The organism is Xanthomonas hydrangeae (genome assembly GCF_032697525.1).
Lineage (GTDB): Bacteria > Pseudomonadota > Gammaproteobacteria > Xanthomonadales > Xanthomonadaceae > Xanthomonas > Xanthomonas hydrangeae.
The window spans coordinates 807,400-865,070 of the sequence record NZ_CP103836.1; the positions used below are offsets into that span (position 1 = coordinate 807,400).

The window sequence follows — 57,671 nt, forward strand, 5'->3', positions numbered from 1 at the left end:
CAAGACACAGACCACCAAAATTTCGAGTCTATAGAGTCGTTGGATGCAGTCAAAAGCTTATGTAGGTCGAGCGCGCGGTGCCCTCGCCGCTTGCGGGACACGCCGTGAATCCATCCCTGGAGGCTCGGTGGCGGCATCCATGCCGCCACACGGTCCCGCAAGCGGCGAGGACACCGCACCAGAGAGTTAGTCGGTGGCTTTTTTAAAGCCATGCACACAGACCAACTCGACTGGTCCTTGCCCGCTCACCGTCGCGGGACCTTACGCGGCATGGATGCCGCGTAAGAGCTGACAGGGACGTACTTGCAGCGTGTCCCGCGATGGTGGGCGGATAAGGGCCCTGCATCAAACGCAAAGAACTCAAGTGCGCGCTGCTCTCGCAGCTCAGGGGGACACGCCGTGACCCCGTCCCTGGGGGCTCAATGCCGGCATCTTTGCAGCCAACGGTCCCGCAATCGGCGAGGAAACCGCACCAGACTTTGCTGGTTGCTTGAAAACATGCACACCGACCATCTCGACTGGTCCTTGCCCGCCTACCGTCGCGGGACCTTACGCGGCATGGATGCCGCGTAAGAGCCTACATGGACGTACTTGCGGCGTGTCCCGCGACGGTAGGCGGGCAAGGGCCCTGCAGCAAACCCGCATATCAGCCGCTCTAAAAGTGATCTATCCGCATCGTCCAACCCACTCAAGACAACCGAATGATCGAGTCGTCGCGTCGGATAGATGCAGGCAGAAGCTCAGTGGGCCGAGGGCGCGCTGCCCTCGCCGCGCCAGAGCGTTGGCCGTGACCCGGTAAAAAAGTCGCGCGGGTTGCGCACCTTATTCAGACGATTGAAGCTGGTTAGAGCCCCATCACCCAAAAAAACAGCGACGCGTGCCATCACGCGTCGCTGCTGGTTTTGACTCCGTCGCCCAACGCGATTAGAAGTCGTAGCTCAGCGTCACCCGGCCCGAGCGCGGTGCCTGATAGGCGACGACCTGATTCCATAGCGGGTTGGTGGTGTTGTCGGGCAGCTGCGAGAACGGGTAGATGTTGGTCGCGGTCTGCTCGTTGGTGATGTTGAACACGTCGAAGCGCAGTGCCAGCTTGCCGGCGGCGAATGCCGGCTTGTAGGTCACACCCATGTCGAGCTGCGCGATCCAGCCAAGACGCCCCTGCGAGCCCGGAGGCGATGCCACGCCAGTGCCGGTTTCCGGGTTGTAGCAGTAATGGTACGGCCCGCCGGTGATCGCGCTGCCGCCGTAGCCGGCCGGGTCCGTGCCGGGATAGTTGTCGCCGTAGTAGTTGCCCAGGCAGTTATGCGGCGCGCCCGAAATCAGGCTGAAGTTGGCCGACGCGCCCCATTGCGGATTGAACTGATAGAAGCCGAACAACTTGAGCTGATGGCGGTGATCGTTGGATTGATCGCCGTTGAAGTGTTCCATCAGCGCCGCATGGTCCCAGCTCTGCGTGGTGGAGACCGACGCCTGGCCCTGATAGCTGCCGAGTGCCCCGCCGGTGCGCCATAGATCCGAACGCACCTGACCTTCGGTGGTGCCGTAGCTATGCGACCAGACGTAGTTGACCTTGGCGTACCACTGGCCGTCGAACGGGCGCTCCAGGTTGAACTCCACCGCCGAGTAATTACGCTTGAACTTCGGGAAGCCCGCAGCCTCGCGGCTTACCGCCACTTCATGGAACTGGCCATCGGTGCCGATCACGCCCCAGGTGTTGGTCTGGCCGGGATTGATCAGCGATGCACCGGCAACCTGCGAGAAGTCGATGGTCACGCCCTGCGCGGCGGCAGCGGCGATCAACGCAGTGTTGGAGACGTCGTAGTTCTGATCGTCGATACCCGCATTGAGGCGGCGATGCGTGCCGCGCACGCCCAACACCCAGCCGGTGTCCAGCTGCTTGGTGAAACCAAGGATGATCTCGTCCTGGTTCTCGCCTTCGATGTCCTTGACCACCGCGGTACGTACATCGGCGATGCGACCGAAGCGCGAGTTGGCCGACACGGCCGAACCCAGCTGCTGCGCAAGAATCGGCGTGCCGTCGGCATTGATGCCGCTGTAGGTGAAATAGGTATCTGTGGTGATCTGAGGTGTGAACAGACCTACTGCCGACAGCGGCAGGCCGAGGTAATAACGGCCGATGTTGCCGAACACCTTCAGGCTGGAATCGCCGTTGACGTCCCAGCTGAAGCCCAAGCGCGGCGCCCAGGCATTGTCCACTTCGATATAGGGGTCGCCGGACGGGGTGTAGTTGGTGAACTCGTCCTTGCGCAGACCGATGCTCAGCAACACGTTGTCGGTGACCTGCCACTTGTCTTCGATGTAATAGGCGCGTTGCTTGGCCTCGTACGAATATAGGCTGGTATTGATGTTGCGCACCACGTAATAACCGCTCGATCCGTTGACAGGATCGACCAAGCCAGGACTAGGCGCGCCGATGCCGCCGGCTTCATTGGCCGACTGACTGACCAGTCCGCCCGTCCCTACACCGTTAGGATCATCGGTCTGGCCGTAGGTCCACGAGTATCCAGGGCCACGTAATTGGGAACCAACATCGATACCCTCGGACTTCTGGTTGTCGATACCGAAGTTGAGCGTGTGGTGACCGATGCGCCACTCAAGGTTCAGACGCTGATTGTCCTTCTTGTAGGCACGGTCAGGCGACGTGATCGCCGTATTTACCGGCTGCCGTCCTTCTATTGGCGTACCGCCCGTGTAGGCAGGATTTTGCAATGCGGTGCTGTCGATGAACGGGCCATCCTCAGCGTTGTAGTTGTACTGAGTCAGCTCATCAGGCGTTTTCATCTTGCCGTACAGCGCAGTCACGGTGAGGTTGTCGCTGAGGTAGCCGGTGTACTTGCCGGTGAACAGCGTCGGGCCGCTCTTCCAGGTCGCGTCGTTAGTGATATAGCTGCCACGCTCACGTGCCAGGTAATCGTAGCGGTAGATGGAGCCGTTGGTTTCGGCCTCGTCGCTGGCGCCGGTCACCTCGATCAGATGATTGTCGGTGATGTTCCAATCCACCTTGGCGTACCAGCGCTTCTGCTTGTAGTCGTAGTCGGTGAGACCGCCGGTACGGCCGTTGTCGGTATCGCGATTGGTGCCGACGCGCACGCCGTCCGAATCCACCTGCTCGGCCGCCAGGAAGAAGAACAGCTTGTCCTGGATGATCGGCCCGCCGACATAGGCGCTGTAGGTGGTCTGGTTGGCTTCGGCCTCGCTGGCCGGCTGGTACAGGCCGTTGGCTGCGCGGGCATACCGGTAGGCGGCATTGTTGACGGTGCTGCCCTGGCTGTCCGGGCGCCAGTAGATATCGCGCTGATTGGCGCGCAGGCCGTTCGGCTCCCAGATGACCGCTGCGCCGAACTTCCACTCGTTGGTACCGCGCTTGCCGATCTGGTTGATCACGCCGCCGTTGGCGCGGCCGTATTGCGCGCCGTAGCCGCCGGTGAAGATTTCCTGCTGGTCGATGGCGCCGTACGGCAGGGTCAGACCGCCAAGATTGTTGCTGATGGTGGTGGTGTTGAAGCCGTTGAGGTAATAGGCGTTTTCGCTGGCGGCCGAGCCGCCGAAGCTGGGCAGCGAACCGCCGAGCGGACCGTTGTCGAAGCCACCGCTGTTGACCACCACGCCCGGCGCCAGCAGCGCGATGGCTTCGGCGGTGCGGCCCAGCGGCAGTTGCTGCAGCTGCTCGGCGGTGACCACGGTGCGCGTGTCCACGCTGCTGACGTCGATGGTGGTCAGGCCTGCGGCAGTGACGGTGACGCTATCCAGGGTCTGCATACCGCTCCCCGCAGCGGCGGCGAACGACACATCGGTGTTGGCGCCAACGGTGATCGCGACGTTTTCGCGGGTGTCCACCACTGCGCCATCGCGCTTGACCGTGACCTTGTACGTGCCCAGCGGCAGATTGCCGGCGGTGTAGCGGCCGCGCGCATCCACCGGCACTTCGCGGGTGAAACCGCTGTTGTTTTCCACCAGCACGCTGGTGCCGCTGCTCTGCCCCACGCTGCCGACGATGCTGCCGCTGGTGGACTGCGCGTGGACGCTCCCCATCGCCACGACCAGCGCCAACGCCAAGGCACGCTTCTGGATACTACGGTTCATGCTTTCTCCCCAAGTCTGGAACTGTCGGCAACGCGACAAAAATGAACGGCGCCAGTGGCTACCGGAATCACACTTTCTGAACATCCGTATCGAAGCGCCAATGACCACCTGCCATCAGCTCATGCCCCAAACCATCGATACCGTCCCGTTCGATCATAGGCAGCTGCGTTGCCCTACCCGCCTGCTCCGACGGGTAGGCAGGCACACGGTGGGTAGGCGGATAGGGTGCGCAAGCCTGACAATGGCGCGTGCGCTGCCCGTGGTCGGGCAGCGCCGCCCCATCGGCATCACTCAAGGATCTATGCGCATGAACCACTCCCGCTCCCACGCCCTGTTCGCCCAGGCGCAGACCCTGCTGCCCGGCGGCGTCAACTCACCGGTGCGGGCGTTCAAGTCGGTGGGCGGCGAGCCGTTCTTCGTGGCGCGCGCCGATGGCCCGTATCTGTACGACGTGGACGACAACCGTTACATCGACTACGTGGGCTCGTGGGGGCCGATGATCGCCGGCCACAATCACCCGGCGGTGCGCGAGGCGGTGGAGCGTGCGATCCGCGATGGGCTGTCGTTCGGTGCGCCGTGTGCGGCCGAAGTGACCATGGCCGAGACGATCAATCGGCTGGTGCCCTCCTGCGAAATGGTGCGCATGGTCAATTCCGGTACCGAAGCCACGCTGTCGGCGGTGCGCCTGGCGCGGGGCGCCACCGGGCGCAACCGCATCGTCAAGTTCGAAGGCTGTTACCACGGCCACGGCGACTCGTTTCTGGTCAAGGCCGGCAGCGGCATGCTCACTCTGGGCGTGCCGACCTCGCCCGGCGTGCCGCCCGGCCTGAGCGAGCTGACCGCCACCCTCACCTTCAACGACTTCGAAGGCGCCACGGCGCTGTTCGACGACATCGGCGCCGATGTGGCGGCGGTGATCATCGAACCGGTGGTGGGCAACGCCAACTGCATTCCGCCGCAGGCCGGCTACCTGCAGCACTTGCGCACGCTGTGCACGCGGCACGGCGCGCTGCTGATCTTCGACGAAGTGATGACCGGGTTCCGCGTCGCGCTCGGTGGCGCACAGGCGCATTACGGGGTGACCCCGGACCTGAGCACCTTCGGCAAGATCATTGGCGGCGGCATGCCGGTGGGCGCATACGGCGGCCGGCGCGATTTGATGGAGCAGATCGCACCTTCCGGCCCGATCTACCAGGCCGGCACCTTGTCGGGCAATCCGGTCGCCATGGCGGCGGGCCTGGCGATGCTGGAGCTGGTGCAGGCGCCGGGCTTCCACGCGCGCCTGAGCGCGCAGACCAGCGCGTTGTGCGAGGGCCTGGAAGACGCCGCGCACGCGGCCGGCATCGCGGTCACCACCAACCAGGTCGGCGGCATGTTCGGGCTGTTCTTCACCGACCAGATCGTGGAGAGCTACGCGCAAGCCACCGCCTGCGATATCACCACCTTCAACCGCTTCTTCCACGCGATGCTGCAGCGGGGCGTGTATCTGGCGCCATCGGCGTACGAAGCCGGCTTCATGTCCAGCGCGCACGACGCTGCGGTGATCGAAGCCACGCTTGCAGCGGCACGCGAGGCATTTGCCGAAGTGGCGCGCTGAGGCGCATGCATGCGGGGCGCTGCGGGATTCGATTTGCGCAGCGACTACCGCAAACTTTGCTTTTGTCTTGTGGCTGTCATACCTTTCTGAAAGGTGTCCACGGACGGGCATGGGTGGGGACCCTCGAAGCAGCGGATGTGTCGTCGTCGCCGGCCACGGTGACGCCTGGTGCGTCGCCGCTGTTTCATCACGATCTGCAGTGCGTCGAGTCGGCGCGCTGCCGACGCTTGCCACGGCCGCCCTCGCCTCATGCTCAAGCCTGTTGCGTTGCTTACTTCGCGCCCGTCACCGTCGCGCGATTCCGTTCTTCCCGATTGGCTGCTTGCCAGCAAGCTGGAGCCGCCGCTGTCGCGCCCTGGTGCGGTGGTGCGTAGCGCGTTGCTGGCTGCGCTGGATCAGGCACACGCCCGCCCGCTCACGCTGTTGCTGGCGCCGCCAGGGTTTGGCAAGACCACCCTGCTGACACAGTGGCATGCGCAGCTGTGCGGGCGCGATAACGCCGCTGTGGCGTGGCTGTCGCTGGATGAAGAAGACGCCGACGCCGCGCGCTTCCTCGGCCATCTGGCCTTGGCGCTGCAAAGCGCAGGGGCGGATCAGGCACTGTGCGCAGCGGTGCTGCATAACCGCGACCAGGACCCGCGCGAGGCGGTGACGGTGCTGATCCGCGCGCTGCGCGCCGCACCACGGCGCATCAGCGTGATTCTCGACGACTACGACCGGCTCGGCAGCGGCATCGTCGACGAGCTGGTGTTGCGCCTGGTCGAACACAGCGGCGGACGTCTGCACCTGTTGCTGGCCACCCGACGCATACCGGCGCTGCCCTTGGCGCGTCTGGATCTGCAGGCGCTGCTCAGCCGCGTGGGCAGCGCACAACTGGCGCTGGACGAGCGCGAAGCGCAGGCATTGCTGGGGCCGCAGGTTCCCGCGCCGGTCGTGGAAGAATTGCTGCGTTACACCGAAGGCTGGCCGGTGGCGCTGCATCTGGCGCGGCTGTGGCTGGAAGGCGGTGCGCAACGTCAGCAGGAAGTGGCTGCGCGTTTCTCCGGGCGCAGCGCGCAGATCGCCGCGTACCTGGCCGAGCAGGTGGTCAACGATCTGGATGCCGACACGCGCGATCTGTTGCTGCGGACCAGTGTGCTGGAGCGCGTCAACGCCGCGCTGGCCGATGCGGTGCGCCAGCGCGACGACAGCGGCCGGCTGCTGGCGCGGCTGGAACATTTCCACGGCCTGCTGGTGCCCATGGATGGCGAACGCGAGTGGTTTCGCTATCACCCGTTGTTCGCCGACTTTTTGCAGCAGCTGCTCGATCGCGAGCATCCTGGCCAGGCCATGCAACTGCATCAACGTGCCGCGCGCTGGTTCGGCGATCATCAGTATCTGGCCGAAGCGGTGCGGCACGCATCGCGCGGCGATTGCGGCGACCTGGCGGCCAGCTACATCGCGCGCGCCGGCACCTGGCAATTGTTGCTGACCCACGGCACGCATGCAGTGCGCGCGCTGCTGCGTCACTTCGAACACCGCACCATCCGCGACACCCCGGCGCTGAATCTCACTCAAGCGCATCTGCATGCGAAGCTTGGCGAATTCAGCCACGCGCGGTTGTTGCTGGAACGTTTCCGCGACTTTCCCGCTGCACTGCGTGAGCCCTTGCAGCGCGATTACACCGTGGTGGTGGCGGCACTGCGCGATCGCCTCGATGAGATCTGCGGTAACCCGCATGGCCTGACTCAGATCGCTGCACAAGCCTCCGCGCTGGACGAAGACGACCATCTCGGACGCGGCATGCTGCTGTGCATCTGTGCCACCACCGCCATTGCGCAAGGCGCCTTTGCACTAGCCGAACGCTATGCCTTGAACGCACGCGATGCGATGCAGCGTGGCGGCAGCGAACTGGGTGCGGGCCAGGCGCTGTTGTCGTTGGGCCAGAGTTTTTTCTATCGCGGTCGCCTCAGCGACGCCGAGGCCTGTTACCAACAGGCACTGAGCGGGTGCGCACGCACGCCGCAACTGGATCGCGTGCTGGAAGCAACGGCCAACTGCCTGCTGGCGCAACTGCATTACGAACGCGGGCATCACGACGATGCGGCCGATCTGCTGCATCCTGCGCTGGAATTGCTGGAGCAACATGACGGTGGCATGGACGTGCTGGCGGCCGCTTACGACACCGCACTGGGATTGGAGCGCGTGCGCGATCACAGCGGGCGCAGTGCCTTGGCGCTGCTCGAGCACATCGAACAGATTGCGCATGGGCGCAAGCTGATGCGGCTATCGGAACTGGCCGCAGCCTGGCGCCTGATGCTGTTGCTGGAACATCCAGGCAATGCCGCCATCGACGTCCTGATCGCGCGCACCGGCGGTGAATCCGGATTGGCACATACCCTGCGCTCGGCGCACCGTTGGCGCGACCGCGCGGCGATGGGCTTTGCACTGGCACGCTGGCATCGCCTGGCCGGGCGCAGCAGCGCGGCACTGACCATCCTGGGCCAGATCGAACACGCCTGCCTGGCCAACGACAATCTGTGCCACCTCGCCCGCACCCGCGCACGTATCGCACTGGTGCTGCAACAACGCGGCGAACTGATCGCGGCGCTGCCGCATCTGTACAGCGCGCTGGATCATGTGGCGCTGACGCAAAGCTGGCAGGCGATCGTCGAACTCGGCCTGCCGGCCAAGGCGATGCTGCGCTCGCTGCGTCAACACGACCCGCATACCGTGGGCGGCACCACGCGTGCGCTCACCATTCAAGCCTTGCTCGAACGCCTCAGTGGCGACGAAGACCCGGCCGGCGACATCTTCAGCGAACGCGAGCTGGAAGTGCTCGCACAACTGGCACGCGGGTATTCCAACAAGCAGATCGCACGCTGTTTGCACCTGTCGGAAAACACCGTCAAGTTCCATTTGAAGAACCTGTATCGCAAGCTCGACGCGCGTAGTCGCGAAAGCGCCTTGGCGCAGGCCTTGCAACGCGGATTACTGCGGGAGGCCGATCCGCATGCCGGCCCGGATGCGGCACCGAACTGATCCGAGCGCGCGTATCACAGCCTGCGCTGGACGCGCATATGCGCATATTGCGACATCGTTTGTCAGGCGATGTCGCAGACCCCATCAACCAAAACTCAGCGTGCCTTTCATCATTGCCCAATGCCCCGGGAATGAGCAGAAAAAGGTGTAGTCGCCGCCCTTGCTCAACTTGCTGGTGGGAAAGCTCACGGTGGCGCTGTCGCCGCCGCCGATGACCTTGGTGTGTGCGATCACGCGCGCGTCGGCCTTGGGCAGATAACTGTCGGCGATGGTGGAGCGTACGCCGGCATTGGCGACAGCCTGGAAGTCGGCGGTTTTGGTCAGCACCCAGTTGTGGCCCATCACCGTGGCGGCCATCTTGCCGGAGTGCTCGAGGGTGAGGTCCACCTGCGTGCAGTCGGGCGCCAGCTTGATCGCGCTCTGGTCGAACTTCATCTGATCGTTGCCGGTGATGGTCACCGCGCAGGTACGCGCCCATGCCGAAGGTGCCAGCAGCACCAGTCCAAGCACCGCAATCGTCGAAAACAGCTTCAAAGGAACACTCCTGCGATAAAAGATGCGCGACGCCCAGCGCGCCTGGTCACCCCAACGCGTTCGCATGCGCCGGTGTGACCAGAGTAACGCTTCATGCGTATCGGAAAAAAGCATCCATCGGATCCTGCACATCGGCGGTGGCTTCCGTCAGCGGCAATGGGCCGCGCTTGCCGGCCATCACCTGCACGAACGCCTGCTTGAAGCGCGCCATCTCCGCGTCGGTGCCCACGGTAATCCGCGACCAGGTCGGCCACACCGGCCAGCTGCGGCCGATGAACACGCCATGGGTGGCCATGTCGTCCTTGAAGCCGGCAGCCGGGCGCTTCACATCGACCATGAAGCAGTTGCTCTCCGATGCGGTGCAGGCGTAGCCCTGCTTGGCGAGAAACGCCATCACATCCTTGCGCGTGGCCGCCGTGCGTGCGCGGCGCTGCGGCACCAATGCCGGATCACGCAGGCTGGCCAGGCCTGCAGCAGCGGCAGTCACTGGCAGGCTGTTGACGCTGTAGAACATCAGCTTGGCCAGCAGGTCCGGGCGTGCAGCTGCATAGCCCAGGCGGATGCCGGCCATGCCGTAAAGCTTGGAGAAGGTGCGCAACACCACCACGTCCTCGCCTGCGGCGACCATGTCGACCACGCTGCTGGTGCTGTTCGCAAAGTGGATGTAGGCCTCGTCCACCACCAGCACGCTGCCCTTGGGCTTGTGCGCCAGTGCGTAATCCAGATCCTTGCGCGCAGTCACCGAGCCGGTGGGGTTGTTGGGATTGCAGATGTAGATCACGCCCGGGCTGGCGTCGGCGGCGCACATCGCTTGTACATCGTGCGAGAAGTCCTTGCGCAACGGCACCTTGATCAGTTTGGCGCCATTGCGGGTGGCGGCGCGCCAACCGGATTCGTAGGTGGGATCGGCGGTGACGAGCGCGGCGCTGGGCGAGGTGAACGCCAGCATCGTGTAGTCCAGCGGCTCGGTGGAACCGGCGTAGGCCATCAGGTGATCGACCGGCAGCTTGAGCTCGGCGGCCAGGGTATTCATCAGTTCCATCTGCACATCGCGCAGATAGCGCCCACCTTGCGGTGCGATCTGTGCAATGGCCTTGACCGCTGCCGCCGATGGGCCGTCCGGGAATTCATTGGAGCCGATCATCACCGGCGACAATGCGCTCGCCGGTGTCGGCACGATGGCGGCGGAGCGTTCGGCGGCGCTGGCCAACAGCGGCAGCGCACTTGCCCCTGCAGCGCCGGCAAACAGCGCGGAGTCACGTAGAAACGTGCGGCGCGAAAGAGCAGTTTTCATCACAACCTCCAACAAAATGGCAATGCGGATTCAAGGACGAACGGCGACCACTTCGATTTCCACCCGATACAGCGGATTGCCCAGCGCGGCGATCTGGAATGCAGAGCGCGCCGGCAGATTGGGTTGCTCCTTGGTGCCGAAGAACTGGCGGTAACCCTCCATGAAACCGTTGAAATCCATCTTGCCGCCCGTCGCTGGATCGCCGACCAGAAACACCTGCATCTTCACCACATCGCCCATGCCCAAGCCCAGCGCTGCGAGCTGCTGTTTGATCTGATTCAACACGCTGACCGTCTGCGCCTTGGTGTCGCCATACGCAGCGGCCGAGTCCTTCGGCGCGCTGGTGTCCACCACGGCCGGCACCTTGCCGCTGACGTAGACGGTGGCCTTGCCGGCGGGAATTTCCACGGCGGCAGCGATGGGGAAATCACTGTTGGGGATCTTGTGGCGGATCACCTCTGAAGCATGCGCGGCGGTGAGACCGGCGGACCACAACAGGGCGGCGGTGAGAACGGCTGTCACTGGACGGGACATGGCAACTCCTTGCATGAGTAGAGACAAAGGGAAAATCAGTGGCGCAGCAATTTGACGTCGTCGGCGGTGACGACCTCGGCGTGATCGTTGCCAAAATGGGTGCGTACATAGCTCACCACTTCGGCCACCTGGCGATCGTTGAGCATCTCGCCGAAGCCGGGCATGCCGGCGTGGCCGTCGAGCACCATCATGGTGACGTAGGGGCCGGCGGCCAGCTTGGGATTGCCGGCAAGCGCGGGGTATTCGCCGGCACCTTGCGCGCCGCGCCCGGCCGGCATGTGGCAGCCCTGGCAGATCGCCTGGTAGACATCCTGGCCGGATGCCTTGGCAAAGCCCTGTTGCGGGAATAGCTGGGTGGCATCGGAACTCTGCGCCTGCGCGTCGTACGCGCCCGGTGGCACCAGTAGCGCAGCGATTGCTACGACGAATGTGGCAGCGGCCACTCGTGATAACAGGCTCATGCGCGACCTCCTCCGGCCAGCACTTTGCGATGCAAACGGCCCACGACATCGTGCGCGGACAGAATCGCCCCTTCCTGCCAGGCCGGAATATAGGACACGTGTTCACCGGCCAGTGCCAGGCGCCCGTCGATCTGGCACAGCGGCGTGTAGTGTTCGGCACGCGCCTGCTCGCTCCACATGCCGAAACAGCCATGCGTAAACGGCACGCGATGCCAGCCGACCGAAATGCCGTTCTCGAACTCGCGTGGATATTGCGGATGCAGTTGCGTGCCGTATTCGACTGCCTTGCGCACGCGCTGCTCCGGGGACATCGAGGTGAACTGGTAGGCGTCCAGTCCCCAGACGTAGGCACCGAGCAGCACGCCCTTGCCGGGGCTGTGATAGTTGGTGCTGGGATAGCTGATCAAGGTGATCGGCAGATCGGTGTAGCTGATGCCGCCGTAGATGGCTTCGTCCTCTTCCCAGAAACGGCGCTTGAATTGCAGGCCCACTTTCACCGAGGCCGCATACGGTACCTGGCCGATCGCGGTGGTCATCGCGTCGCTGGCGGTGACCGGAATGCGGCTCAGCACCGACAACGGAATCGTGCAGATGCACCAGTCGGCACTGGCAATGCGTTCTTCGCCGCCGTGCGCGGCGTCCTGCCAGGACACGCGCACGCCGCTGCCGTCCTGATCGATCCTGGTGACCTTGGCGTTGTAGGTGATGGCATCGCCGAGGCGGCCAGCGAACGCCTTGCCGATCTGGTCCATGCCACCTACCGGCTGAAACATGGTGGTCTGCATTTCGTAGTTGTTGCCGGCCGCCAGCGTGGTCCACAGGCGCGAACGCAACACATCCTGCACGCTGAAAGGATCGGAGAATTCCGGCTTGCCGGACAAGCCTCCGCCGGGATACCGCGCAAAGCCGCGCCGCTCGCTGCTGTCCTTGCCTTTGACGTAGCCGAACTTGTGATCGAGCGCGCCCCAGGTGCGCAAGGACTCCAGCAACACTTCCTGGTCTTCGCGGCTCACGCTCTTGTCCAGCGCCTGCTGCTGGGTGCACTTGGCCAGCAGCTCGGACACGTGGCCCTTGTAATCGGCATCGATGGCGCGAAAGCGCTGCGGTTTGCCGCCAAAGCCTTTCTGGCTGTGCAGCAGCGCGTTGTAGTTGACCTGGTTGAAGGCTTCCAACGCCACGCCGAATTGTTTGCAGTAGCTCAGCACCGCCTTGTGGTGATGCGGAATGCGCCACGGCCCCGGATTGAGATACAGCCCGTCATCGAACTGGCAGTGTTGTGTTGCCCCGCCCAGTTCGGTGTAACGGTCGCCGCCGCGCAGCGTCCAGTTACGCCCACCGGGGCGGTCGTTGTATTCCAGCAACTGCACGCGGTACCCCGCCTTGCGCAGTTCGAAGGCCGCCGCCATGCCGGCCAGCCCCGCCCCCAGGATCAGTACCGAGGCGCCTTTCGGATCGCCATCCAGCTGCAGCGGCCCCTTGAAATCGGATTCGGCGGCCATGCCCAGGCTGCTCATCGCCTGGTACATCATCGCGCCGCCAGCGGTCATGCCGATGCGCGCCAGCAGTTGTCGCCGCGTCATCGCCCCAAAGTGATTGCCTTGCATCAACGCGTAGTCCTTGCATGTCATGGATCGAGTGCGACTGACAACACCAATGGCGCGGCCGGCAATGACGCCGGCCGCATCACCCCTCAGAATTTGTAGGCCAGGCTGGCGAACAACTGGCGCGGTGCAATCAACTGATACGAGCCGGAGCTTTCGTTCGGGAACACCGCACCGATCGCATCGTCCTTGTCGAACAGGTTGTAGACCGACAACTGCAGTCGCCCACCGGCAAGAAACCCTGCATCCGCGCCCTGATAACCCACGCTGCCGTTGACGATGAAGGTGGCATCCACCTGATCGGTGTTGAGCGTGTCGCCGTAGCGCTTGCCGGTATATTTGGTATCGAGGTTGACGAAGAAATGTTCGCCTTCCCAACCGCCGTTGACGCTGAACATCACCTTGGGCGAATCCGGCACTTCGTTGCCTTCCACCTGCACCAGGTTGCCACTGACCGGGCCGAAATAGTTGTCCTGGAATTCGGATTTGTTCCAGGTCAACGAGGCGCCCAGCCGCCAGCCCGGCGCCGGCTTCCACATGCCGGACACCTCCGCACCATAGGTCTGTACGTCGCCGACATTGGCGTAGACGGTGGGTGCCACCACCAATGGATCCGGATCGGTCAGCGCGATGATGCGGTTTTCGTAATCGATCTTGTAAGCGGCGATGTAGCCGCTCCACTGGCTGGATTCGGCGCGGATGCCGATGTCGATGTTGGTGGATTCTTCCGGCGCGATATCCGGATTGAACGCACCGGAGGTCAACGCCAGCCGCGGGGCGGAGCTGAAGTTTTCTGCGTAGTTGGCGAACAGTTGCACGCCTTCGGCAAGCTGGAAGCTGGCACCGACCTGCGGCTGGAACCAGTCGCTGTTCTTGATGGTGACATCGCGGCGCACACCGACATTGAAATCATCCAGATTGGCGATGCCGTTGTAATCGCGCTTGACATCCAGGCCCTTGGCGCCGAATTCCATCGTGAGCCGGTCATCGAGCAGGCGCAGCGTGTCCTTGATGTAGAGCTGCTTCACCTCGGTGGAAAAGTGGTTGTCGTAGTAGATGACGATCGGCAGCGAGCCCTTGAGCAAGGCGCCGGTGGCAGGGTCCAGGTTGTACAGCGGGCGCACCTGGTCGAAGTCGTAATTCTCGTACCAGGCACCGACTTCGAGCTTGTTGTGCTCGGTCTCCCACGACACTGCGGTGGTCACACCATAACGATCGCCGCCCATGATTTCTTCGCGCCTGGTCATCGCACCGACGCGGGTGACGTTGCCGTTGGCATCGACGATCTGGGGGTCGTTGATGGCGATATCGGTACGCCCAGGCGTGCCGGCGATGGCATCGTTGTATAAACCGGTGGCGGTGCTTGGCGGGGTGCCGCCGACGCCGTAACCATGCTTGTTTTCGTAGTAGCCGGTGAAGGTGAAGCCGATCGCATCGTTGAACAGAAAATCGCCGTGCAGGCTGAGCAGCGAGTCGCGTCGGCCGTTCTGCCATTCGCTGTAGTGCTCTGCATCCACTTCCGGATTGCCGGTGATGCGTTCGTGCAGATCCCACGACACCGAGCCGTCGGAGTTGTACGACTGCACGTCGTAGTCCTTGCGGTTGTTGTAGATCCAGCCCAGCGTCAGGCTGCCCACGTCCCAGGCCTGGCGGATCTTGGCTTCGAAGTGGTCGCTCTTTTGCGTGGCCGGTTCCATGTCCCACACCCCGCCCTGCGTGCGCGATGCGGAGAGGTACGCGCTGGGGCCGCCTTCCCACCAATCCGGCGTATCCAGGCGCACGAAGCTGCGCACCAGATCGTCCGAGCCGATGGTCTGGGTGAGATTGCCGCTCCAGCTGTCGCCCCCCTTCGGTGGCAGGCTGGTGTAGCGGATCGCGCCGCCGAGTGCGTGATACGAGGGCTGGGTGACATCGCCGGAACCTGCCGACACGGTGACGTCGAGCAGGTTCTCGCTGGACACGTAGCGGGTGATCGGCCCGCCTTCGCGGGTGTCGAAGGTTTCGATCGGGATGCCGTCCAGGGTCACGCCGATCTGGTTGGCAGAGAAGCCGCGGATGGTCATCGAGTCGCCGAACTCGTACAGCCCGAACGGATCGGTGGTCTGCACATTCACCCCGGGCAGGCTCGCCAGTAACTGCTGCGGCGCCACGCCGGGCACCTGGGCCTGGATTTCGGCCACCGAGATCGACGCGGTCGTGCGTGTGGAACCGGTGCCGACCACGCTGACGGCGTCCAGCGTGCGCGCTTCCTGTGCCAGTGCGGGCAGGCTGTGTGCGCCGGCCAGCAACAAGGTCATCGAGGCAAGCGTGCGGCGACGCGTGGCGGTGGTGAGAATGGCGGCGACCGAGACCGCCAGCTGATCGGTTTTGAAGCGCTTAGGCATGCAATCGACCCCTGGATGCGTGTGGCGTGCTGAGTGACCGGGCCGCTCCCCCAGACCGGCTGACACCGCAAATGCGGCATGCATCGACCATAACCAGCGCAGTTCCGCCGCAAGCTCCGCGCGGAGGGTAGGGGCGGCGCGGGTGGGTAGGTTGCTGCCGAATTCAACGATCTGAATACGTACTGTCCCCACCCACCTGCGCGCATCCGGTCATACCAGCTCTCGCATGCTTGCCATGAGGTCGCAGATCGACAACGCTGCGCAGCCGCATCACGAGTCCGCGCATGCCGCTTGCAGCACCCTCTCTGTTACTGCTCGATTTCGATGGCGTATTGGCCAGCTACTCGCGGCCGCGCCGCGTGGCTGCACTTGCTGCAGCAGCTGCCTGCACGCCGCAACGGGTGCAGCAGGTGTTGTTCGAGCAAGGTCTGGAACGTGTCTACGATGCCGGGCTTATCGACACGCAGGACTACCTGGCGCAGTTGAGCGAAGGGCTGGGCGGCGTGATCGATCGTGCCACCTGGATCGACGCACGCGTGGCGGCGTGCCGCGCGGACCCCTTGGTGGTGGCACAGGTGCTGGCGGTATCGGCGACGACGGCCGTGGCGGTACTCACCAACAATGGGCCGTTGATGGTGGAGGCAATCGAGCGGATCGTGCCTGCGCTGTTTCCGTTATTGCAGGGCCGCGTGCTGTGCAGCGGCGCACTCGGCGGCCGCAAGCCCGATGTGCAGGCGTATCAGCGCGCACTTGCACAGCTGGACGCCACTGCCGCGCGCACCTTGTTTGTCGACGACCTGTTCGTCAACGTGCGTGGCGCGCGTGCAGCAGGCCTGCACGCGGATACGGTGCGCGATGGCCGCGCCTTGCGGCGGGTGTTGAAGCGGTATGGGGTGGCGTAGGAGAGCCGGGATTCGAGATTGGGAAATCGGGAATCGCCGGCGGATCTTCCTCCGCCATCGTGGCCGGCGCGGTGCCGGCCACGATGGCGCGGAAAGCGCAGCTCTGCATCACTGCGGCGCTACGTACTCGGCAATCGCAAGGCGCAAACGTTCCAACCCATCAGCCAGCTCGGCATCGGTCAGATTGAGCGCCGGCACAAAACGCAAGACATCCGGCCCCGCCTGCAACAACAGCAAACCATGCTTGGCCGCAAAATCCAGGATCGCCCCGGCCTGCCCGGCATGCGCCGGCGCCAGCACTGCGCCCAGCATCAAGCCGCGCCCGCGGATTTGCGCAAACACGCCAAACTCGTCGTTGAGCGCGTCCAGACCGGCGCGCAACGCGGCCGACTGACGCTCTACGTTCTCGGCGATCTGCGGCGAGGCCAGCTTGCGCAGCGCCACGCGCGCCACCGCTGCGGCCAACGGATTGCCGCCGAAGGTGGTGCCATGCGCGCCGAACTGCATGGTCTCGGCCACCTTGGGGCCGGCCAGCATCGCGCCGATCGGGAAGCCGCCACCCAGCGCCTTGGCCAGCGTCACGATGTCCGGCGTCACCTGCTCCTGCCAGTGCGCAAACAGCGTGCCGGTACGGCCCATGCCGCACTGGATCTCGTCCAGCACCAGCAGCGCATCGTGCTGATCGCACAGCGCGCGCACGCGGCTCAGAAAGCCCGGCGCAGCCGGCATCACTCCGCCCTCGCCCTGAATCGGCTCCAGCATCACCGCAGCGACATCGCCGGCCGCCATGGCCGTTTCCAGTGCCGCCACATCGTTGAAATCCACATAGCGAAAGCCGCCGGGCAGCGGCTCGTAGCCTTCCTGATACTTGGGCTGTGCGGTCGCAGTGACCGAGGCCAGGGTGCGCCCATGGAAACTGCCGCGGAAGGTCACGATGACGCGCTTGTCGGCCGGGCGGCCCAGATTGCTGGCCCACTTGCGCACCAGCTTGATCGCCGCCTCGTTGGCCTCGGTGCCCGAGTTGCAGAGAAAAACCTTCTGCGCGAAACGCGAAGCGGTGACCAGTTCCTCGGCCAGCTTCAGCGGCGGTGCGCTGAAGAACACGTTGCTGGTGTGCCACAGCTTGCCGGCCTGTTCGGTGAGCGCGGCCATCAGATCCGCATCGTTGTGGCCCAGTCCGCTGACCGCGATGCCGGCGGACAGATCGACATATTCGCGGCCCTGGTCGTCCCACACGCGACTGCCCTGCCCACGCTCCAGCACCACCTGGCGCGGGCGGTAGACCGGCAGGTAGTAATGCGCGAGGGACAGGGGCGAATCGGCAGCGGTGCTCATGATGGTGGGTCGCAGAAGCGGAGGGAGAACCCGCATTCTCGCGCATTCGCCGGCCTGCGGCACAATGCGCGGATGCGCCCTTTCTCCGATCCTCAGCTCACTCCTGCCACCGACGACGGCTGGCGCCGGCAATGGTTCGACATCATCTACCGGCACGACACCCGCCCGTCGCGTAATTTCGATCTGATGCTGGTGGTGGCGATCCTCACCAGCGTGGTGGTGATCATGATCGACAGCGTGCCGCGCATCCATTCGCATTCGGCGCACTGGTTGGTGCCGCTGGAATGGGCGTTCACGGTGCTGTTCACCGTCGAATACGCGTTGCGTCTGGCGGTGGTGCGGCGCCCGCTGCATTACGCGCTCAGCATCTGGGGCGTGATCGATCTGCTGTCGATCCTGCCCAGCTATCTGTCGTTCTTCGTCCCCGGTGCGCAGACGCTGCTGGTCGTGCGCGTGCTGCGCATCCTGCGCCTGTTTCGCATCCTCAAGCTCACCCGCTACATCGAGGAAAGCGGGCAACTGGTGGACGCGCTGTGGCGCAGCCGGCGCAAGGTGATGGTGTTCCTGTTCAGCGTGCTCACCATCACCGTGATCGCCGGTGCCACCATGTATGTCATCGAAGGCCCGCAACACGGGTTCACCAGCATCCCGACCAGCATGTACTGGGCCATCGTGACCATGGCCACGGTGGGTTTTGGCGATCTGGTGCCACAGACCACGCTGGGCCGCTTCGTTACTTCGGCCCTGATCCTGATCGGCTACAGCATCATCGCCGTGCCCACCGGCATCTACACCGCCGAACTGGCCAGCACGCTGCGCGAAGGCGGCCACGCCGGCAAGCGCGATGTCCGCAATTGCCCGCGTTGCGGGCTGGAAGGCCATGCGCCGGATGCGCGTTATTGCCGGCAATGTGCCGAGCCGCTGCCGGAACTCTCCAACGGCTAAATTGTCTTGGAGTGGTTGGGCAGTGCGGGTCGATCAGGTGTGGAGCGGCTGATCTGCAGGTTGGCTGCAGGGTCCTTGCCCGCTCACCCTCGCGGGACACGCCGCAAGTACGTCCGTGTAGGCTCTTACGCGGCATCCATGCCGCGTAAGGTCCCGCGACGGTGAGCGGGCAAGGACCCGTCGAGATGGTCGGTGTGTGTGGTCCAAGCAATGCATGGCGTGCGTTTTCTGATAACGGCGGATCCTGCCACCTTTCCAACACAACGCGATCAACAGGCTGGCTTTCATCCAGTCACCGACCAACTTTCTGGTGCGGTGTCCTCACCGATTGCGGGACCGTGTGGCGGCATGGATGCCGCCACCGAGCCTCCAGGGACGGATTCACGGCGTGTCCCGCGAGCGGTGAGGGCACCGCGCCCTCGATCAGTGAGCTTTTGACTACATCTGAATGCAGCTACCACTCGAAATAGCGGTGCCTTCGGAACTTGCACAATCACCTGTTAGATGCGCTTCCACAATGCGACAGAGACGCGTGCACAGCATCAATGCGACATGCGGTTGCTCATGTCGATCAGATCGTTGTAGCTGGCCAGCACTGCCTGGCGTGTGCCACCCGGCGGCATCGAGCCGCTTTCCAGCAGCATCTGCTCGCTCTTGTTCAATGGTGTCTTGGTGCGGATACGCTCGACCAGTCGCCCCGACTCGCGCGCCAGCTTGTCGGCGGAGCGTTCCATGTGGCCCCACATCGCATCGCCCTGGCCGATCTTGGCCTTCTGCGCCTCTTCCAGAATGCCTTGGTAGCGCGCGAGCTGGGACTGCGCTGCGGCAAGGTCCGGCGTGTCGTTATCGAGGACTTGCACCAGCTGCTTGCCTTCGCCGATGATCTTCAGGTGATACCAGGAAGCACTGCGGCCTTCTTCCTTTTCGATCGCATCGATCTGGGCCTGGCGGCGCGTGTCTTCATTGTGTTCAAGCGCGGTATTCATGGCTTCGCCGGCTTCGAAGAATGCGTGATAGGCCTGCATCAGCGGCGCGTGCAGCGCCTTCATGCCCTTGCCGTCGTCGCGCAGATAATCCTCGCGGTCGTAGTAGCGCACCGCTTCCCCGATACGTTCGTTGAGCGTGGTGAAACGGTCTTGATAGGTCTTGGCCACCGGGTCGAGCTCGGGGTTGGCCGGCGCTTGCGCCAATGCCGCAGTCATCGGCGCGCCACATTCGTCCACGTGATGCGAGAGCACCGTGCCCGGTGCATGGATACCGCTTTCCTTGCCGGTCGGACCAGCCTCGGGGTCCTGCATCCAGCCGATGTATTGCTGATAGCTCTCATGGATCGGCTGCTCGACGCCGTTGAAGCAGGTGATGTAGGCATTGATCTTGTCGGCGCCTTCCACCGCGGCGGCGGGTGCGTTTTTCTGGCAGCCGGCAAGCAGCGCAGCGAAAGCCATCGCCGCGGTGAGCGGCGCATAACGAAGTTGATGGGTCATCTTGCGTTCCATTGATGGGTTGAAGAAGGTGGCGCCGCAGCATGCGGCCGAATGACATCTGGCGCAGCCGATCGCCCAGCACACGAACGATGGCTAAGGACAGCAGTGCCTACTCACGATTGCTTTCGGACACCAGTGCGTTGTAAGTGTTGAGCAACTTGCGAGACGAGCCTTCGGGCGCCAGCGTGGGACTATTCAGCCAGCCCTGTTCCAGCTTGCTATAGGGCGTTTTTTCGACCGCGCGTTTCACCCGCGCCTTGGCTTGTCTGCGGAAGGTTTCTGCAGCGGTTTCGAAACTGTTCCAGGCCAGCCTGCCTGGCTCCTGATCGGCCACCTTGGCATGCGCCTCATCGGAGAGACGGTTGAAGCCATCCAGCAGCGCGGTGACACGTGGCACGTCGACCTGATCCTCTTCCAGCGCATCGGCGATCTGCTTGGCGTCGAGCATCATCGCCAGCCGGTAGTACTCGCGCGTGCGGCCCTCGCCCCACTCCAGCATCTTGAGTTTTTCGCGTTGCGCCGCGTCGTTTTGCAGGTCCAGTTCGGCGCTGAAAGCAGTACTGGCATCGGCGTAGGTCGCCAGCGCATCCATCAACTCCGGATGCAGCTGTTTGCCCTTGGCGAACTGGTCGTCTTCGTAGTCCTGCCGCGTGTAGTAATCGGCCACCGCGTGACTGATCGGCTGCAGCGCCTTCAATGCCGCGCGATAGTCGCGTGCCGCCTTGTCCAATGCAGACAGCGATGGTTTCGCCGCAGCGGCCGCACTGACGGGCGCATCGCACTGCTTCATGTCGTCGTGGTCGAGATCGTACGGACCGGTCATGCCGGATTCGCGACCGGTCGGGCCGGCGAACGGGTCCTGCATCCAGCCGGTGTAGTACCTGGCGCCGGCGTGCACTTTCGCGTTGACGCGGTTGAAGCAGTCGATGTAGGCGCCGAGCTTGGCGTTGACGCCTTGCAAGGAATCCAGCTGCTTTTCAGTCGTCTTGGTATCGGTACCGGTTGCAGGCTGCTGCGACTTGCCGCCACAGGCGGTCGCCAGCACGGACACGCAAGCCACCAGGACAAGCACACGGAACTTCGGAGACACGCGCGATACATCCCTGTTGGAAACGTTTTCAGCCGCTCACGATAACAAACCCCACTGTGAACTTCTTGTGCTCACTGTAGGACGGGCGTGAGACAGCTGCACCTCGAAAACGCGACCGCTGGTCTGCCACATCGATCCTCAGAATCGCGGTACCCCGCACGCCGATTGCCGGCCGCCCTCGGTATCCAGTCAAGCGCGCTGCGATGTTCGCCGCACTCAGTCGAGAAACAGATCCGGCAACAACGCACGCGACGGATCGACCGCATAGCCGCTCAGGTCGGTGATGCCGGCCTGGGCCAGCACCTCGTCGTCGATCAGGAACTGGCCATGAAATCCGGCCGCCTCGCGCGTGAGCACTGCATGCGCGGCGTCGGCCATGATCTCCGGCCGGCGACACGCGGCCGCATCCACGCCATCGATCATGTTGATCGCATCGGTGGCGATCACGGTGCGTGGCCATAGCGCGTTGACCGCCACGCCTTGCGGGCCGAACTCGGCTGCCAGCCCCAGGGTCACCAGGCTCATGCCCATTTTGGCCAGGGTGTAACCGGTGTGCGCGCCCCACCACGCCGGGTTCAACGATGGCGGCGGCGCCAGGGTGAGGATGTGCGGATTGGGCGCCTGCAACAGATGCGGCAGACAGGCCTGCGCGCACAGAAAACTGCCGCGCGCATTGACCTGCTGCATCAGATCGAAGCGCTTCATCGGCGTGTCCAGCGTGCCGCGCAACCAGATCGCGCTGGCGTTATTGACCAGGATGTCGATACCGCCGAACGCCTCGACAGTCGCGGCCACCGCCGCACGCACCTGCTCTTCTTCGCGAATATCGCACTTGAGCGCCAGCGCCTGCCCACCGGCCGCAGTCACCGCCGCGGCCGCGCTATGGATGGTGCCCGGCAACTTGGGATTGACCACCGCCGATTTGGCCGCAATCGCCACGTTGGCGCCATCGCGCGCCGCCCGCAACGCAATCGCCAGGCCAATCCCGCGCGAGGCACCGGTGATGAACAGGGTTTTACCGTTTAAGGTCATGGGAATTGGGAATCGAGAATGGGGAATCGCAAAAGCTTAGCGCCTTGAACGTTCAGCAGCCGACGCACGATCAGCTGCCGCGATGCGCCCTACCGATTCCCTACTCCCGATTCCCGGCCCTTCAAGGCTTCGGCCCCTGCCCCTCGTTGTCTTCCCAATGCAACACGCGGCGGGTCACGAAGCGATAGACCGGTTTACCGGTGGCGAACCACAGCTCGCGGACCCAGGAGGTGCGCTTGAGCACGCGGCGTTCCACCGGGGTGATGGCGGCCGGGCAATACATGCGCTTGTGCTTGAGCAGGTGGCGCAGATCCTCGCGTGCAAGCAGGCGCATCCAGCGCGCACGCGGATTGCCGCGCACCGCGAGCTGGAAATCGATCACCGCCGGGCTGCCGTCGTCCTGCACCAGCCAGTTGGCTTCCTTGGCCAGGTCGTTGTGCGCCACCCCGCAGCGGTGCAGCTGCTGCAGCAACTTGCGTGCGGTACGGAAGTAGGCAAGATCGCCGCGCGGCGGGCGCTGGTACATCGCATCGCCGGCCAGATAGCTGCGATCCAGCCGGCGTCCATCCCAGCGCAGCAGCCGTGGTGTCCGCGGCAAGCCATCCAGCTGACGCAAGGCCAGGGCTTCGCGTCGCGCCAGCCACCAGGCCACGCCGCGCAACAACCACGGCGCCACGCTCAGATCGCGCCGCACGAACACGCGATCGCCTTCGCGGATCAACAGGATGCGCCCGAAGGTATCGGACTTCAGTGGCAGATGGCCGGCGGGATCGTCACTCATCCCTACATTGTAGGCGGGCCGTCCGCTTCGCCACACAGCACGCGTTGCCTGCGTGTCACACAAGCGTGCAACGTTGCCCGCTCGCAACCTGAGGTGAAGCAGGCAGGCCGATGTGATGAAGGCGCAAGTCCCCTCGTCGCCACGCCCACCTATAATTCGGCAATGAACTCATGGATCGACGCCACGCTGGAGTGGATCGGACACCACCCCACCTTGGCTGGCGTGGTGATCTTTGCCATCGCATTTTGCGATGCGGTGATCGTGCTGGGCGCCATCGTGCCGGCGCTGCCGTTGCTGTTCGCCATCGGCGTGTTGATCGGGCTCGGCCAGATCAACGGGCCGTATGCGGTGGCCTGCGCCACGTTGGGCGCCTTTGTCGGCGATGCGCTGAGCTTCTGGGTAGGCCATCGCTGGGGCCACCAGCTGCACACCTATTGGCCGTTTCGCCGCTACCCGCAATTGCTGGAACGCGGCGAGCTGCTGTTCCGGCGCAATGCCTTCAAGAGCATCCTGATCGCGCGCTACGTGGGCGCGGTGCGGCCGTTCGTGCCGGCCATCGCTGGCATGTCGCACATGCCGTTCAAGCGCTATCTGTTTGCCAGCGGCCTGGCCTGCGTCTCGTGGGCGCTGCTGTTTCTGGTGCCCGGCTGGGTGCTGGGCACCGCCTACGACGCGGTGGCAGCAGTGGCCGGGCGCTTGTTCGTGGTGGTCACGCTCTTGATGGCGGTGATCGGGCTGGCCTGGGCGGTGGTGTTGTACTCGTATCGCTGGTCGGCTGGCCATCTGGATGCGCTGCTGGCGCGGCTGCTGGAGTGGTCGCATCGGCATCCGGTGCTGGGCAACTGGTCGGTGAGCGTGTTCGACCCGCGCCGCCGCGAATCGGTGCCGCTGGCGATGATGGCGTTGATGCTGCTGCTGTTGGGCTGGGGCTGGTTCGTGCTGTTGATGGTGGTGCTGGCGCATGGCGAGCCGCTGCGCGTGGACCTGGCCGTGCACGATCTGATGCTGGCGCTGCGCAACCCGCTGGCCGACTACCCGATGGTGGCGCTGGCTTCGCTGGGCGACTGGCAGGTGCTGTTGCCGGCGATCGCCGCAGCGATGGGCTATCTGGCCTGGCGCCGACGCTGGATGGCGGTGGCGCATTGGGTGATCGCGCTGGCCTTTGGCCTGGCGTTGACCCAGTTGCTGGGCGCCACCGTGCAGGTGGTGCGTCCGCCTGCGGCCAGCAGCGGATTCGGGTTCCCGTCGGTGGCCGTCACCATGGCCACGATTGGCTTCGGCTTCTTCGCATTGCTGATCGCGCGCGAGCTGCCCGGCCGGCGGCGGGTGTGGCCGTATCTGGTCAGCGGCGCAATCGTCTCGCTCATTGGATTTGCACGGTTGTACCTGGGCGCGCACTGGCTGAGCGATGTGGTCGGCGGCATGTTGTTCGGCATTTTCTGGCTGCTGGTGCTGGGCATCGCTTACCGACGCCGCGCCACGCGCGCGTTCTGGGTCAAGCCGGTGTCGTGGATGTTCTATGGCGTGTTCCTGACCTGCGCGATCATCTTCGCGCCGCGCAATCTGGAAACCAAACTGGCCAAGTTCGAACCGCCGCCGCCGCTGCTGATGGAGTTGCCCGCCAGCGACTGGTGGGACGGCCAGTGGCGCCTGCTACCGGCGCGCCGCAACGAATTCGACGACGACCAGCGCTGGCCGCTGGACGTGCAACTGGCCGGCCCGCTCGCACCCCTGCAGCGTCAGCTGGAAGCACGCGGCTGGCGGGTGCAACCGCAGGCCGGTTGGGAGCAAGCGCTGCATCTGCTCGATGTCAGCGGCCGCCCGGACGAGGTGCCGATCCTGCCAGCCACGCTGGATACGCAGGTCGAAGCGCTGCTGATGGTGCGTCATGCCGCGCCCGGCCATGTGCATGTGCTGCGCCTGTGGCCGGCGGCGGCACGCCTGCAGCCAGGTGCACAACCGCTGTGGGTGGGCAGCACCCAGACGCTGCGCTACAGCCGCCATTTCAGCCTGATCGGGCTGTGGTATCCGCTGCGTGGCGTGGACCCGGCGCTGAGCGCATTGCGTGAAGCACTCGGCCCATTGCCGCATCGCGTCGAACAGCGTCGGCGCTCGCAGGTACCAGTGATCTTGATCGACAGCACTTCCGGAAATGCGGTGCGGCGAGAGGACAAAGACAATGCCGCACCGCAGACGGAAACCACTGCGTCCGACCCGGCTGCATCGGGTCCGTCACAACAGCGTCGTTGATCGATCGATTGATCAGCGGCGGCGAGCGGCCGGCAGACGCGCAGTCCTGTAGATAAGAGCTGCTAATAAAACGTCTTGAACGCTGTATCGATGGCGGCAACACGTTCGCGTCACTTGGACGCAGTCGAATGTTTAGGTCAACAGCCTGATTGGTCGAGTGCGCGGCGCCCTCACCGCTCGCGGGACACGCCGCAAGTACGTCCATGTAGGCTCGGTGGCGGCATCCATGCCGCCACACGGTCCCGCAATCGGCAAGGACACCGCACCAGAGAGTTAATCGGTTGCTTTGTTCAAAACCATGCACACCGACCATCTCGATTGGTCCTTGCCCGCCCACCGTCGCGGGACCTTACGCGGCAAGGATGCCGCGTAAGAGCCTACACGGACGTACTTGCGGCGTGTCCCGCGAGGGTGGGCGGGCAAGGGCCCTGCAGCCAAACCGCAGATCCCGCCGCTCCGCAACCGAAGCACCCGCACCGTTCGATTACCTGAGAGCTTGCGCTTCAGCGCCGTGGATGTGCACAAACCGCATTGGTCAAAGGTGCGATGCACTCACCACAACACACCATCCACCGGCTGCATCGGCTCAGGCGCCTGCTCGCCAATCGCCTGTAACGCATCGATTTCCACCGTGCGGCACATGCTGTCCAGCGGCAGATCGTGGATGGTGTTGGCGAAGGGATCGACCAACTCGTCGCCGATCTTGAGCACTGCCAAAAACATCAAACCCGCAACGGTCGAACCCACCGGCGTGGCGTATTGCAGTGTCTCCACCAGGCCGATCGGCAGCAACACGCAGAACAGCCGCGTAAACAGGTTCGGATAGAAGCGATATTGATACGGCAGCGGCGTATTTTTCAGCCGTTCCATACCGCCTTGTGCGTTGGCGATGTCCACCAGAATGCGCTCGACACTGGCCTGCTGGATGCTGTCGATCCAGCCATCGCGACGCGCCTGCTCGACGCTGCGCCCTGTGTTATCCAGCAGGCCATTGGCGACGTTGGTGCGCTTGATCACCGAGGCCACTTCATCGGCATCCAGCCGCGATTCCAGCACCGCATCCACTGGCAAACGACGTAGCTGACAGCGCAGCGCATGCACGTAGGCGACCTGGCGCAACGCGATCGTGCGCCCCAGCGCTGCGGCTTCCGGCGCAGACAACATGCTGATGCTCAGACGTACCAGGTTGCGCGATGCATTGATCATCTGGCCCCACAGCACGCGCCCTTCCCACCAACGTTGGTAGGTCGAATTGGCACGAAAACCCAAAAACAACGCCAACGCCGAACCGAAGATGGTCAGCGGCAACGCTGGCGCGCGGAACGGCAGCACGTAGTAGATGATCGTGATCAACACGTCCCAGACGAACAACACCGCCAGGGTCCGCCAGACCTGGTCGAACACATCGGATACACGCGGTTTGACATCGATGATCAAGGCACACTCCATGGATCGATAACGAATGACGCCGTTGCGCGCATCCAGTGCATGGATGCCATCGTCAGCGCACTCAAGCGTGGCGAGTGTGCCGCTGCAGCGGTGCAAGCGCGGTGATGGGTCACCCGCGCCACAGCATCACCGCGTTACGGCATCCACGCCAGCAACTGATCCAGGCGCCGATGCGGGTCGTCCTGCTGCAACAACGACAGGCGTTGTTGTTCGGTCAGCGGCAGCAGCTCGGCCAGCCGCCAACCCACCCAGGCCGCTTGATCCAGCAGGCCAGGTCCGGCCGATGCGAATTCGCCACCCACCTGTTCGAGCATGCGCTCGAGCACGGTGGCCAACAGGCTGTGTTCGGGGCGCAGCTCGTCATCGCTGTCGGGCTCGCACCAACTCACCTCGCCCACGACAAGTCCATTATCGCGGATGCGCGAACGCTGCACATGGAAGCGCCGCGTCCCACGCAAACGCAGTACCAGCACACCGTCGGCACCAACGTCGAAATCCTCGATACGCACTTCGGTGCCGAACGCCGCCGGTGTCGCCGGTACGCCGACTTCTGCGCCATCCAGAATCAGACACACCCCGAAACTGGTGCCGGTGCGGCCGCACTCGCGCACCAGATCCAGATAGCGGCGCTCGAACACGCGCAAGCCCATCGCAGCGCCCGGCAACAGCACGTTGTGCAGCGGAAACAGCGGCAGTGCGCTGCTGTCGGCAGTGATCGTCATTTCGTTCATCAGGACAGCTGCGCCAGAAAGCGACGCGGCGCGCCGTCGAAGCCGCCATTGGACATAAACACCACATGGTCGCCGGGCTGCGCAATCTCCCCCAGCGTATGCAGCAATGCATCCACGTCGTGCGCCACATGTGCATCACCGCGCACCTGCGCAACAATCGGCGCCGCATCCCAGGCCAATGCGGGCCGATGCAGGAACACCACCGCATCGGCATCTTGTAACGATGGCGCCAACGCCTGCGCATGCGCGCCCAGCCGCATCGAATTGCTGCGCGGCTCCATCGCCACCAGCACGCGCGCCGCCCCGACCTTCGCACGCAAGCCCTGCAGCGTGGTCGCAATCGCGGTGGGGTGATGCGCAAAATCGTCGTACACGGTGATGTCGCGCGCCTGCCCCAGCACTTCCAGTCGCCGTTTGACGCTTTGAAAGCGTGCCAGCGCCGGCATCACCGTTGCCGGATCCACACCCACTGCATGCACGGCGGCCAGCGCCGCCAACCCGTTGAGCACGTTATGCCGCCCGACCAGCGGCCAGTGCACCTGGCCGATCTCCACACCGCGATGCAACACTGCAAACACGCTGCCATCGGCGGCGATCAAGCGTGCGCTCCACTCCAGCGCCGCATCGAAACCGAAGCGCTCCACCGGCGTCCAGCAGCCCATCGCCAGCACCTCGGCCAGGCGCGCATCTTCGCCGTTGACGATCAGCCGCCCGCGCGCCGGCACCGTGCGTACCAGATGATGAAACTGGCGCTGGATCGCCGCCACGTCGGGAAAAATGTCCGCATGGTCGTATTCCAGGTTATTGAGGATCGCCACCAGCGGCCGGTAGTGCACGAACTTGCTGCGCTTGTCGAAGAACGCAGTGTCGTACTCGTCGGCTTCCACCACGAATTCGCGCCCCTGCCCCAACCGCGCCGACACGCCGAAGTCTTCGGCCACCCCGCCGATCAAAAAGCCCGGCGCACGCCCGGCCGCCTCAAGCAAAAAGCTCAAAATGGTGGTGGTCGTGGTCTTGCCATGGGTACCGGCAACGGCCAGCGTGTCGCGACCCGGCAGCACCTGCTCGGCCAGCCACTGCGCACCGGAGGTGTAGCGACGCCCCGCGTCCAGCACCGCTTCCACGGCCGGGTTGCCACGCGACAAGGCATTGCCGATGACCACATCGGTGGTATCGGCCGACATATTGGACGGCGCGTAGCCCTGCGCCAGCGCGATGCCGAGCGTTTCCAGCTGCGTGGACATCGGCGGATAGATGGCCTGGTCGCTGCCCTCTACCGGCCAGCCCAGCTCGCGCGCAAGGGCGGCGACACCGCCCATGAAGGTCCCGGCGATGCCGAGGATGTGGAGTTTGGTCATGCCGCACATTGTCGCCGATCGCCGGAGTTACGGGACATTCCGATCCATCGCCAACGGCGCTGTCAGGAAACTCCTACCGTACTGTCGGGAATTTCCCGATATGCGAACTCCATCACATATATCACCATGCTGAACGCCAGTCGCAGCACCCTTTTGGTCCTACTCCCCAAGTGGCCAAAATCCCCAGGGGGGCTCATGCTGTCGGGGCTCTGAGCAAGCCCATCGCTGGCGTTATTCCGCCCCGGCCGTCTTGTACGACCGGGGTTTTTCTTTTTGCGGCATCGCACACGCGAAAAGGCCGCGCAGCCTGACGGCGCGCGGCCTTGTGAACCAGGTGCGTAGGCCAGGCATCGCGCCCGGCCCCAGCCGACTCAGCGGCCCAGCGCCTTGCTGATGCGCTCGAGCACTTCGTCCAGCGAACCCACGCCATCGACGCGCGCCAGCTTGCCGCGCTGCTCGTAGAAGCCGATCACCGGTGCAGTGGAATCGGTATAGACCTGCAGGCGCTTGCGTACCGACTCGGGGTTGTCGTCTTCGCGGCCCTCGGCCTTGGCACGACCGGCGATGCGCTCGACCAGCAACTCGCTGGCGACATCCAACTGCACCACTGCATCCAACGGCTGACCGATCTTGCCGAGCAATTCGTCCAGCGCATTGGCCTGCGCCACATTGCGCGGATAGCCATCGAGGATGAACCCCTTGGCGACATCGGCCTGACCGAGCCGCGCCTCCAACATGCCGAGCAGGATTTCGTCGGACACCAGATCGCCACGCGCCATCACTTCCTTGGCCTTCAGGCCAAGCGGTGAACCAGCGGCCACTTCGGCACGTAGCAGATCGCCGGTGGAAATATGCGGGATCTCAAAGGTGTCTTTGAGCCGTGTCGCCTGGGTGCCCTTGCCCGAACCGGGCGGTCCCAACAGAACCAATCGCATCAGTGGACTCCACTTTCGAATAAAAACGCGTTGCGGTTGGCGGCGTTAGACTCAGGTCTTCGCCAGCGCTGACCGTATGGTCGTGCAGCTTACCGCATCCGGGGAATGTCCCGGCACTGTCCCCTGCGCCATGCCCCCATTGAGGAGCCTGTCCCCTATGACCACTGGCAACTTGCTGTATGCCCAATCCGGCGGCGTCACCGCCGTCATCAACGCCACCGCCGCCGGTGTGATCACCGAGGCGCGCGCGCGCAAGATCAAGGTGCTGGCCGCACGCAACGGCATCCTGGGCGCATTGCGCGAGGAGCTGATCGACACCTCGAAAGAATCCGCCGCCGCGATCGCCGCGCTGGCGCAGACCCCCGGCGGCGCATTCGGCTCGTGCCGCTACAAGCTCAAGTCGCTGGAAGAAGACAGCGCCAAGTACGAGCGCCTGCTCGATGTGCTGCGTGCGCACGACGTACGCTGGTTCCTCTACAACGGCGGCAACGACTCGGCCGATACCGCGTGGAAGGTCTCGCAGCTGGCCAAGGCTTACGGCTACCCGCTGCACTGCATCGGCGTGCCAAAGACCATCGACAACGATCTGGCGGTAACCGACACCTGCCCAGGATTTGGCTCGGCGGCCAAATACACCGCGGTCTCGGTGCGCGAGGCCGCGCTGGATGTCGCCGCCATGGCCGACACCTCCACCAAGGTCTTCATCTACGAAGCGATGGGCCGCCACGCCGGCTGGCTCGCCGCCGCGGCAGGTCTGGCCGGCCAAGGTCCCGACGATGCACCGCAGATCATCCTGCTACCCGAGCGCGCCTACGACCAGGCCGTGTTCCTGGCCAAGGTCAAGCAGGTAGTGGAAAAAGTCGGCTGGTGCGTGGTCGTTGCCAGCGAAGGCATCCAGGACGCACACGGCAGCTTCGTCGCCGATGCCGGCGGCGCGGCCGACTCGTTCGGCCACGCACAACTCGGTGGCGTGGCCTCGTTCCTCGCCGCGCAGGTCAAGCGGGAACTCGGCTACAAGGTGCACTGGACGCTGCCCGATTACCTGCAACGCTCTGCACGCCACCTCGCATCCAAGACCGACTGGGAACAGGCGCAGGCCGTCGGCAAGGCCGCGGTGCAATACGCGCTCAAGGGCATGAACGCGGTGATCCCGGTGATCGAACGCGTCAGCGACGCACCGTACCGCTGGAAGATCGTGCCCGCCCCGCTGCACAAGGTGGCCAATCACGAAAAGAAGATGCCACCCAGCTTCCTGCGCAAGGACGGCTTCGGCATCACCGAGCGTGCCCGCCGCTATTTCGCCCCGCTGATCAAGGGCGAGGCGCCATTGGCTTACGGCAGCGATGGCCTGCCGAAGTATGTGACGTTGAAGAATGTGGCAGTGGCGAAGAAACTGCGGGCTTGGGAGGACTGAGTTTGAGGTGTTGCCAGGCGGAAGAATCCATCGCTTCCATCGAGAGGACCGCATGCGCAACCCGCCCTAGCCTTCTCAGCATCCTGTTGCAGAAAGCCGAGAACAAAAGGCATCGGTGGATTGGCTGATTCCGCCAATACAACCTGGCAGCAAGAACTCGCTTGATTGTGCAATCACTTCAGCGCTACATCGTCGGCTTTCGAAGCCGACTAAAAGACAAAACAACGCACCCGGGCAATGCCGGGGTGCGTTGTTTTTAATATCTCGAAATGAAACCGAATGGCGCGTTTACTGGCACGCCTTGCCCTCCACGGTCATCTGCGCGGCAAACATTGGCACCTGCGGCACCTTTCCGGCGGCGGCCTGTTGCTTGGCGTCTTCCAGATAGATGCGCGACTGGCCCTGTCCATCGAGTTGCGGCTTTGCCTCCACCGGCTTGCGCCAGATGCGCACAACGGCCTGCTGCGCCGGGCAGGCGGCGCTGGGGACGCGGATCACATCGTTGAAGATCCAACCCGATGCGACGCTGGGCGTGGCCTTGGCGAAATCCACGAAGCGCGCGCGTGGCTGGCAGGTCGGGCTGCTACGCACGACCGAGAAGGTGTATGGCTGCGCAGCGTTGCCGGTGAACACGCCTTCTAGGCGAGCGCAGGCTTCGGGAATCTGGCGCAAGGTGTGCACGGCACCGACCGCTTGTGCGGTGCCCGCTGCACGCTGTTGCAACTCCGGCGTTGGCTCAGCGGCAAGCGCGTAGCTGGTGAGCAACAAGGCTGCAATCGTCACGGCAGACTTCGACGCGGCATAGTTCGACATACACACTCCTGGATCGGGTCTATCACGTTGGGCCGCAGGCTGTCACGCCGCGACTGAACAACGTGCCAAAGCCGTGGTGGTGGCAGCCTCACAAGGTGCGGCGCATACTCGGCCGCGATCCGGCCACATGAACATCGCGACGCGCGTTACGGTCATTGTGGCCGTCGAGTTCGTATTCGCCAGTCTACTCGCTGCGTGCATCGCCCTTGGTTCGTCCCGACCGGACGACATCCATTCTCTTGGGAGGGGTCATGCTGGAACATTACGGATTACTGCTTGCACTGGGTTGTGCGGTCCTGGCAATCGTCTATGGAATTGTGTCGGCACGCTGGGTGATCGCGCAGCCGAGTGGTAACGCACGCATGCAGGAGATCGCCGCCGCGATCCAGGAAGGGGCGCGCGCTTATCTCAATCGACAGTACCTCACCATCTCGATCGCCGGCGGCGTGCTGTTCGTGTTGGTCGGCCTGTTTCTGAGCTGGTACACCGCGGTGGGCTTTGCGATCGGCGCGGTGCTATCGGGGCTGGCCGGCTATATCGGCATGAGCGTGTCGGTACGCGCCAATGTGCGCACCGCCGAGGCCGCGCGGCATGGCATCGGCAAGGCGATGGATGTGGCCTTCCGCGGCGGCGCCATCACCGGCATGCTGGTGGTGGGTTTGGGATTGCTCGGCGTGGCTGGTTATTATGCGGTGCTGCAGGCGATGGGCCTGCCGCTGGAGCAAAACCTCCACGCACTGGTGGGGCTGGCGTTCGGGTCTTCGCTGATCTCGATCTTCGCGCGCCTGGGTGGCGGCATCTTCACCAAAGGTGCAGACGTGGGTGCGGATCTGGTCGGCAAGGTCGAAGCCGGCATTCCCGAGGATGACCCGCGCAATCCGGCGGTCATCGCAGACAACGTTGGCGACAACGTCGGCGACTGCGCAGGCATGGCGGCGGATCTGTTCGAAACCTATGCCGTCACCGTGATCGCCACGATGTTGCTGGGCAGTCTGACGCTGGCAGACACCGGGCCGCATGCGGTGCTGTATCCGCTGGTACTCGGTGGCGTGTCGATCATCGCCTCGATCGTGGGCGCGGGCTTCGTCAAGGTCAAAGCCGGTGGCTCGATCATGGGCGCGCTCTATAAAGGCGTGATCGTCTCAGGCGTGCTGGCCGCACTCGCCTACTGGCCAATCACCCAGACGCTGATGCGCGACAACACCCATGGCGCGACGTCGTTGTATGTATGCGCATTGATCGGCCTGGTGCTCACCGGCCTGATCGTCTGGATCACCGAGTACTACACCGGCACCCAATACAAGCCTGTGCAGCACGTGGCAGCGGCGAGCACCACCGGCCATGGCACCAACATCATCGCCGGGCTTGGCATTTCGATGAAATCCACTGCGCTGCCGGTGATTGCGGTGTGTGCGGCGATCTGGGGTGCGTTTTACTTCGGCGGTTTGTACGGCATTGCGACCGCAGCGACGGCGATGTTGTCGATGGCCGGCATGATCGTCGCGCTGGATGCGTATGGGCCGATCACAGACAACGCTGGCGGCATCGCCGAAATGGCCGAACTGCCACCGGAAGTGCGCAACATCACCGACCCGCTGGATGCGGTGGGCAACACCACCAAAGCGGTGACCAAGGGCTATGCGATCGGCTCGGCAGCGCTCGCCGCCTTGGTGCTGTTTGCCGACTACACCCACAACCTGCAGGCGGCCAATCCTGGCGAAGTCTTCGCCTTCGATCTGTCCGACCACACGGTGATCATCGGCTTGTTGATCGGCGGGTTGATCCCCTACCTGTTCGCGGCGATGGCGATGGAAGCGGTGGGGCGCGCGGCAGGCGCGGTGGTCGAGGAAGTACGCCGCCAGTTCCGCGAGATCCCGGGAATCATGGCCGGCACTGCCAAACCACAATACGACCGCGCAGTCGACATGCTGACCCGCTCGGCGATCCGCGAAATGATCGTGCCTTCGCTGCTGCCGGTCGTGGTGCCGATCGTGATCGGCCTGCTGCTCGGGCCACGTGCGCTGGGCGGGCTGTTGATCGGCACGATCGTCACCGGCCTGTTCCTGGCGATCTCGATGACCACCGGCGGCGGTGCCTGGGACAACGCCAAGAAGTACATCGAAGATGGCCATTTTGGCGGCAAGGGCAGCGAAGCCCACAAGGCCGCGATCACCGGCGACACAGTGGGAGACCCGTACAAGGACACCGCAGGGCCGGCAATCAATCCGTTGATCAAGATCATCAACATCGTGGCTTTGCTGCTGGTGCCGCTGCTTTGATGCGTTCCATGCCTTCTGAACGTGTGCAACCCGGCGTCAAGCACGCAGGCCGACGGCGTCTTGGCCGGTGACGACGGATGACGGATGACGGAGTAGAGCGAGGCTGATGCGGTCATCGCAGCGCGCTCCGCTGCCATTGGCATGCGGCCGGGCCGGCGACAGATGGAGCTGCGCGAGCGGCGCAGCTCCATCTGTCTCATGCTCAGAGGCAGCCGATCAGGCCGTCATAGATCGGCGGCGCGCCGTTCGGCAGCGGCTCGAACAGCGGGTTGGTCACCGCCAGCGTGCTGTACATCTCGTCCAGCCGGGTCCCGGTCTTCAACGGCGCCGTGCAACGCCAGACCCGGCTATCGGAGCGCAGATACCCGCTGCGGGGATCGACGCTGACCTCGCTGGCGCCGAAGGTCCAGATGCAGCTGCGCACCACGCCGGTCACCCGATGCACCGAGCAGCGAAAGCGTAGCGGCTGGTAGTCGCTGAATTCGCCACCGCAAAAGGTGTCGCCGCAAATATTGTCGAAATCGCGTTCCAGCCGCTGCTCAAGATCGACGAACGCCTCCCAGCCTTCGCCATTGGCGGGCCAGTCCACCGCGTCGACGAAGGTCGGCGGCGGTGTTGCCGCGGCGGCAGCCTGGGCCAACACGGACAGTAGCAGGACAACGAGCAAACGCGCGAGCTTGGACATGGCAATTCCCTTGCAGTGGATGAGCCTGCAGCGTGCGCCGCGCCTTTGGCCACAACGATCGGGGAGCTGCTCATGATGAATGCGGACTATGCCGCGTGCCAGGGTCGGCGCATTGCCCATTCAGTGTCGCTGCACCGCAACAGCCGAACGCGTAGAATCGCGCTCCACACACTGCTGAAGCCTCGGAGCTACGCGCATGGGACTGGAACTGGTCACCGCCGGCAAGAATCTGCCGGACGAAATCAACGTCGTCATCGAGATCCCCAAGGATTCCGAGCCGGTCAAGTACGAAGTGGACAAGGCCAGCGGCGCGATCTTCGTCGACCGCATCCTCTCGACCCCGATGCGTTACCCCTGCAACTACGGCTACGTGCCCAACACCTTGTGTGGCGATGGCGACCCGGCCGATGTGCTGGTGGTGCTGCCGCTGCCGCTGGTGCCTGGCTCGGTGGTGCGTTGCCGTCCGGTGGGCGTGCTGCGCATGAGCGACGAAGCCGGTAGCGACGAAAAAATCCTGGCCGTGCCGATCGAGAAGATCTTCTCCGGCTATGCGCACATCGAGGACATCAATCAGGTGTCCAGCCACTGGATGGAGCGCATCGGCCACTTCTTCGAGCATTACAAGGACTTGGAGAAGGGCAAGTGGGTCAAGCTGGATGGCTGGGGCGGTGCGGCCGAGGCCAAGCGCATCCTGGTGGAGTCGGTGGAACGCTACAATTCCGACGCAGCCTGATCGATCGAGCGTGATGCGGCCCTGCAGATGCAGGGCGATCGGGATCACGCTTTTCGCGTGATCCCGGTGACCGCCGTCGGCAGATTGGGTACATTGCCGACAGCGTATGGCCGGTGTCTGTCGCCGGTGACTCTTGGGGAAGTGTCTTGCGTATTCTGTTTGTTGGGGACGAAGCCAGCCTTCCGTCCGACCTGAGCGACTATGTCTCTGATCTGGGCGATCAGTGGCAGGCGCAGCAAGTGGCCGACGGAAATTCGGCGATCGAAGCTGCCGCGTTATCGCCGTTCGATGCCGTCATCGTTGCACCGGTGCTGCCGGACCTCACTGCCGCCACGTTGCTGGGGCAAATCCGTACGTTGCGCCCGGACACCATTCGTATCGCGTTGATCGATGCGCAGGATGGTCAACGCACCCCGCCGGCCCGCATCATCGGGGTGGCACATCGCTTCCTGCCGATGCCGCTGGCGCCGGAGGTCCTGCTCGAGGCGGTCACCAGCCTGGAAGAGCTGCGCGATCTGCTCACCAATCCGCGCTTGCGCGCCGCGATCGGGCGGATCGAGAAACTGCCGTCGCCGCCGCATCTGTATCTGAGCCTGATGCACGCGCTGGAAGAAGACGAAGGCGCCGACGCGGCCGACATCGCCAAGCTGATCGCCGGCGACCCGGCGATTGCCGCAAAGGTGCTGCAGTTGTGCAATTCGGCATTTTTCTCCGGTGGCCGCAGCATCACCGATCTGCGCACGGCGGTGACCCGTCTGGGTGTGGCGACGCTGCGCGATCTGGTGCTGGCCAGCGAAGTATTTTCGGTGCAGACCCTGACCCCGGCCGAGCGCAATGCGATGCAACGCCGCGCCCTGCTCTCTTCGCGTCTGGCTGCAAAAGTGTTGCCACCGACCAGTGCAGAACTCGGCTCCACCGCCGCACTGCTGGCCGATATCGGCCTGTTGCTGCCCGGCGTGCGCGACGAGCGCGAACCGCCGGCCGAAGGCGGCGACGAGCGCCTGGGCCACACGGAAGCGGGCGCGTACCTGCTCGGTCTGTGGGGCCTACCGATGCCGATCATCGAAGCGGTGGCCTTCCATCGCCACCCGCAGCGCTCCAGCCTGCGCAGCTTCTGGGTGACCGGCGCGGTACATGTCGCCACGGCACTGGCCAGCGGCGAAGCTGTGGACGAAGAATATCTGTCCAAGGTGGGCGTGATCACGCGCCTGCCGAAATGGCGCGAGCAGGCCGAGACGTTGTTGGGGCTTGCCGAGGCTTAAAACCAAGGCGTTACTGCTGATCTAGCAAGCCGATATAACAAGAAGGGCGCGACATGGTCGCGCCTTTTTCTTTGGCTGTTTCCAGCTGCTTCTCCCAGGGCAGTTCTTGAATAACTGTCTACAAAACACAGTGAATATAGCTGTCGCTCGCCGTGCATCACTCGCGCATCGAAACACATCCATACGCACTCCATGACTGACGTAGTTGCCTGCATCGCAGGCCTCACGCTACCTGCAGTCAGGACAAGGCGACCGACAAACGATAGACAAAAAAGACGGGCCTTTCGGCCCGTCTTTTTTGTCACCTTACGACGCTTCGATGATCAGAAGCGCTGGTTGTACTGCACGAACAGGAAGCGGTCGTAATCCAGCATTGGATCGATCGCCGCAGTGCTGCTGTTGGTGATCGAGTAGGTGATCGGTGGCTTCTTGTCCCAGATGTTGCGGGCACCCACGGTCACGCTGCCATCCCACGGAGCCTGCCAGGTGACCGAGACGTCCTGATAGGAGATCGAGCCCTTCTTGTTGGAACCTGTGCCGCCGCCCCAGCCCGGATTCGGGGTCTGGTAGTTCGGGTTGTTGCACTCGATGCCTGCCGCTGCATCCCAGCAGTAATCACGGAAACCGCCGTAGTAACGCAGGTTCCAGTTGGCCGACAACGCACCCAGCGACCAATCCAGACCCAAGGTGGCACGCACGCGCGGGAAGTTCCAGTAGCCGGCGGAGTTTGCCCACTCGGCACCGGCTTCTGCCTGCGACTTGTAGGTCGCCAGGTAGTTGGTGTCCAGGTTGACAGCGAACTTGCCGTAAGCGGTTTCCGGCATGCGATAACGCACACCGAAGTTGTAGCCTTCGGTTTCCAGACGGCCCAGGTTGACGTTGCCGCGGCTCAGCGTGGTGACCTGCCCGGTGACCGCGTCGCGACCGTAGTCGGCGCAGTAGCTGGCCAGGCTGTTGAGGTAGCAGTTGTTCAACACATCATTGGCCAACAACGCGGAGATGATGTTGGAGATCGAAATGCGGTACCAATCCAGCGAGAAGTCCAGACCCTGCACCCAATGCGGGCTGTACACCATGCCCACGGTCCGGGTGATGCTGTATTCCGGCTCAAGCTCGGCATTACCCACGCCCGAGTTGAACGGCGCATTGCCCTGCACGTCGCGACGCGTCACCGGGTTGCCTGCAGTATCGGTCTGACGGAAACCAGCCGGCAGGCCTTCGCCGGCGCAGCGTGCTGCCACACCCGCATTGCCCAGCGAACCGAAGGTCGCATCGCACGGATCGGTGAAGGTATCGAACGTCTGCGAGCCGCCACCGAAGGTGTCCGACAGCGTCGGCGCACGGAACCCGGTGCCGTAGGTACCGCGCACCAGCAGGTCGTCGATCGGCTTCCAGGTGAAGCTGAACTTGCTGTTGGTGGTATCGCCAAAGCGGCTGTAGTTGCTGTAACGCGCGGCCACATCGAACGACAATTCCTTGGCGCCCGGCAGATCCTTCAGCACCGGAATCAACAGCTCCAGATAGGCTTCGTTGGTCTGGTAGCGACCTTCGGTGGCCTGCGCAGCCAGGTCGGTAGTGTAACCGGCGCTGGACAGCTGATCCGGGTAGTCGTAGCCACTGATTTCGCGGTGCTCGACGCCTGCGGCCAAGCCCAGCTCACCGGCCGGCAGATCGAACAGACCACCGGTGACGTTGGCGGTCCACTGCTTGCTCAGGCTCTGCTGCGTGGACTGACCCAGCGCATTGATGTACTGCAGCGCGTTGGGCGTGGAGGCCGACGGGCCGCCCAGGATGTTGAACGGGGTGCACTGGCCCAGCGCATTGCTGGTACCCAGCGCGATCGGGGCCGCTGCGGTACCGCACTGCACCTGACCCTGCGCATTGAGGAACGACGGGCCCAATGCCTTCTGCAGCGCCAGCAGGTTGATGTTGCCGCGCGAAACCTGCGTCACATCGTACTTGTTGTAGTTGAAGCCCACGTCCCAGTTCCAGCCGTGGCTGCCAACGTCGAACACGCCTTCCAGCGCCGCATCGAAGTGCAGGGTCTTGACGTTGCTTTCGGTGGTGCGCGGCAGTTCGACCGTACGACGGAACCAGCTGTTGATGTCCTGGCCGATCGGGTTGTAGTAGCTGGCACCGCTGATCGCCACCGGGAACTGCGGCTGCGAAGAAGCCTGCAGCGGGTAGCCGGCAATCTGACGGTTCGAGTCGCGCTCGGAGTACATCGCCGTCGACTTGAAGGTGATGCTGTCGGTGATGTTGTAGCTGCCGGTGGTGAAGATCGACTTGTTGCGGCTGGACTGCTGCAACATCATCTGGTCGACGGAGTTGTAGTAGTCGTCGGTGGTGATGTCGTTGTGGTAATTGGCAATGTTGCGCGAATCGGCACCCACGCCACGGCCGTCGAACGAACCGGTGTGGTTGAGGATGTAGGTTTCACCATTGGAGGTGAAACGGCCCCACGGGCCGGTCGCGCTCAGGCTGTCTTCGATGTGGTTCGGGCCGGCCGAGTAACGGGTCAGCGCGCGATCCTTGGCCCACACCGGATCTTCGTTAGTGTAGTTGGCGCCGAACACCAGCGACGCTCGGTCGGTGGTGGTGCCGGCGGTGAAGGAGTACTGCTCCTTGGAACCGTCGCCACGACCGTTCTGGCCAAAATACGCCGAGGCTTCTGCACCGTCGTAGTTCTGGCGCAGGATGATGTTGACCACACCGGCCACGGCGTCGGAGCCGTAGATCGCCGAGGCGCCGTCCTTCAGCACTTCGATGCGCTCGATCAACGAGCTCGGGATGGTGGACATGTCGGTCAGGCCGTTCAGGCTACTGGTCCAACGCTTGCCGTTCACCAGTACCAAGGTGCGGTTCTCGTTCAGGTTATACAGGTTGACGTATTGGCCGCCCTGCTCCGGGTCGGAGGTCAGGACTGCAGCCTTGCTGTAGGTCTGGGTACCGGCAATCGACAGGTTCTGGAGGATGTCGCCAACGCTGACCAGGCCCGACTTCTGGATGTCCTGCTGGCTGACGGTGAACACCGGCTGTGCAGTTTCAACGTCGACCGAGCGGATGCGCGAGCCGGTGATTTCAATGCGGTCCAGCGTCGTGGTCGACGGGGCGGACTGCTCTTGTGCATTGGCGGCAAAAGCCGGCGTCAACGCGATCGCAATACCGGCGGGCAACAGGCCCAGCCGCACTGCGGAGGTGCGAAGGTTCATCAATCTCTCCAGGGTTCGTTAGTGGCGCGTTAAGCGCCCCCGTGCAAATTACGATTGCGTGAACATCGTCGCTTTGCGCGTCACGTTCCGTGGCTTTGCCGAATCTGGCGAATTTGTCGTTTGGTCGCGATAACGCGATGCGGAGACACCGAAGCGCGCACGAAACGCACGCGCAAAGCTGCAGCAATTGTCGAAGCCGCTTGCCGCCGCAACCTCGCCGATCATCATCGAGGTATCGCGCAACAAATCGGATGCACGCTCCAGGCGCAGGCGTGCCGACAAGGCCTGGGGACTCTCTTCGTACAGGCTCTGAAACGTCTTGGAGACGTACCAACTGGAGAAGTTGGTCAGCTGCGCCAGCTCGGCAATGCGCACCACGCGGTCGCTGTTGCCCTCCAGATACATGCGTGCGCGCTGCATGCGGCCAAACACCTGACGGCGACGGCTACGCGAGCGACCCGGGCAGCGCTGCTCCTGTTCGATGAAATCGCGCTGCATCGCCGCCAGGTGCAGCAGCAACGGACGCGCCGGTACACTGCCGTTTTGTGCAGCCGCATTGCGCCATAGACGCAATGCAATGCGCAGATCGCTACGCGAGAGCTGGCTGCGACCTGGATACAAGGTCGCATCGGTCAACTCGGACAACGATTGCAGGCTTTCACTATCCAGACTGACACCGACACAGAGTGCGTTGCGGTCCGCTTGTACCGTGGGATGGGAGTCCTTGTCGAAGGCGATCCAGTCGCCGGCACGCAGACGGAAGCGCCCTTCCTTGGATTCCACCCATGCGCGGCCACGCAACTGCACCCACAACGTAAAGGTGGTGGCCATGGTGCGGATGCTGCCCAGACGCGAGACCGCCAAACAGGTCGTCGATGTCGACTCGCTTGCACCATCCAGTGAAAGTGCGAGCCCGCGATCTGCGGTGATGACCTGTTGCATGCTGGCAGCCCCCTGTACGAAAGAGGGCGTAGTGTTTTGCCGAATCTGGCGCGAGTCAGGAAGTTATGACGAAGGTGTGCCGAAATTGACACGAAGCCTTTCCGAAAAACTTACGAAGCCAATTTCCTGAGTAAGAACAACGCGTTGGAGATGAAACCGGTGGTCACTGCCGCACGTTGCAGCAATGGCATGAAGGCAATCGCGCTGCCGTCTTCTTCTGCCAACGCCACGTACAACGCGCCACTGCGCTGGTCCACGCTGAAGCCGTTGATGGTGGTGAACTTGCTCACATCCAGACACTGCCCGTGCCCGCTGCGCAAGTCGCTGTCATGCGTGGCACAGCTGTCGTTGGACGACAGGTAATGCAGCTGGCCGTGCGCTCCTGCTGCCCAACTGCGATAACGCCAGCGCGATGGCTGCCGGGGATCGATCGACTGCAAGGTCTGGGCTGCCAAGGTGGGCGCGATCTGCCATAAGCCGCCACCGGTCAGGCGCGTCAGCAGCACCTGCCCGGTGATGCGGTCCAGGCGCAACTGCGAGACGTCTTGCAGCGATGCGATCGCACGCCACGGACTGCTGCGTCTGTCGTACAGGGTGGCGAAGGTGTGCCCGTCTTCTGCCGCAGCGAGCACCAGCAATTGATTGGGATCGGAAAGGTGGATTGCCTGCAACGGCCGCGGTTGCGGCACCTGCAGACGCACCACCTTGCCGCTGCTCGGGGTGACCTCGAACAGGGCCGCATGCCCGTCCGCATCGCTGCCGCTGACCAGCACGCGTTGCGAATCGGCCGACCAATCGGCGGCCTGGCGCGAATCCGGCCGCAGCCCTTCGATCAGGCGCACCGAACCCGGCTTGCCGACATCGCCCCACCAAAGCCCATACGCACCGGAACGATTGGAGGCGAAGATCAGCTGGCGTCCATCCGGCGCGATCATCGGCTGGTCGTCGCGCCCGCTGGAGGGAAACAAACGGCGTCGGATGTAACCGCCATTCATCGGGTCGCGAATGACCTGGTAGACGCCGAACTGCGGTTTGCGTTGCACGAACACCAGATGGTTCTGTGCCACGTCCGGCGCCTGGGCGTCGTCCACACCCAGGTCGTGCAGGCTGCGGTCGCGCAGGTCGAGTCGATACAAGCGCGCCTCGCTGTCCACACGGCGCCCGAAGATCAATCCGCTGCCATCCGGCAACCAGCTCCAGCCGCGGATATCGGCGTTGTCGTGAGTGAGGCGCTCGGCGGTGCCACCGGTTGCGGGGATGCGCCACAGATCGCCCAGTTGTGGATTACGCAGGAACACGATCCAGTGCCCGTCCGGCGAATAGCGCGGTGCGTAATCGAAATCCTGCGGCTGCGCGCTGTAGACCAGTGGCTGCCACTGCCCGGTTTCCAGATCCAGGCGGCGAATGCGCGGTGCACCCTGCGCGCCGGTCATGCTGCCGAACAACAAGCCGCTGCCGTCTGGCGACCAGCTGAAACTCAGCATGTCCGCACCATCGCAACGCACCACTTCACGCGCGGCAGCCGGGCCGTTTGCGGCGGCGATCATGATGCGACAGCTGCCATCCGGCGCCTGCCGCGAGAAGGCGATTTCGCGACCATCCGGCGACCAGGCCGGCAGTCGATCGGAGATGCCCGCCGCCGGCGTGTCCAGCACCCGCGGATAGGCGTTATCGGTGGTCTTGACCAGGATCGAAGTGCCGGCGCGATCACTGGTCAGCGACGCATAGGCCACCATCGCCCCATCCGGCGACAAGCTTGGTGTGAGATCGAAACCGCCACCTGCGGTGATGATCTGGTACGGGCGTTTTGGGCTGCCCAGCACTGCAGACGACGCCGCGGCGCCCTCCACTGGCGCTCGCAGCCACAGCGTGTGCGCAACCAGTCCAAGCAGCACCAGCACGGCCACCGCGGCGATCACCAACGCTATCCGGCGGCGTTTGCGCGATGCATCTGGCGCGACGGCCGACGATGCTGCGTAGCGCTCGCTGATAGCCTGAGGTTGCTGCGACGAGGCCATGTCATTGACCGCAGGAGACGCATCGACATCGGTCTGTAGACCGCTCGACGGCATTGCAGGAGGCGCGCCTGCAACCGCATGCCTTGAAACATCGGCCGGCGCTTCCCACACCACCGGCGCCATCAGGCGATAGCCGGTCTTGGCGATGGTCTCGATATGCTCGGAGCGCTGGCCTCCGTGGCTGGCGAGTGCCTTGCGCAATTGGGTGACTGCCTGGGTCACCACATCGTTGCTGGGCAAGGTGCTGGGCCAGACCTCGGCGAGCAACTGCTCGCGCGTCACCACCTGCCCCGGCTGGCGGGCCAGGGTCAGCAACACCGCCAAGGATTTCGGCGCCAGCCGTGGCGCCCTCTTCGCACCAGGAACGTGCACTTCGCGCGAGGCGATATCGACCACGCACTGACCGACACGCAGCCGACCCGATGACATTGCATTAGCGGGAGAAACACTCATCGGCAACAGAACGCATCGGCATGCAAGGACGACAAAGAACGCATCACGCACATTGCGCGAAACGCCAAATTCAGCAAAGGACCACGACCAACTGTGTCATGCATCCAATTGGTGCAAATTTTACGCTATGCCTCGTTGCTTCCTACGACAGGTGGCGACGTCAGGCTCTCTCTCTCGCCGACGAATTCAAATAATTACGACGTTCCCCTTCGCGCCTTTGGCGCGATTTTTTTATCTGCGATTCAGGTAAATGCCCTGAGATGCTGATGTGCTGTAACCGCTTGCAGGCAGTCCGCGCAACGGCACTTGCGCACCGTGACGCGTTCTGTCTAATGCGAAGCTGAATTTTTCTTAAGCAGCCTTTGGATCGCGCGGCCGACAGTCATTGCACTCAGTGTCACGACGCGCGATACACCTGCGCGCCTTGCGCGAGAAACTGCGCCGACTTCTCTTCCATTCCAGCAGACAAGGCATGCGCTTCGCCCATGCCATGCTCGGCCGCGTAATCGCGCACGTCCTGGGTGATCTTCATCGAACAGAAGTGCGGGCCGCACATCGAACAGAAATGCGCCAGCTTGTGCGCGTCCTTGGGCAAGGTCTCGTCATGGAACTCCTTGGCCTTTTCCGGATCCAGCCCGAGGTGGAACTGATCGTCCCAACGGAACTCGAACCGCGCCTTGCTCAACGCGTTGTCGCGCACCTGCGCACCCGGATGCCCCTTGGCCAGGTCGGCCGCATGCGCGGCGATCTTGTAGGCCATGATGCCGTCGCGCACGTCCTGGCGGTTGGGCAGGCCCAGATGCTCCTTGGGCGTGACATAGCAGAGCATCGCGGTGCCGAACCAGCCGATCATCGCCGCGCCGATCGCGCTGGTGATGTGGTCGTAGCCGGGCGCGATGTCGGTGGTCAACGGCCCCAGGGTGTAGAACGGCGCTTCGCCGCATTCGCGCAACTGCTTGTCCATGTTCTCCTTGATCAGCTGCATCGGCACATGCCCAGGCCCTTCGATCATGGTCTGCACGTCGTGCTTCCACGCCAGTTTGGTCAGCTCGCCCAGCGTTTCCAGCTCGCCGAACTGCGCCGCATCGTTGGCATCGGCAATGCAGCCCGGGCGCAAGCCATCGCCCAGCGAAAACGCCACGTCATACGCCTTCATGATCTGGCAGATGTCTTCGAAGTGGGTGTAAAGAAAGTTTTCCTTGTGATGGGCCAGGCACCACTTGGCCAGGATCGACCCACCGCGCGAGACGATACCGGTGACACGCTTGGCCGTGAGCGGCACGTAGCGCAACAGCACACCGGCGTGGATGGTGAAGTAATCCACGCCTTGTTCGGCCTGCTCGATCAAGGTGTCGCGAAAGATCTCCCAGGTGAGTTCTTCGGCGCGCCCGTCGACCTTTTCCAGCGCCTGATAGATCGGCACCGTGCCGATCGGCACCGGCGAGTTGCGGATGATCCACTCGCGCGTTTCATGGATGTGCTTGCCGGTGGACAGGTCCATCACCGTGTCGCCGCCCCAGCGGATCGACCACACCAGTTTCTCCACTTCTTCGGCAATGCCCGAAGACACCGCGCTATTGCCGATGTTGGCGTTGATCTTGGTCAGGAAATTGCGACCGATGATCATCGGCTCGCTTTCCGGGTGATTGATGTTGTTGGGCAGGATCGCGCGACCACGGGCGATTTCGTCGCGCACGAATTCCGGCGTGATGCGCTGCTGGATCGCCGCACCGAAGGCTTCGCCTGGATGCTGCTTGCGCAGCATCGCGTCAGTCACCGCCTCCAGACGCTGGTTCTCGCGAATCGCCACGAACTCCATCTCCGGGGTGATGATGCCGCGCCGTGCGTAGTGCATCTGGGTGACATTGGCACCTTCGCGCGCCACCCGCGGCAAGTGCCGCGCAGGAAAGCGCACTGCATCCAGGCGCGCATCGTGCTCACGGCCGCGCCCGAAGCTGGAACTCAGGTCATTCAGCGCCACGGTATCGCCGCGTTCGGCGATCCAGCGCGCGCGTAGCGGCGCCAGGCCGGCGGCAAGATCGATCGCGGCGTGCGGGTCGGTATACGGACCGGAGGTGTCGTAGACACTGAGCGGCGCGTTGTCTTCGCCACCGAACAAGGTCGGTGTGCGGGTCAATGCGATCTCGCGCATCGGTACCTGCAGGTCGGCGCGCGAGCCCTGCACGAAGATCTTGCGGGACCCGGGAACCGACTGGGTCACAGCCTCGGACAGCGACTGGGCTTGTTGCTGCAAAACGGTGGGCGCGGCATTCATGGCGTTCGTCCTGTGTGCTGGAAAACCAGCACCAATGGCGCTGGCTCTGCGAAGGATTCGCAGTGCGGACGAAGCGGCGGCGCTCAATGGCGAAGCGCCCGTGCAGGCACGGACCATCGCATCTAACGAAGCTTCCCTACGCCGGTATCAACCGGATCAGGTTCGAAGGGACTATCTCAACCACAGCGCGCTGCGGTACCCCCACTTCGGCGGCGATTAAACCACATCGCACCCGCTCGTGGCATGTGTCCGCGCACGTCATCGCAGGTCAACGCGGCACACGCGCATCGATGCGCCGGCACTGCATGGCGCGCCCACGCATTGCGCGCGTTGCGCCGCAACAAGGCGCCGATTCGCGAAAAACGGTGGCGACACCCGCTCGTTAAATTCCCGCTAAGCCTTCGTGTCATGCAGATGAAATCGCATGCCGCGGCGGTGTCATTCAACGGGATCGCCTCGTCTCCTCCTTTACCGGGAACCGCCGTACACATGAATATGCCCATGCTCCACCCGACCCTGCGTCGGGGTTCGCTCGCAATCGCCATTGGCCTGTGCGTCACCAATAGTGCTGTGGCCCAGGAACAGACCGATAAGAGTCCGACCAACCTGGACAAGATCGAAGTCACCGGCTCGCGCATCCGCTCGGTCGATGTGGAAAATTCGCAACCGGTGCTGGTGCTCACGCGACAGGACATCGAAAAACAGGGCCTGACCTCGGTGGCCGATGTGCTCAAGCGCATTCCCTCCAACGGCGCGACGATGAACTCCACCGTCAATAACGGCGGCGATGGCTCGGCCACGGTGAGCCTGCGCAATCTCGGCGCATCGCGCACCTTGGTGCTGGTCAACGGGCGGCGCTGGGTATCGGGCCTGTCCGGCTCGGTGGATCTCAACACCATTCCCTCGGCAATCGTCGAACGCGTGGAAGTGCTCAAGGACGGCGCCTCGTCGATCTATGGCTCCGATGCGATTGCCGGTGTGGTCAACATCATCACGCGCAGCGATTTCGATGGCGCCGAAGTCAATGCTTATGTCGGCCAGTACGGCCAGGGCGATGGGCAGCGCACTTCCTTCGATGCCACCGTGGGCGCCACCAGCGAGCGCGGCAATCTGGTGATCGGTCTGTCCAGCGTCACCGAAGATGCGGTGATGGCAGGCGACCGCGAGATCTCGGCCGAGCCGGTATACGGCGCCGGTTCGTCGGCCTATAGCAGCTACTCGGCCAGCGGCCGTCTACGTGCAGATGGCAACAGCGGTGCGTGGACGGTGCTGCCCGGCAGCGCGACCGCCAGCGGCGACAGCAACTACCCACGCTACGGACTGGATCAATACACCACCTTCAACACCTCCGAGTACGGCTACAACTACGCCAAGGACAATTATCTGGTCACGCCGCAGAAGCGCGATGCGCTCTATGTGCAAGGCAACTACGCACTCACCGACAACGTGCGTTTCAAGTTCGACGGGCTCTACAACCGCCGCCAATCCTCGCAGCGGTTGGCCGGCTTTCCGCTGGCTTCGGTCAACACCGGCATCCTGATGAGCGGCGACAGCTACTACAACCCGTACAACAGCGCCTACGGCGGCGACGGGCGCGATGTGGGCTGGTCACACCGGTTGACCGAATTCGCGCGCACCTATCAGCAGGACGTCAAGACCTCGCACGTCTACACCGGGCTCGAAGGCGACTTCCAATTTGCGGACAGGCAGTTCAGTTGGGACGTGGGCTTTGCGCACAATCAAACCGATCAAACTGAAACGCAGTATGGCGATGTCAATCTGCTCAACCTCGGCAATACACTTGGTGCATCCGGCATCGTCAACGGCACGGTGTCGTGCCTGGACAGCGGTGGCGCGGTGATCGCCGGCTGCGTGCCGTTCAATCCCTTGTCGCCGGCAGGTGGCGTGACCCAGGAAATGCTGGACTACATCCTGTTCACCGCGCACAACACCTATCAGTACAAGAACAGCAGCGTGACCGCCAACATCACCGGCGACTTGTTCGAACTTCCCGCCGGTTGGATGAGCTTTGCGGCCGGCGTCGAACATCGCGAAGAAAGCGGCTTCTCCTCGCCGGATGCGTTGATCTCGGCCGGCTATACCTCGGGCAATGCGTTCACCCCGACTTCCGGCTCGTACACGCTCAACGACTACTACACCGAAGTGGCGATTCCGCTATTGAAAGACATGGCCGGCGCGCAATTGCTGGAGTTGAGCGCAGCGGTGCGTTACTCCGACTACAACACCTTCGGCAGCACCACCAACAGCAAGTTCGGCTTCAAGTGGAAGCCGGTCGCCGACCTGTTGATACGCGGCAACTACGCCACCGGCTTCCGCGCGCCATCGATCGAAAATCTGTATCTGGGCGCATCGGACAGCTTCGATACGTATTCGGATCCCTGCTCGACCAACAGCACGTCCTACACCAGCGCGATTGCCGCGACATGTGCAAGCGGTGGCGTGCCGGCGAACTACGTCGCCGAATACAACAGCGCCAACGGCAACTCCGGCCAGACCATCTATCCGTTCACCTACACCAGCAACGCCAACCTGCAGCCGGAAAAATCCAAGAACACCACACTCGGTTTCGTCTACAGCCCCGCCGCGGTGCAAGGCCTGGATCTGTCGCTGGACTGGTGGAAGATCAAGATCACCGATGCCATCACCGAATTCAGCGCCAACCAGATCCTGTCGCAGTGCTATGAGTTCACTGTATCTGCGTTCTGCGATCTGGTCACGCGCGATGCCACCGGCGCCATCACCGGCCTGGTGATCCAGCCAGTGAACGTCGGCGAGCAGCGCATGCAAGGCTACGACTTCACCGCGCGTTACAAGTTGCCGGAAACGGCGATTGGCCAGTTCATGCTCACCCTGGATTCGACCTACGTGGCCGTCAACGAGCAGAAGCAGGACGACACCTCTGCGTGGGAGAGCTACAACGGCATCTACCACACCGATAACCCGAACTGGCGCACGCGCGGCACGCTCGCCCTGGACTGGAGCTACGGTAATCTGGCCGCCAACTGGGCCGTGCGTTATTACTCGGGCATGAAGGACGACGACTCGGAACTGGATGACAACGGCAACTATCGCCACGTCGCGGCCACTGCCTTCAACGACATGCAGGTGTCTTATCAATTGCCGTGGAATGCCACCGTGCGTGTGGGCTTGAACAACGTCTTCGACCGCGACCCGCCGGTAGCGCTCAGCGCCTCTGCCAACTCGTTCGATTCGGCCTATGCCATCCCGGGGCGCTATAGCTATCTGCAGTACACCCAGCGTTTCTGACCTGCCGCTGTCGACGCGCTGAGCCGCTGTCTGGATACGAGTGTTGTCACAACGGCCGCCTTCGGGAGGCCGTTGTGTTTATGCCAGCGCTGACACGCAAGCGGCCACTTGGCATGCAGCACGGCGATGGCGGCATGCAAGGACATGTCAACGGCACATCGCACCGCTAGCCTGCAGTCACTACAACAAGAAACCTGCTCTCTCTCCCTGCCGCCGATCTTCGGCGGCTTTTTTTTTGGGAGTTTGCACACACATGCACTACGAAACTTTCTCTCGCCGCCACGCCACGTCATTCCAACGTATACCCCACCCGCAAACCACCCCAGTGCTTGCGGCCAACGAAGATCGGTGCCGACAGGTCGAACATGATCTGGCCGGTGTCGCGGCGATACACCTGCAAACGATAAGGGTCGGTATGCGCACCCACGCTGCGGCCGACGCGGTCGGTGAATTTGCGCTTGGTGCGGTTACCGACCAGATCGCGCTTGGGATCGCCGGTCAGCGGCTGGGTGAAGCGCAGATTGTGCGTGGGCACGTAACCGTCGGGATTGGCGCAGATGGCGAACACGATCCACGGATGCGCATCCAGCAGCGGCTCCTGCAAGGGCGGCAATACCTCGTCGCACAGCGCGTCGAAATCGGTACTGAACTTGGGCGGCTCCACCCCGGCAATCGGCGTGTAGGTGCGTGCGAACAGCGCCGCTTCATCGATCTGGCCGCGTGCGATGGCCTGCGCCAATGCGGTGCCGATCCGTCCGGCAGTTGCCACGGCCAGTTCCTTGACGCGGGCGTGCCTGGGCACCTTCAGCGGGTCGGCCGGCAAGCGGAACAGGCCCACGCAATCGCGCAGGGTTTCGGTGCCGCGCTCCAACGCTTCGCTGCGTTCGGCCACATGTGCGGCGTGCTGCAAGTTGCTGCGACCCAACGCGACAACCCCATCCACGGCGCTTTCGATCCCGCGAATCTCGCTGTCCTGCGCCTGGATGCGCCCGGCCACCGTAGTCATCGCGCTGCTGGCCTGGCCGAGCACGCGGGTGATGCCATCGAGCACCGCTTCGGTGCCGCGTGCGGAGGCCGCGCCCTCGCCCACTGCGGCGCTGGTTTCGGCCAGGATCGCGCGCACATCGCGCGCTGCAGCGGCGGCGCGTTCGGCCAGGCGGCGGATCTCGGTGGCGACCACCGCAAAGCCGCGCCCGGCATCGCCGGCATGCGCCGCTTCGATGCTGGCGTTGATCGACAGGATATTGGTCTGGAATGCCACCGAGTCGATGACTTCGATGACCTCGCCGGCACGCGCCGCGCGCCGTTCCACTTCATGCATGGCCTGGCCCAGCGCATGTGCGGCAGCCACGCCCTGACGTGCGCTTTCATCGGCGCTGGCGGCCAACGCGATGACCTGTGCCAGATCGGCGTTGACGTCCTGCAGGCTCGACGACAGCCGTTCCACTGCGGTGCGGGCGCCGTCCAATGCTTCGGTCTGCGCCTGCGACTGGCGCACCATCTCGTCGTTTTCGGCGACCAACGGCGGCACTTCGGCGGCGATCTGCACCGACAGCGCAACCGCCTGGCGGATCGCTTCGGCCAGATTGCCGAAACCGGCCTGAAGCCGGCGGCCCATCTCGGACTCAGCCAACCCGGGCGGCAACAACAGTTCCAGCTCGCAACCGGCCAGCGCCTGTGCGGTACGTTCCAGTACGGTGCGGTCTTCGTGCTCGGCCTGCAGGCGCGCCACCAACGGCTGCAGCAGCGGCGAAATCGGCACCGGCCGGCTGTCTTCGGCCAGGCGGGTGGCTTCGCGCAGCAAGATCGCGGTTTCCACATGCGGCAGCGACAGCATCCAGCCACCATGCTCGCGGTCGCGCACATAGCGCACGCGCCGGGCCGGGTCGTCGCCCGGAGCGGCCCACACGCCGTCTTCGCCGACCAGATCGGCTGCGCTCAATCCCCACAGCGTTGATGCCGGCGCGCCTTGCAGCTCGCTGGCGGTCTTGCCCAGAACATCCAGGCCGGCGCGGTTGCAGGCCACCAGACACGCCTCGGCCGATAGCCGCAGCAAGGCGACCGGTGCATCGGGGAGCAGCGCCGCATGCGTTTGCGACGGCAGATCGGGCTGTTGCATCGGGCTCATGGGAGTTCCTAATCCATCACGATCATTAACGGCCCGCTGCGGCTGGAGTTGAGCCGCGCAGCGCATCCGCAAGGGCTTGCTCAGTAACCGGCAGCCTGCCCGTCCTTGCGGCTTTCCGAGGCACCGTAATACACCCCGTTGGCCGGATCGCGTGCAATCGCCTGATAGCCGCCATACGGGCCGTCGGCAAAGATCACCCGGTGACCTTTGCGCATCAACGCGCGGATGGTGTCGTAGGAAAAACCGGTTTCCAGATTGACCTCGCCGCCATCGCTCATCGCGGTGGCCTGGCCGGTCGGCTCGGTGGAGCCTTCATGCTGGATGCGCGGCGCATCGCCGGCTTCCTGCAGATTCATATGGAAGTCCACCAGGTTCATCACGATCTGCACGTGCCCCTGCGGCTGCATCGCCCCGCCCATCACGCCGAAGCTCAGCCATGGCTTGCCGTCCTTGGTGACGAAGGCGGGAATGATGGTCTGGAACGGCCGCTTGCCGGGCGCGTAGCCGTTCGGGTGGTCCTTTTTGAGCACGAACATCTCGCCGCGGTCCTGCAGGATGAAGCCCAGCCCCGGCGGGGCCATGCCGCTGCCCATGCCGCGGTAGTTGGACTGGATCAACGACACCATCATGCCGTCGGCATCGGCCACGGTCATGTAGATGGTGTCGCCCTCCTCCAGTTGTTTGGGCGTGCCCGGCTGCACTTCCTTGAGCGCCTTGTCCATGGAAATCAGCGCGCGGCGCTGGGCGGCGTAGTCCTTGGAGACCAGCCTGGCCAGCGGCGCCGGCTGGAAGGCCGGGTCGGCATAGAAACGCGCGCGGTCGGCGAACGCCAGCTTCTTGGCTTCGGTGAACAGGTGCACATGCTCGGCCGAGCCGAACGGGATTTTGGAAAAGTCGTAGCCCTCCAGGATGTTGAGCATCTGCAGCGCGGCAATGCCCTGGCTGTTGGGCGGCAGCTCCCACACATCAACGCCGCGGTAGTTGGTGGACACCGGCTCCACCCACTCGCCCTGATGGCTGGCCAGATCCTCGTAGCTCAGATAGCCGCCATTGGCCTTGAAATAGCTTCCGATGGCGCGCGCGATGTCGCCCTTGTAGAACGCATCGCGGCCGCCATCGGCGATCTGCTGCAGCGTGTTGGCCAGGTTCGGGTTCTTCCACAGCTCGCCCTTGCGCGGGGCATGGCCGTCGATGGTGAACTGCTCCTTGAAGCCGGGATACTGCGACAGGCGCGGCACCGAGCGGTCCCAGTAATAGGCGATGGTCTCGGCCACCGGGTGGCCTTCGCGGGCATAGCGAATGGCGGGGGCCAGGTTCTGTGCCATCGGCTTGCGACCGAAGCGATCGTGCAGCGCAAACCAGCCATCCACCGCGCCCGGTACCGACACCGGCAGCGGGCCGGTCGGCGGAATGTCCTTCAACCCGCGGCGCTGCAACTCGGCCAGGGTCAGCGACTTGGGCGAGCGACCCGAGCCGTTGTAGCCATACAGCTTGCTGGTCTTGGGGTCCCAGACGATGGCGAACAGATCCCCGCCCACCCCGTTGCCGGTCGGCTCCATCAGGCCCAGCGCGGCGTTGGCGGCGATCGCCGCATCCACCGCCGAGCCGCCGTCCTTCATCACATCCAGCGCGATCTGGGTGGCCAGCGGTTGCGAGGTGGCCGCCATCGCATGCGGGGCGATGACTTCCGAACGGGTCGCAAACGGCTGCCCGGTGATGCGGTCCGCAGCGATGAGAGGCGGCGCGAGCAGCACCAGAGCAGACACCAACAGGACAGGTACGCGACGCATGACAGGCGGCCTCCATGACACAGCAGAATGAGTCGCCAACCATACCAGCGGCGCATGCCGCCTCGTTCGATCACCGTCGATCACCATCGCGCGGCAGCGCGAATGCCGCGCATTTAGTGACCTGCATCGATCCTCACTGCCCTGCATCGATCCGGTTTCAGCGGTAACCATGCTGCTGCCATGGGGTTTCCCACGGCAACTTGCGCATGAACGTGGTCGTTTCACGCGCAAGGGTTGACACCCCACCTGTGGCGATGGTTATCTCAGTCCATGCCGCACCGCCACACCACCTCGAACGCCCCATTGTCCGCGCCTTCCGGCGCGTTGGCAGCGTCGCTTCTCGTGCTCGTACTTATTACCTCGCCAACCGCTGCGGGACGAGACTTCGTGTAGGCAACAGACACACAAGGCTTCGATCAGACCCCGCACCGGCAACGGCGCGGGGTTTCGCGTTTCAGGGACCACCAAAAGTTTCGAATGACATGAACGACATCACCGACATCGCCGCCATCTGCACCACCCGCGCCGGCAACTGCGCCGGTGCATGTGCCTGCATGGCCAGTGCCATCGTCCATCCCCGCTTTGTTCGGCCGGCCAGTGTATCCACTGCCGGCTGATTCTTTTTCCACTGCCAACCCCGCAAGGACTTAACTCCATGAGCAACGACATCCAACCGAAAATCGCGATCATCGGCTACGGCAGCCAGGGCCGCGCGCATGCGCTGAACCTGCGCGATTCCGGCTTCGACGTCACTGTCGGCCTGCGTGCCGGTGGCCCGACCGAATCCAAGGCCCAGGCCGACGGCTTCACCGTCGTGGCGCCGGCCGAGGCGGTGAAAAGCGCCGATCTGGTTGCGATCCTGACCCCGGACATGGTGCAGAAGAAGCTCTATGAAGAGGTCATCGCACCGAACATGAAGCAAGGCGCCTGCCTGCTGTTCGCGCATGGACTGAACGTGCATTTCGACATGATCACCCCGCGCGCCGATCTGGACGTGGTACTGGTCGCCCCGAAGGGCCCCGGCGCGCTGGTGCGTCGCGAATATGAAATCGGCCGCGGCGTGCCGTGCATCTATGCGGTGTACCAGGACACCAGCGGCAAGGCCGAGCAGTTCGCGCTGACCTATGCCGGCGGCCTGGGCGGCGCGCGCGCCAACATCATCAAGACCACCTTCAAGGAAGAGACCGAGACCGATCTGTTCGGCGAGCAGGCCGTGCTGTGCGGCGGCGCCTCGTCGCTGGTGCAGGCCGGTTTCGAAGTGCTGGTGGAAGCCGGCTATCAGCCGGAGATCGCGTATTACGAAGTGCTGCACGAACTGAAGTTGATCGTGGACCTGTTTTACGAAGGCGGCATCACCCGCATGCTGGAATTCGTGTCCGAAACCGCGCAATACGGCGACTATGTCAGCGGCCCGCGCGTGATCGACGCCAGCACTAAGGCGCGCATGAAGGACGTGCTGACCGACATCCAGAACGGCACCTTCACCAAGAACTGGGTGGCCGAATACGAAGCCGGCCTGCCGAACTACACCAAGTTCAAGCAGGCCGATCTGGAGCATCCGATCGAGGAAGTGGGCAAGAAGCTGCGCGCCAAGATGGTGTGGCTCAACGGCGAACAACAAGCCGCTGCCGCCCCTGCGAATCAACAAGCGGCATAACGCCGCCGCATCCCCCACCGTTTAACACCGAAGGTCCGCAACGCATGAACACCTCCGCACACAGCACGCCCCGCAACGGCGCGCGCTGGCTGACGCAGGCCCTGGAAGCCGAGGGCGTGGAAACGCTGTTCGGTTATCCGGGCGGCACCATCATGCCGTTCTACGACGCCCTGGTGGATTCCAGGCTCAAGCACATCCTGGTCCGTCACGAACAGGGCGCCGCCCTGGCCGCCAACGGGTACGCCCGTGCCAGCGGCCGGGTCGGCGTGTGCGTGGCCACCTCCGGCCCGGGCGCGTCCAATCTGGTCACCGGCATCGCCGACGCGATGCTCGATTCGGTGCCGATGGTGTGCCTGACCGGCCAGGTCGCCACGCCCCTGCTGGGCACCGATGCGTTCCAGGAACTGGACGTGTTCGGCATGACCATGCCGATCGTCAAGCACAGCTTTCTGGTGCGGCGGGTGGAGGAACTTCCGCAGATCGTGCGCGAGGCGTTTCGCATCGCGCGCGAGGGACGCCCCGGGCCGGTCCTGATCGACCTGCCCAAGGACGTGCAGATCGCCGATGCGGCGCATCTGCCCGATCACGTGCCGGCAGCGGTGCTGCCGCCTCCGGCCCCGGAAGACGCGAAACTGGCCGAAGCGCTGGCCGCCATCGCCAGTGCCGAACGCCCGGTGGTGTACGGCGGTGGCGGGATTGCATTGGCAGGCGCGGTGGACGCGTTCCGGCGGTTTGTGGAAGCTACCGGCATCCCGACCGCACTGACCTTGCGCGGCCTGGGGGCGTTGCCGCATGCACATCCGGATTACCTGGGCATGCTGGGCATGCACGGCACCCGCGCGGCCAATATGGCGATCCAGGAAAGCGATCTGCTGGTCGTGGTGGGCGCGCGTTTCGACGACCGTGCCACCGGCAAGTTGAGCGAGTTCGCTCCGTTTGCGCGCGTCATCCACCTGGATGCCGACGCCTATGAAATTTCCAAGCTGCGCACGGCCGACATCGCCGTGCCCGGCGATGTGGCACTGAGTCTGAAAGCCTTGAGTGCGGCACGCGGCAACTGCCAGGCCTGGCGCACGCGTTGCTTTGCCAACCGCGAAAAATTCGGTGCGCGCTACGACGCGCCCGGCACCGATATCTACGCACCGGCGTTGCTCAAGCGCCTGAGCGAAGTGGCCCCGGCCGACACCATCATCGCCTGCGATGTGGGTCAACATCAGATGTGGGTGGCGCAGCATTGCCGCTTCAACGACCCGCGCAATCACCTCACCAGCGGCGCGCTCGGCACCATGGGCTTCGGCCTGCCGGCGGCGATGGGCGCGCAGTTCGCCTGCCCGGACCGCACCGTGGTACTGGTCTCCGGCGACGGCAGCTTCATGATGAACGTGCAGGAGCTGGTGACCATTGCGCGCTGCAAGCTGCCGGTGAAGATCGTGCTCTTGGACAACAGTTCGCTGGGCATGGTGCGGCAGTGGCAGGAATTGTTCTTTGCCGAGCGCTACAGCGAGATCGACCTGTCCGACAACCCGGATTTTGCGGCGCTGGCGCAGGTGTTCGGCATCCCGGCCAAGCGCATCATCGCGCGCGGCGATGTGGATGGCGCACTGGCCGAACTGCTGGCACAGCCCGGCCCCGGCCTGTTGCATGTGAGCATCGATGCGCGTGCCAACGTGTGGCCGCTGGTGCCGCCCAACAATGCCAACAGCACCATGCTGGACAGCAATCCCGCACATGCGGTCAAGGAGACGCCACATGCGTTACCGGCTTGATCTGGTGCTGAAGCCGGCCGAAGGCGCGCTGGTGCGCGTGCTCGGCATGACCGAGCGACGCGGCTTCCGCCCGTGCGCCATCCAGGGCGCCGCCGCGCCCGACGATGCCGGCCGCTGGCATCTGCAACTGGACGTGGACAGCACGCGCCCACCGGAAACGCTGCGCCTGCAGCTGCAGAAGGTGTACGACTGCGAGTCGGTGGTGATCACCGCGCTGGAATCGGTCGAGGCTGCGGCATGACCATGCAGACCTCGAGCACGCAGACCTCGCGTGACCATCAGATCGCTGTCCGGAGGTGTCTTCTTCCGGATTGGCCGCGCGCGTGCCGCAATGCCTGATTCCGGCCGCCCCTCTTCGCAGGAGCCAGACGTAAGCGACGTGGCCATCAGCGTGGCCGACGTGCTGGCTGCGCAGGCGCGTCTGCGCAAATACCTGTCGCCTACGCCGCTGCATTACGCAGAGCGTTTCGGTGTGTGGCTGAAGCTGGAAAACCTGCAGCGCACCGGCTCCTACAAGGTGCGTGGCGCACTGAACGCGTTGCTGGCCGGGCTGGAACGCGGCGACGAGCGTCCGGTGATCTGCGCCTCGGCCGGTAACCATGCGCAAGGCGTGGCGTGGTCGGCGTATCGGCTGGGCGTGCAGGCCATCACGGTGATGCCGTACGGCGCGCCGCAGACCAAGATTGCCGGGGTCGCGCACTGGGGCGCCACCGTGCGCCAGCATGGCAACAGCTACGACGAGGCGTTTGCGTTTGCGCGCGAACTGGCCGACCAGAACGGCTACCGCTTTCTGTCCGCCTTCGACGACCCGGACGTGATCGCCGGGCAAGGCACGGTCGGCATCGAACTGGCCGCGCACGCGCCGGATGTGGTGATCGTGCCGATCGGTGGCGGCGGGCTGGCCTCCGGGGTGGCGCTGGCACTGAAATCGCAAGGCGTGCGCATCGTCGGTGCGCAGGTGGAAGGCGTGGATTCGATGGCGCGCGCCGTGCGCGGCGACTTCCGCGAAATCACCCCGGTGCCCACGCTGGCCGACGGCGTGAAGGTCAAGATTCCCGGCTTCCTGACCCGCCGTTTATGCGCGAGTCTGCTCGACGATGTGGTGATCGTGCGCGAGGCAGAATTACGCGAAAC

39 protein-coding genes and 1 riboswitch (1 of these 40 running past the window's edge) are annotated in these 57,671 nt (G+C 63.9%); of the genes, 15 read left to right on the forward strand and 24 right to left on the reverse strand.

Annotation, left to right across the window (positions count from 1 at the left end; translation table 11 throughout):
* Positions 1-924: 924 nt before the first annotated feature.
* Positions 925-4,104 (reverse strand): TonB-dependent receptor domain-containing protein, encoded by a 3,180-nt coding sequence (locus tag NYR97_RS03330; RefSeq protein WP_316696690.1) that lies wholly within the window; start codon positions 4,102-4,104, stop codon positions 925-927.
* Between the two features lie 307 nt (positions 4,105-4,411).
* On the opposite strand from NYR97_RS03330, the gene hemL reads away from it, so the two are divergent.
* Both hemL and NYR97_RS03340 read left to right on the forward strand, forming a co-directional pair.
* The gene (hemL, locus tag NYR97_RS03335; RefSeq protein ID WP_316696692.1) at positions 4,412-5,701 is read left to right on the forward strand and encodes a glutamate-1-semialdehyde 2,1-aminomutase; all 1,290 of its coding nucleotides are present in this window, start codon (positions 4,412-4,414) and stop codon (positions 5,699-5,701) included.
* A gap of 249 nt (positions 5,702-5,950) precedes the next feature.
* The gene (locus NYR97_RS03340) at positions 5,951-8,722 is read left to right on the forward strand and encodes a winged helix-turn-helix domain-containing protein (protein WP_316696693.1); all 2,772 of its coding nucleotides are present in this window, start codon (positions 5,951-5,953) and stop codon (positions 8,720-8,722) included.
* An 84-nt stretch (positions 8,723-8,806) separates the two neighbouring features.
* On the opposite strand, the gene azu is transcribed toward NYR97_RS03340, so the two are convergent.
* The 6 genes from azu to NYR97_RS03370 form a co-directional block, all read right to left on the reverse strand.
* Entirely contained in the window at positions 8,807-9,256 is a 450-nt protein-coding gene (gene azu, locus NYR97_RS03345; protein WP_316696694.1) for an azurin, read from the reverse strand.
* 91 nt (positions 9,257-9,347) lie between these two features.
* Entirely contained in the window at positions 9,348-10,550 is a 1,203-nt protein-coding gene (locus NYR97_RS03350) for a pyridoxal phosphate-dependent aminotransferase (RefSeq protein WP_316696695.1), read from the reverse strand.
* Between the two features lie 30 nt (positions 10,551-10,580).
* Positions 10,581-11,084, reverse strand: a complete 504-nt coding sequence (locus NYR97_RS03355; RefSeq protein WP_316696696.1) for a RidA family protein — start codon at positions 11,082-11,084, stop codon at positions 10,581-10,583.
* Positions 11,085-11,119: 35 nt separating this feature from the next.
* Positions 11,120-11,545: a c-type cytochrome gene (locus tag NYR97_RS03360; RefSeq protein ID WP_205393820.1), complete on the reverse strand. Its 426-nt coding sequence runs from the start codon at positions 11,543-11,545 to the stop codon at positions 11,120-11,122.
* Positions 11,542-13,149: a flavin monoamine oxidase family protein gene (locus NYR97_RS03365; protein WP_316697993.1), complete on the reverse strand. Its 1,608-nt coding sequence runs from the start codon at positions 13,147-13,149 to the stop codon at positions 11,542-11,544. Before NYR97_RS03365 ends, NYR97_RS03360 begins: the two co-directional genes overlap by 4 nt.
* Positions 13,150-13,235: 86 nt before the next feature.
* Positions 13,236-15,530: a TonB-dependent receptor gene (locus NYR97_RS03370; protein ID WP_316696697.1), complete on the reverse strand. Its 2,295-nt coding sequence runs from the start codon at positions 15,528-15,530 to the stop codon at positions 13,236-13,238.
* A gap of 284 nt (positions 15,531-15,814) precedes the next feature.
* On the opposite strand from NYR97_RS03370, the gene NYR97_RS03375 reads away from it, so the two are divergent.
* Positions 15,815-16,432 (forward strand): HAD-IA family hydrolase, encoded by a 618-nt coding sequence (locus NYR97_RS03375; protein ID WP_316696698.1) that lies wholly within the window; start codon positions 15,815-15,817, stop codon positions 16,430-16,432.
* Between the two features lie 108 nt (positions 16,433-16,540).
* Here NYR97_RS03375 and NYR97_RS03380 read toward each other — a convergent pair whose 3' ends face one another.
* The gene (locus tag NYR97_RS03380; protein WP_316696699.1) at positions 16,541-17,767 is read right to left on the reverse strand and encodes an acetylornithine transaminase; all 1,227 of its coding nucleotides are present in this window, start codon (positions 17,765-17,767) and stop codon (positions 16,541-16,543) included.
* 72 nt (positions 17,768-17,839) lie between these two features.
* On the opposite strand from NYR97_RS03380, the gene NYR97_RS03385 reads away from it, so the two are divergent.
* On the forward strand, positions 17,840-18,712 hold the full coding sequence (locus NYR97_RS03385) for an ion transporter (protein ID WP_316696700.1): 873 nt from the start codon (positions 17,840-17,842) through the stop codon (positions 18,710-18,712).
* Positions 18,713-19,254: 542 nt separating this feature from the next.
* Here NYR97_RS03385 and NYR97_RS03390 read toward each other — a convergent pair.
* The 4 genes from NYR97_RS03390 to NYR97_RS03405 all read right to left on the reverse strand — a co-directional run bounded on the left by NYR97_RS03390 (position 19,255) and on the right by NYR97_RS03405 (position 23,099).
* Positions 19,255-20,196, reverse strand: a complete 942-nt coding sequence (locus NYR97_RS03390; protein ID WP_232372269.1) for a YiiG family protein — start codon at positions 20,194-20,196, stop codon at positions 19,255-19,257.
* A gap of 109 nt (positions 20,197-20,305) precedes the next feature.
* On the reverse strand, positions 20,306-21,286 hold the full coding sequence (locus tag NYR97_RS03395; RefSeq protein WP_316696701.1) for a YiiG family protein: 981 nt from the start codon (positions 21,284-21,286) through the stop codon (positions 20,306-20,308).
* A 216-nt stretch (positions 21,287-21,502) separates the two neighbouring features.
* Positions 21,503-22,318, reverse strand: a complete 816-nt coding sequence (locus tag NYR97_RS03400; RefSeq protein WP_316696702.1) for an SDR family oxidoreductase — start codon at positions 22,316-22,318, stop codon at positions 21,503-21,505.
* 121 nt (positions 22,319-22,439) lie between these two features.
* Complete coding sequence (locus NYR97_RS03405) at positions 22,440-23,099, reverse strand: serine/threonine-protein kinase (RefSeq protein ID WP_205393811.1); 660 nt, start codon at positions 23,097-23,099, stop codon at positions 22,440-22,442.
* Between the two features lie 162 nt (positions 23,100-23,261).
* On the opposite strand from NYR97_RS03405, the gene NYR97_RS03410 reads away from it, so the two are divergent.
* Positions 23,262-25,349, forward strand: a complete 2,088-nt coding sequence (locus NYR97_RS03410; RefSeq protein WP_316696703.1) for a bifunctional DedA family/phosphatase PAP2 family protein — start codon at positions 23,262-23,264, stop codon at positions 25,347-25,349.
* Between the two features lie 552 nt (positions 25,350-25,901).
* Here NYR97_RS03410 and NYR97_RS03415 read toward each other — a convergent pair.
* The 4 genes from NYR97_RS03415 to NYR97_RS03430 all read right to left on the reverse strand — a co-directional run bounded on the left by NYR97_RS03415 (position 25,902) and on the right by NYR97_RS03430 (position 29,822).
* A complete protein-coding gene (locus NYR97_RS03415; RefSeq protein WP_316696705.1) occupies positions 25,902-26,786 on the reverse strand; it encodes a bestrophin family protein in 885 nt (294 codons plus the stop codon).
* 146 nt (positions 26,787-26,932) lie between these two features.
* A complete protein-coding gene (locus NYR97_RS03420) occupies positions 26,933-27,529 on the reverse strand; it encodes an LON peptidase substrate-binding domain-containing protein (RefSeq protein ID WP_316696706.1) in 597 nt (198 codons plus the stop codon).
* Positions 27,529-28,896, reverse strand: a complete 1,368-nt coding sequence (mpl, locus tag NYR97_RS03425) for a UDP-N-acetylmuramate:L-alanyl-gamma-D-glutamyl-meso-diaminopimelate ligase (protein ID WP_205393807.1) — start codon at positions 28,894-28,896, stop codon at positions 27,529-27,531. The genes NYR97_RS03420 and mpl overlap by 1 nt, the downstream gene beginning before the upstream one ends.
* Before the next feature lie 362 nt (positions 28,897-29,258).
* Positions 29,259-29,822: an adenylate kinase gene (locus tag NYR97_RS03430; protein WP_006451255.1), complete on the reverse strand. Its 564-nt coding sequence runs from the start codon at positions 29,820-29,822 to the stop codon at positions 29,259-29,261.
* A gap of 157 nt (positions 29,823-29,979) precedes the next feature.
* Here NYR97_RS03430 and NYR97_RS03435 point away from each other — a divergent pair, with 157 nt between their 5' ends.
* On the forward strand, positions 29,980-31,236 hold the full coding sequence (locus NYR97_RS03435) for a 6-phosphofructokinase (RefSeq protein ID WP_316696707.1): 1,257 nt from the start codon (positions 29,980-29,982) through the stop codon (positions 31,234-31,236).
* 288 nt (positions 31,237-31,524) lie between these two features.
* Here the strand turns inward: NYR97_RS03435 and NYR97_RS03440 are convergent, their stop codons facing one another.
* Entirely contained in the window at positions 31,525-32,049 is a 525-nt protein-coding gene (locus NYR97_RS03440; RefSeq protein ID WP_205393804.1) for a hypothetical protein, read from the reverse strand.
* 251 nt (positions 32,050-32,300) lie between these two features.
* Here NYR97_RS03440 and NYR97_RS03445 point away from each other — a divergent pair, with 251 nt between their 5' ends.
* Complete coding sequence (locus tag NYR97_RS03445) at positions 32,301-34,328, forward strand: sodium-translocating pyrophosphatase (RefSeq protein WP_205393803.1); 2,028 nt, start codon at positions 32,301-32,303, stop codon at positions 34,326-34,328.
* Between the two features lie 202 nt (positions 34,329-34,530).
* Here NYR97_RS03445 and NYR97_RS03450 read toward each other — a convergent pair whose 3' ends face one another.
* Positions 34,531-35,013 carry a hypothetical protein gene (locus NYR97_RS03450; RefSeq protein WP_316696708.1) on the reverse strand — a complete coding sequence of 161 codons (483 nt, stop codon included), beginning with the start codon at positions 35,011-35,013 and terminating at the stop codon, positions 34,531-34,533.
* 196 nt (positions 35,014-35,209) lie between these two features.
* Here NYR97_RS03450 and ppa point away from each other — a divergent pair, with 196 nt between their 5' ends.
* Both ppa and NYR97_RS03460 read left to right on the forward strand, forming a co-directional pair.
* On the forward strand, positions 35,210-35,746 hold the full coding sequence (ppa, locus tag NYR97_RS03455) for an inorganic diphosphatase (RefSeq protein ID WP_006449843.1): 537 nt from the start codon (positions 35,210-35,212) through the stop codon (positions 35,744-35,746).
* Between the two features lie 113 nt (positions 35,747-35,859).
* The gene (locus tag NYR97_RS03460) at positions 35,860-37,008 is read left to right on the forward strand and encodes an HDOD domain-containing protein (RefSeq protein ID WP_043889416.1); all 1,149 of its coding nucleotides are present in this window, start codon (positions 35,860-35,862) and stop codon (positions 37,006-37,008) included.
* Positions 37,009-37,331: 323 nt separating this feature from the next.
* Here the strand turns inward: NYR97_RS03460 and NYR97_RS03465 are convergent, their stop codons facing one another.
* The 4 genes from NYR97_RS03465 to thiC form a co-directional block, all read right to left on the reverse strand.
* Positions 37,332-40,220, reverse strand: a complete 2,889-nt coding sequence (locus NYR97_RS03465; RefSeq protein WP_316696709.1) for a TonB-dependent receptor plug domain-containing protein — start codon at positions 40,218-40,220, stop codon at positions 37,332-37,334.
* 48 nt (positions 40,221-40,268) lie between these two features.
* Positions 40,269-41,162 carry a helix-turn-helix domain-containing protein gene (locus tag NYR97_RS03470; RefSeq protein ID WP_316696710.1) on the reverse strand — a complete coding sequence of 298 codons (894 nt, stop codon included), beginning with the start codon at positions 41,160-41,162 and terminating at the stop codon, positions 40,269-40,271.
* Positions 41,163-41,272: 110 nt separating this feature from the next.
* Positions 41,273-43,609 (reverse strand): winged helix-turn-helix transcriptional regulator, encoded by a 2,337-nt coding sequence (locus NYR97_RS03475; protein ID WP_316696711.1) that lies wholly within the window; start codon positions 43,607-43,609, stop codon positions 41,273-41,275.
* A 421-nt stretch (positions 43,610-44,030) separates the two neighbouring features.
* Positions 44,031-45,908 (reverse strand): phosphomethylpyrimidine synthase ThiC, encoded by a 1,878-nt coding sequence (thiC, locus tag NYR97_RS03480; RefSeq protein ID WP_316696712.1) that lies wholly within the window; start codon positions 45,906-45,908, stop codon positions 44,031-44,033.
* Between the two features lie 115 nt (positions 45,909-46,023).
* A riboswitch (TPP riboswitch) is annotated at positions 46,024-46,121 on the reverse strand.
* Positions 46,122-46,424: 303 nt separating this feature from the next.
* Between thiC and NYR97_RS03485 the strand changes: the two genes are divergently transcribed.
* Positions 46,425-49,196 (forward strand): TonB-dependent receptor, encoded by a 2,772-nt coding sequence (locus tag NYR97_RS03485; RefSeq protein ID WP_316697995.1) that lies wholly within the window; start codon positions 46,425-46,427, stop codon positions 49,194-49,196.
* A gap of 289 nt (positions 49,197-49,485) precedes the next feature.
* Here NYR97_RS03485 and NYR97_RS03490 read toward each other — a convergent pair whose 3' ends face one another.
* Together NYR97_RS03490 and ggt are read right to left on the reverse strand one after the other, a co-directional pair.
* Positions 49,486-51,324, reverse strand: a complete 1,839-nt coding sequence (locus NYR97_RS03490; RefSeq protein ID WP_316696713.1) for a methyl-accepting chemotaxis protein — start codon at positions 51,322-51,324, stop codon at positions 49,486-49,488.
* 80 nt (positions 51,325-51,404) lie between these two features.
* Positions 51,405-53,114, reverse strand: a complete 1,710-nt coding sequence (gene ggt, locus NYR97_RS03495; protein ID WP_316696715.1) for a gamma-glutamyltransferase — start codon at positions 53,112-53,114, stop codon at positions 51,405-51,407.
* Between the two features lie 482 nt (positions 53,115-53,596).
* On the opposite strand from ggt, the gene NYR97_RS03500 reads away from it, so the two are divergent.
* The 5 genes from NYR97_RS03500 to NYR97_RS03520 all read left to right on the forward strand — a co-directional run.
* Positions 53,597-53,731, forward strand: a complete 135-nt coding sequence (locus NYR97_RS03500) for a hypothetical protein (protein ID WP_316696716.1) — start codon at positions 53,597-53,599, stop codon at positions 53,729-53,731.
* A 38-nt stretch (positions 53,732-53,769) separates the two neighbouring features.
* Positions 53,770-54,771, forward strand: coding sequence for a ketol-acid reductoisomerase (ilvC, locus tag NYR97_RS03505; protein WP_205393793.1), 1,002 nt, complete (start codon positions 53,770-53,772; stop codon positions 54,769-54,771).
* Positions 54,772-54,815: 44 nt separating this feature from the next.
* Complete coding sequence (gene ilvG / locus NYR97_RS03510) at positions 54,816-56,537, forward strand: acetolactate synthase 2 catalytic subunit (RefSeq protein ID WP_316696717.1); 1,722 nt, start codon at positions 54,816-54,818, stop codon at positions 56,535-56,537.
* Positions 56,521-56,778 carry an ACT domain-containing protein gene (locus tag NYR97_RS03515; protein ID WP_316696718.1) on the forward strand — a complete coding sequence of 86 codons (258 nt, stop codon included), beginning with the start codon at positions 56,521-56,523 and terminating at the stop codon, positions 56,776-56,778. The genes ilvG and NYR97_RS03515 overlap by 17 nt, the downstream gene beginning before the upstream one ends.
* Before the next feature lie 138 nt (positions 56,779-56,916).
* Positions 56,917-57,671: the 5' portion of a threonine dehydratase gene (locus NYR97_RS03520; RefSeq protein WP_425613061.1), read on the forward strand. It continues 316 nt past the right edge of the window; the window shows 755 of its 1,071 coding nt (coding positions 1-755); it begins with the start codon at positions 56,917-56,919; its stop codon lies beyond the right edge, outside the window.

What these genes read in the sequence shown, in the direction of transcription:
- NYR97_RS03490 (WP_316696713.1), bottom strand. Translation starts at nt 51,324, where the DNA reads ATGAGCCCGATGCAACAGCCCGATCTGCCGTCGCAAACGCATGCGGCG.
- NYR97_RS03350 (WP_316696695.1), bottom strand. Translation starts at nt 10,550, where the DNA reads ATGAAAACTGCTCTTTCGCGCCGCACGTTTCTACGTGACTCCGCGCTG.
- hemL (WP_316696692.1), top strand. Translation starts at nt 4,412, where the DNA reads ATGAACCACTCCCGCTCCCACGCCCTGTTCGCCCAGGCGCAGACCCTG.
- ilvG (WP_316696717.1), top strand. Translation starts at nt 54,816, where the DNA reads ATGAACACCTCCGCACACAGCACGCCCCGCAACGGCGCGCGCTGGCTG.
- thiC (WP_316696712.1), bottom strand. Translation starts at nt 45,908, where the DNA reads ATGAATGCCGCGCCCACCGTTTTGCAGCAACAAGCCCAGTCGCTGTCC.
- NYR97_RS03385 (WP_316696700.1), top strand. Translation starts at nt 17,840, where the DNA reads ATGCGCCCTTTCTCCGATCCTCAGCTCACTCCTGCCACCGACGACGGC.
- NYR97_RS03370 (WP_316696697.1), bottom strand. Translation starts at nt 15,530, where the DNA reads ATGCCTAAGCGCTTCAAAACCGATCAGCTGGCGGTCTCGGTCGCCGCC.
- mpl (WP_205393807.1), bottom strand. Translation starts at nt 28,896, where the DNA reads ATGTGCGGCATGACCAAACTCCACATCCTCGGCATCGCCGGGACCTTC.
- NYR97_RS03420 (WP_316696706.1), bottom strand. Translation starts at nt 27,529, where the DNA reads ATGAACGAAATGACGATCACTGCCGACAGCAGCGCACTGCCGCTGTTT.
- NYR97_RS03515 (WP_316696718.1), top strand. Translation starts at nt 56,521, where the DNA reads ATGCGTTACCGGCTTGATCTGGTGCTGAAGCCGGCCGAAGGCGCGCTG.
- NYR97_RS03410 (WP_316696703.1), top strand. Translation starts at nt 23,262, where the DNA reads ATGAACTCATGGATCGACGCCACGCTGGAGTGGATCGGACACCACCCC.
- NYR97_RS03435 (WP_316696707.1), top strand. Translation starts at nt 29,980, where the DNA reads ATGACCACTGGCAACTTGCTGTATGCCCAATCCGGCGGCGTCACCGCC.
- ggt (WP_316696715.1), bottom strand. Translation starts at nt 53,114, where the DNA reads ATGCGTCGCGTACCTGTCCTGTTGGTGTCTGCTCTGGTGCTGCTCGCG.
- NYR97_RS03365 (WP_316697993.1), bottom strand. Translation starts at nt 13,149, where the DNA reads ATGCAAGGCAATCACTTTGGGGCGATGACGCGGCGACAACTGCTGGCG.
- NYR97_RS03450 (WP_316696708.1), bottom strand. Translation starts at nt 35,013, where the DNA reads ATGTCCAAGCTCGCGCGTTTGCTCGTTGTCCTGCTACTGTCCGTGTTG.
- NYR97_RS03375 (WP_316696698.1), top strand. Translation starts at nt 15,815, where the DNA reads ATGCCGCTTGCAGCACCCTCTCTGTTACTGCTCGATTTCGATGGCGTA.
- ppa (WP_006449843.1), top strand. Translation starts at nt 35,210, where the DNA reads ATGGGACTGGAACTGGTCACCGCCGGCAAGAATCTGCCGGACGAAATC.
- NYR97_RS03405 (WP_205393811.1), bottom strand. Translation starts at nt 23,099, where the DNA reads ATGAGTGACGATCCCGCCGGCCATCTGCCACTGAAGTCCGATACCTTC.
- NYR97_RS03475 (WP_316696711.1), bottom strand. Translation starts at nt 43,609, where the DNA reads ATGTCATCGGGTCGGCTGCGTGTCGGTCAGTGCGTGGTCGATATCGCC.
- NYR97_RS03340 (WP_316696693.1), top strand. Translation starts at nt 5,951, where the DNA reads ATGCTCAAGCCTGTTGCGTTGCTTACTTCGCGCCCGTCACCGTCGCGC.
- NYR97_RS03390 (WP_232372269.1), bottom strand. Translation starts at nt 20,196, where the DNA reads ATGACCCATCAACTTCGTTATGCGCCGCTCACCGCGGCGATGGCTTTC.
- NYR97_RS03430 (WP_006451255.1), bottom strand. Translation starts at nt 29,822, where the DNA reads ATGCGATTGGTTCTGTTGGGACCGCCCGGTTCGGGCAAGGGCACCCAG.
- NYR97_RS03465 (WP_316696709.1), bottom strand. Translation starts at nt 40,220, where the DNA reads ATGAACCTTCGCACCTCCGCAGTGCGGCTGGGCCTGTTGCCCGCCGGT.
- NYR97_RS03400 (WP_316696702.1), bottom strand. Translation starts at nt 22,318, where the DNA reads ATGACCTTAAACGGTAAAACCCTGTTCATCACCGGTGCCTCGCGCGGG.
- NYR97_RS03355 (WP_316696696.1), bottom strand. Translation starts at nt 11,084, where the DNA reads ATGTCCCGTCCAGTGACAGCCGTTCTCACCGCCGCCCTGTTGTGGTCC.
- NYR97_RS03470 (WP_316696710.1), bottom strand. Translation starts at nt 41,162, where the DNA reads ATGCAACAGGTCATCACCGCAGATCGCGGGCTCGCACTTTCACTGGAT.
- NYR97_RS03500 (WP_316696716.1), top strand. Translation starts at nt 53,597, where the DNA reads ATGAACGACATCACCGACATCGCCGCCATCTGCACCACCCGCGCCGGC.
- NYR97_RS03445 (WP_205393803.1), top strand. Translation starts at nt 32,301, where the DNA reads ATGCTGGAACATTACGGATTACTGCTTGCACTGGGTTGTGCGGTCCTG.
- NYR97_RS03440 (WP_205393804.1), bottom strand. Translation starts at nt 32,049, where the DNA reads ATGTCGAACTATGCCGCGTCGAAGTCTGCCGTGACGATTGCAGCCTTG.
- NYR97_RS03360 (WP_205393820.1), bottom strand. Translation starts at nt 11,545, where the DNA reads ATGAGCCTGTTATCACGAGTGGCCGCTGCCACATTCGTCGTAGCAATC.
- NYR97_RS03330 (WP_316696690.1), bottom strand. Translation starts at nt 4,104, where the DNA reads ATGAACCGTAGTATCCAGAAGCGTGCCTTGGCGTTGGCGCTGGTCGTG.
- ilvC (WP_205393793.1), top strand. Translation starts at nt 53,770, where the DNA reads ATGAGCAACGACATCCAACCGAAAATCGCGATCATCGGCTACGGCAGC.
- NYR97_RS03380 (WP_316696699.1), bottom strand. Translation starts at nt 17,767, where the DNA reads ATGAGCACCGCTGCCGATTCGCCCCTGTCCCTCGCGCATTACTACCTG.